Here is a 50,079-nt window from a genome sequence, read left to right on the forward strand (position 1 = left end):
CCAGAACCACATGCCACGCACCGTCCTCGTGGACCACCTCAAGACGCTGTTCGCGTTCCACTTGGCGCTCTACCACTTGCGCATGGTCAACCTGCTGCCGGCTGCCGTCCGGAACGCCACCGCCCCGGCCGCCTGCCGCAAGGGACACACCGGACGGACAGCCGCTGACCGCTGCCCCCATCAGGTGCGGCTCTTCCTCGACGTGGAAGGAAACCCGGGGACCCCGGCCGCCGCCCTGGCCGGACAGAGCGCGAAAATCTGGTACGGACGCATTCCCCGCTTCATCCACGCGACGTACCAGGTCAAAAAGCTCGACGAATTCGCCGGTCACCGGGCGACCAAGACCACCGCAGCTGGCCGGACGGGCTCTACGAAGTACTCCACCATCGAGGACGCGTTGCGATTGCTCGGCAACTCCCACCGCAAGGAACGCGACGCCTTCTTCCTCCAGCGGGCCACCCGGGTCCGGGACGAGGAGGACGAGCTGCCCGCGGAGTTGAAGCAGGTCACCCAGCTCGGGCTCGACCCCTTCGAGGAGTACACCGAGATGCTCATGCACTACCGAGGGCGCTACTACCGCGGCCAGTTCGTGAAATGCCTCGACTCGATGCTACTCAAGCACCGCCCCGGCGCCCTCATCGCCCAGCCCCGTGGGAACAACAGCATGGGCTCCGAGGGATCGTCGCGCCGCTTCGTCCTGGATGCACGGCTCCTCGAAGTTCTCCTCCAGGTGTCGCTGCTCCGTGCGGCGGGGGACGGATCCGGTGATCTCGCGACTTCCCCGATGCGGGTGGACGAGTTCCTCGCCCTCCTTCGGAACCGCTACGGGTTGTACGTAGACCGGCTTCCCGAAGGCGACGGCTTCACCGGTGCCGACCTCGACGACCAGGCCGCGCTGCGCGACAACTCCGCCGCGTTCCTCAACCGGCTCCGGGAGATCGGCTACTACCAGGACATGTCCGACGCCTACCTGACGCAGACCATTACCCCCCGGTACGCCATCGGCACCGCGGCACGGACGGGAGCCCTCGCCTGATGAGTACGACAGGGACGACAGGGATGTCGGAGACGACCCCCAAGGATCTGCGCGAGGCTCTGGAGAGCGTCCTCGTTCCCCGGCTCACGGCACTCGTCGGACAGCGGAGCGCCGGGCACTGCATGCGGGTCACGGAGGCGGACACCGAACTCGCGGCGTCACTGGTGCGCCGTCTGCGCGGGCCCCTCGGCCCCGACGCCACCGTCTGTCTACTCCGGCCCGCCGACGAACTCGGCCCGGACGGGGAGTTCCACGACGTGGGGGTCACCAGCACCAAACTGGTCGAACTCCGCAACCGCAGCGAGGGCGAGGGCGTTCTACCCGGCCCGCTCCTGGTCTTCGTGCCCCCGGGCACGAAGGTGAGCGCCGAGGACTCCTTCGGCACCGCGACCTTCGAGGACGTGTCCCTCTCCGACGCCTACACCCACCTCGCGGACCATCTGCTCGACCAGGTACCACAGCGCCTGCGCCCCGGTGTCGACACCCTGATCGCCGCGCTGAAGAAGCGTCCCGAGGGCCGGGTCGGTGACCGTGCGGTCGCCCAGTACCTCCTCACCCTCCAGGTCAACGACCACCGCGATCAGGTCGCCGGAGCCGCGGTGTACCTCTTCGGGCTCGTCCCCGACTTCGACCTGTTCTCCGACCCGACCCTGGTGCACGAGCGGGTCACGAAGAACCGCACGCTGGTAGAGAAGCTGACCACCTCGCCCCGCTCCGAGCGTCAGCGCGTCCTTGACCTCGGCCTGAGCGACGGAGACTTCGCCGCGCGCCTCGCTAGCTTCGCCACCCGGTGCGGCCTGGAGGATCCCTCCGTCTGGACCCGTCGCATCGTGGTCGAGCGGGAGAACTGGGGGCTGTCTTTCGGGAACTGGCGCATCGACGAGCGACAGCGTGCCACCGTCGCCATCGACGTACGCGAACTCGGACTTCCCCTCGCAGGCGACAACGCCGAGGACGTGAACAACCATCCCGCGCTCGCGGCCATCTCCGGCCAGGCATACCTCCTTGCGGGCGAGAAGGGCGTGCGCGAGATCACCGCACGGTTCGCGGTGGAGCCCGACCCCCGCAAAGTGGAGGGACTCGACCGGTTCCGGGTGGAGATCGTCACCGAGAACGGTGATCCGATCGGCCGCTCCCTGCACAAGGGCAAGGGGACCCGCAGGACGCCCGAGTACCAGGCCACGCTACAACGCCTCAACAAGATCGACTGGGAGGAGGGGTGGCACCACATCCGGGTCGTTCCGCTCGACGAGACCGGTGAGCCGCTCCTCGTCGCACGCGGCGCCCATGACCTTCCCGGCGGCGAGAGCGAACGCTTCTACGTGATCCCCGACGGTGAGAGTGAGGAGCCCCCGGAACGCAGCGCCGGACGCTATGCGGGCGTCGTCCAGGCGCTACGGGCCCTGCAGTTCGACGCACTTGCCGCCGGTGAGGATCCCTCCCGGGTGCTCGCGACCGACATCCGCTGGCGGCCGATCACCACGCGAAGCCCGTACAAGATTCTCAATGTCAAGGTCCGGTCCACAGGAAGTGCCGAAGTCAGACTCTCACCCTTGCTTGTACAGACTCAGCAGGACCTTCTCGCACGCCCCGAGGACGTCACCCTGCGTCGGCTTCTGCTCCGTCCCGACGGGACCGCCACGATGCACCCCGGCGCGGACGAAGACCTGCGACACCAGCTGGCCGGGCGGGCAGCCGAGGCGTACGACACTTTCCTCGGTGCCCGGCACGCCTACTTCACCACCGTCCGCGGCGCACACCGGGATGCGGGCGATCAGGAGACCGATCCGTCCGACCTCCTGACTAGCGAGGCGGTCGACTTCGAGGACGTCCGAAACGAACTGGTCGGCTACGTGGAGGCGTACGCGGAACTCCTCGACGCTCAGTCGCTCCATGTCGAACGGGCCGGTGATACCGGTCGTGGCGGCGCGCTGGCCGCGCTGGCCCGGCTCCAGCAGATCGACTGTGCGGCCGCGACCCTCACCGACGGCCTCGGCCGCAGGGACACCGTCCTGCTCGTCTCTCCCACCCACCCGCTGCGCGCACTCTGGCTGGCCACCTGGTCCGCATTGGGCCTGGACTGGACCAGGCGGCTCGCAGTCGGGGACAAGCGGGCCGTGCTCACCGCCAAGGACTCTCTCCTGGAGTCCCTGGCACCGCTCGGCTTCCCCTTCGCCGTTCCCCGTCAGGACGGCCGGCTGATGGCCGCCGCCGACAACCTCACGCCGTACTGGGGCGCCTACCTGCCCAGCGAGACCGCCGACCCCCGCGGTCTGCTCGGTCGGCTCGCCACTGCACTGCGCCTGCCCACCGCTGCCGCTCGCTCCGGCAACGGCACCGGTGCACTGTCCGGGACCGCCCTGGCCGACCGCATCGAGCGGTACGTCCGGCTGCACCCGTACGTCCGCACCCTCATCCTCAACGTCGTCAACGCGGGCCGCGGAGAGATCGTCGCCGACGCCCTCCTCGAACTGCAGCGCCGCGACCCCACTCGCGACCTCACGTACGACATCCGCCTGTGTGTGGCCGACCCTGAGGCCCCGGAGGCCGGTGCGGCCCTGGCCGAACTGCAGAGCGCGCAGAGCGAGATCTCCTCCGCCGAAGCCGAGGCGTTCCTTCACACGGCAGGCCCAGCACGTACACCCAAGCTCGTCCACTCCGTCCGCTCGGTGGAGGAGTTCACCCGCCGGCCCGCAGAGTTCGACGCCCACCTCACCGTCCTCATCGACGCCTTCGGCGGCGAACAGCACGCCTCCACCGCACGCCAGGGCATTGCCCATGCCCCCGTCCACGGTCTGGTGCAGGCGACCGCTGCCACCTACCGGGACGACGAGCAGCAGATCGTCTGGCGCACCGCACCACGGCACGGGGTCACGCGGACCATAGAGGACTCCGAAGACCTGGCGACACTGATGAGCCGCCTTCCCGGACTCCTCGCCACCGCGTCCGCCAGCGTGGCCACGTCCGGGCAGGCGCCCCGGAACGTCCCCTGCACTGTCCTCTCCCTGGACACCGCGGATCGCGCACTGCTCTACCAGGCACACCAGACCGGGGACTGGGTCGTCACCATCGACCGCACTCTCGGCCTGGAGTACTTCGACCACGCAGGCGAACACGGCAGGCCGGAGTACGTCATCGACTACGCGCCCTCAGTGGCAAGCGGGCTCGGACACCAGATCATGGTGAGCTCGAACTCCGTCGACGAGCTGCGCGGCCTGTTCGGCCCCACTGCCCGGCAGCACGGTCTCGATGTCGCGGAACGCCATCTCAACACCTTCTTCGACCAGCTCCGGCTGCTCTCCGGCAATCTCGCCTTCAAGCTCGCCTCCACCGCCCCCAACCAGCGCACCGAAGTCCTCGGACTGTCCCTGGCCCGCCTGTACCTGGACTACCAAGACGTTCTGCGCGACCAGATCGTGGTTCCACTCGATGCTCACCCCGAGCTGTACGCGGAAGCCCGCTGGCGGGCCCGCGAACTGGGAGACGCGCTCTCCTTCCAGCGCAGCGACCTCGCGCTGTTCCATGTGGACGCACAGCGGCGCACTGTCACCTGCCGTCTCGTCGAAGTGAAGTGCTACACCGCGCTCGACGACGTCAGCGCGTACCGGCGGCTGAAGAGCAAGATTGTCCAACAGCTGGGGCGCAGCCAGACCGTACTTGCCGAATCCTTCGACCCGGCCCTGCACACGACCGACCGCGTCGACCGGCCAGTCAAGAACCTCGCCCTCAGTTCCATGCTCCGCTTCTACTTGGAGCGCGCCACCCGCCACGGCACCATGGATCAGGCCGCCCGCACTGGCGCACATCAGCTGCTCGACAGCCTCGACGGCGGCTACCAGCTTCGCTTCACCCAAAGCGGGCTCATCTTCGACCTCGCCCGGACCGGTACGGACCGGGAGGTCGACGACGGCGTGGAATTCCACCGGATCGGCAGCGATCTGATCGATGAACTGATCCAGGCCATTCCCACCGTGCCCCCCGGCCTGGGTGCCGTTCCAGTGCCTGGCGCCGCCAGCGCCGCCGGGAGCGAGGTCTTCCCGTTGGACGATGTATCCGATGCGGCTGGATCCGCTACCGCACCGACTCTGGCGCTGCTTCAGCTTTCCGTGCCTCACCTCGCCGACGCGAACTTCCGCGCGGAACCGGCGACCACGACGATCGACACGCCGGAGAGCGGCGCTACCAGGGACATCGAGGAGGAGCCGTCCGCAGAAGAATCCGATCAGGCCAAGGCACGAGTTCCCCAGCCTCCGATGTCGGATGGCGAGCGGTCTCCGTCCCAGGAGCATCAGGGGTCGGAACCGCCCGCCCCGTCTACAGGGGTGTCGCCCCCTGAAGGGGAACTGAAGGAGCAGACAGCGCCGCGTACCAGCGCACCGAGTGCTGCCACCTCCCCGATCGCGCCAGCGGATGGCTCGCCGCAGCGGTCGGCCACAGTGCTCGAACCGCAGAGCTTCCACGAGGCACCGACCGTCGACACCGCTGACCCCGCCGTGACTCCGGTGCACCCGTCCTCTGTCGGTACGACAGCACCGGATGTCTTCCTTGGAGTGATACGCCCGTCGCCTCAGCACGGGGTTCTCGGGGAAGCCGTCGGCCGGAAGGTCGCCCTAGATCTCCACGAGACGCACACGATCAGCCTCTTCGGGGTCCAGGGCGGCGGTAAGAGCTACACCCTCGGCAGCGTCATCGAAGCCGCCTCACTGCCCGCACCGCCGGTCAACGCGCTGCCACACCCGCTGGCCACCGTGGTCTTCCACTACAGCCAGACCATGGACTACGCGCCCGAGTTCACCTCCATGGCAGCGGCCAACGACGACGAGGCACAGCTCGCCGTGCTCAAGGAGCGCTACGGAGCAGACCCTCGGGCACTCGAAGATGTCCTGCTTCTGGCACCCGCCGACCAGGTCGTGGAGCGGCGGCGCGAGTTCCCCGACATCGAGGTACAGCCCCTGGCCTTCGCGTCCAGTGAACTCCAGGCAGCCCACTGGCGCTTCCTCATGGGAGCAGTCGGCAACCAGTCCACCTACATCCGGCAGCTGACCCGCATCATGCGCACCCACCGCAACGACCTGAGCATCGACGTGATCCGCCAAGGTGTCGCCGACTCCGGGATGCCCGACCATGTGAAGCAGCTGGCCCACGAACGGCTGAACCTAGCCGACGACTATATTGATGACAGCGTACGGCTTAGCGCGCACATCCGACCCGGACGTCTGATCATCGTCGACCTCAGGGACGAGTTCATCGAGAAGGACGAGGCACTGGGGCTCTTCGTCGTCCTGATGCAGCTCTTCTCCGAGGCTCGTGTCGATGGTGATCACTTCAACAAGCTGGTCGTGTTCGACGAGGCACACAAGTACATCGACAGTCCCGACCTCGTGGCCGGACTCGTCGAATCCGTCCGCGAAATGCGACATAAGGGCATGAGCATCCTGGTCGCCAGCCAGGACCCGCCCTCCGTACCGATCTCCCTGATCGAACTGTCCGACCACGTCATCCTGCACAAGTTCACCTCACCGGCCTGGCTGAAGCACCTACAGAAGGCGAACACCGCCTTCGCGGGCCTCCGCGCGGAGCAACTGGCACAGCTCCAGCCCGGCGAGGCGTACGTGTGGGCGAGCAAGGCCACCGACCCCGCGTTCACCCACGGGGCGGTGCGGGTACGGTGCCGTCCGCGGGTGACAAAACACGGTGGCGGAACAAAAACTGCGAGCGGGAATTGACCGGTTGAACGGGGTTCTACCTGCGGATCGGGCGTCCCGTGGTCGTTGGTGCTGGCCACTTGGGGCTCGACTCTCCGCCCTCGACTCACTGGATCATCCAGTATGTCTGGCTTGCATCACATTGGCAGAGAGGGTTTCGGCTGCGGGCGGTGGCCGCGTTGGTGGCGGGCCGGACCCGCGAGGATGTCGCGGCGGTGTTCCAGGGCTCGCTCAAAGCGGTGGACAACTGGTGGGCGAAGTGGCTGGCAGGCGGGCGCGAGGCGCTGGTGGCCCGGCCGTGCGGGCGCCGAGTCGGCGATCATCAGCTTCTCGATGCGGTCGAGCAGCAGGCGGTCCGTCAGGCCGTGCTGGATCACCGTCCCTGTGATCTGGGGCTGGCCGGACAGCTATGGACGCGCGTCGGAGGGGCGATCTGATCGCGAAGCTTTACCAGGTGCGGCAGGGGGTGGGCAAGTATCTGCGCCGGTGGGGGCTGTCGTTCCAGCGGCCGGACAAGCGGGCCGTGGAGCAGGACGCGGAGTTGGTGCGCGTCTGGCGGGAGGAGACCTGGCCGGCGATCCGGGCCAGGGCGAAGGTTGAGGGCGCCGAGGTGCTGTTCGCCGACCAGGTCAGCATCCGGTCCGACCAGGTCACCGGTCGTACTGGGGTGCACCCCTGTCATACGCCGCACGGGCAACAGGTTCTCGGTGAACGCGATGTCCGCGATCAGCACCAAGGGGCGGATGCACTTTGTGGTGTTCACCGAGACCTGCGACGCCGAGGTCATGCGCCGCATCCTGGACCGGCTCGTCGGCCACTTCGAACGCAAGGTGCACCTCGTCGTGGACGGTCACTCCACGCATCGCTCCCGCAAGATCCGCGCCTGTCTGGCCGATCATGTCCCTGTCGAGAATCTCGTCCGTGCAGGTCGGCCCGCATGCTGGTACTCGTGGAGGGTGCCGCCGAGGCGGTCGCGTCGTCGTATGTCGAGGTGGGTGATGGCGTCGGGTCGGCGATCGGCGGTGGCAGGGGGTGCAGCGGGCGGGCGTCTGCGACGCCTTGGTGGGGCCGGTGGGAGTTGGAGTGCTGTTCGAACCCGCGCAGGGTGTGGAGCAGATGGCGCTGGTTCCAGACCAGGGTGCGGTCCAGCAGTTCGCGTCGGCAGGTTTGCACCCAGCGTTCCATGAGCGCGTTCATCCGCGGCATCCGGATCCCGCTGAGTACGACCTCGATCCCCGCATCCTCAAGGACGGTGTCGCACAAGGCGGGGTACTTCCCGTCGCGGTCGCGGATCATGAACCGGGCCCGGCAGCAGTCGGCATCCTCGAGATCCATGACGAGGTTCCTGGCCGCCTGTGCCACCCAGGAGGCGGTCGGGTGCGCCGTCGCGCCCAGGATGCGGATGCGCCGGCCGGCGTGCCAGTGCAGCACTGTGTCCGGGCGCACCAGCAGCCATGCCCGGCGCAGCACACCGCGCGGGAGTCGGTGCAGTAGCGCGGCCAGGAACACCCGGTCACTCGGGGCGAACCGCACCCGATCCCGGCCGAGCTGGCGTTCCAGCACGGTGATCTGATGACGCAGCGCGAGGATCTCCGTGTCCTTGTCCTGGTTGCTCACCGGCAGCAGCCGCAGCAGGGCGAACACGTTCGCCACACCCAGATAGGCAAGTCGAAGCAGCACGACAGATCATCCTGCCGGGGCACTCACCAGGTGCCCAGAGCACCCGCCCAAGCGCCCGCGCTCGACACCACCCGTACACCAGCCCCCACCAGGACGGGTGAGTTTTTCGGCAGGCGCAAGGTAAGCAGCTCTGTAAGTGCGCGCCCCATCTCGACGATCGACCGGCTGTGAGTTCGGGTCTGACTCAAGCATCAAGGAAGGCTGAGATCTGACATCGGACCGCATCCGGAGGTCGAGTCCGGCGCATGCGCTCCGCAGCCTCCACTGGACTTCCGAATACGTTCCGAATACTATGGATCCATGACCATCGCAGCAGACCTCCCCGTGGCGACTCGGCGCTCCTCGGACCTGAGCAAGCACTCCGCCGAGGTCTTCGCCGAGGCCGAGGACCACCCCGTGACGGTGACCCGGCGCGACGGCGAGGCTCTGGTCCTGATGTCGCAGCGCGAGGCCGAGGGTCGTGCGCGCTTGCTGAAATTTGCCGCGCAGCTCATCACCGTCACCCTCGACGACCGCGGCTCGCTCGCCGAGCGGATGTCCAAGGCCTTCCCTTGGATGCTCGCGCTGTCGCCGGCCGACCGGGAGTCCTGCGCGCAGGACCTCGTCGATGCGGCGCGCGCGTCGTTCTCCACCGACCAGCCGCACCTTGCGATCGCAGAGCTGACCTCCTGGAAGGAGACGGCCACCGCCGTCGCGGCCGGGCTCGGCAGCGCCGGTCTGGAGTGGTTCGACGACGATGAGACCGTGGAGCGTCCGTAGCCGTGGCGGCCACCAGGAAGGGCGAGCTGGTTCCTCGCCCTCCGAAGAAGATCGAGTACGAGATCCGTTTCGCCACAGCCGACGCGCAGAAGGGATGGCGCGACCTCGTCGCGACGATCCGCAATCCCATGACGGAGACCTGGGACTTCCTCACGCGGACGCCACTGTCCACGACGCCGACGAACTATCGGCTCAAGGGTGAGCTCGGCGTCATCGAGCGTGGCGGTGCGACCCATGAGCGGTGGCAGCACAAACCGACTGCGAAGGGCACCGCGCGCATCTGGTTCTACGTCCACGAGCGCACGGTCTTCCTGGAGCAGGTGCACACGAGCCACCCGAACGAGACGAAGTAGGCGGGCTTCGCAGCGTCGCACATCGTCGGTGAGCGCGCATCCGATGGGGATGATCGCTGTGTGGCTGCCGCGACCGGGGACTTTGGCTTCATTCGAGGGCGGCGCGGCCTTGGGAAAGGGCGACTCGATCTCCCCGATCACTCTGTGGAGGGGAAGTCTCTGCCCGAAGCCGAGGGCGATCACCAGCATCGCCGGTGCCATCCCGGTCCAGTGGTCCGTCTCGGTCGCGATCAGGGAGGACCAGACCAGCGGGCTCGCGCTGCGGCACTGGGTGAGCGCGAACGCGAGAAGAGCGTGACCGCACCCCGTGCCGCCGGCGCCGAGTACCGCTCCCACGGCCCCCAGGTCCGGTGGGGCGCTCCGCGTCCACGACGTGCACTGGCCTGAGAGCCTGCCTGGCGCAGGATGGCGACGATCCGGTCGACTTGCGCCTGTGACAGAGGAGGCGCACCCTCGGCCTTGGCGGCTCCCGCCTTCCGGAGGTTCTCGAGTACGACCGGAGAGGCCGGGTGGCGCGGCCATCGTGTTCGCGAGGCGCTCTGATTGTCGGCGTGCTCTACGCTCACGGTCGTACGTGCCGAGCGTCGAACTGGCCGTGGTATATCGCTGCTGTTCTCGGCTGTGTCGCCTGCTGCAGCTGATGAACCCAACAGTTGCCTCCTTTTGGCCAGGTCCATCTGCCACAGGTGCATCGGCGCCTCACGCTGCCACGGGCGGTACTTGCGCGGATGCTGCTGTTCCTGGGCGCGGACCAGGCCATTGCGGGACAGCACCCGGTGGACCGTGGCCCGCGACGGCGCCGACTCTAGCCCGCGGCCGGACAGCTTGTGGGAGATCCGGCGGGCACCCCACCGGGGATGCCGGCGGCGCAGCTCGCAGATCTCGGCCTCAACCTCGGCGGACAGGCGCGTGGGACTGTTCCGCGGCCGGCGGGAGCGATCCAGCAGACCGGGCATGCCCTCCTGCTCGAACCGCCGCCGCCAGCTGTGCAGGGTCTGGCGCGAGGTGCCGTACCGGGCCGCGACCTCACCGATCGGAGACCCGCCAAGCACTTCGCGGACAGCCCGGTAGCGGTACTCGGCCAACTGCTGTACATCCACGACTCCGACGGAAGCACCCCTGCCGCACCGGCAGTTGGGGGATAGCGGACGTTCAGCCGAACGTGTCAACCATGTCCAGAGCGCAAAAAACGGTTAAGCATCTCCTGAGACCTCACACCGACAGCCTCCTTCCTCACGTACGAGCCGCTCTCGACTCGTCAGCCGAACGCGTCGGTTTCGCTCAGGACGACTGGTCTTCGCCTGCTCGCAGCAGCGCTGCCATGCCCACCCATGACCGACGAAGCCGGTGCCAAGCGCGGAAGCTCGGCTCGGATCGCGGGTCGATCGCAACGTCGGATTTCAGGGGAGGTGGCGATCTCAAGCACCGCAACCGAAGCATGTGAACTGAGGTGCTTCACCAACTGCGAGTTAGTGCCTATTTGTATCCCTCGGCACGCCTCTGACCAGGCGTTTTGTGCGGTTGGTCGAGAGTTAGGCCGAACGGCGGCGGTGAATAGGGTTAAGAACGGCAATCGAAGCATGCCTCAGTACGTGCTGCGCTCGCTGATCCGGAAGTAGGCCTCAGCAGCCAGCAGTTGAGGGCCGCACTCCCCGTCTTGCGGGGGGTGCGGCCCTCGGTGCGTCTAGCCGCCGTACGGCACGGTGATGATCTCCATCGCGTGGCCCGACGGATCCAGGAAGTAGACGCCCCGGCCGCCGTCGTTCGTGTTGAACTCGCCCGGCAGCTTCTGCTGCGGATCGGCCCAGTGCTCGATGCCCCGTGCCTTGATCTTCTCGTACGCCGCCTCGAACTCCTCCTCGGAGACGAGGAAGGCGTAGTGCTGCGGGGTGATCTTGTCCGCGGGGATGGTGGCGAAGTCCAGGGTGATGGAGTTGCTCAGTTGCACCGCGATGAACGGGCCCCATTCCGAGGTGATTTCGAGGCCCAGCAGGTCCGTGAAGAATTCAGCGGACTCCCGGTTGTCCCGGGCGTGGATGATCGTGTGGTTCAGCTCGACTGACAAGGAATGCCTCCAGAAGGCATCTCCCGACACCTCCATGCCTCACCCAGCCGGTGACCGGCACGCGATGTCGCCGTGGATCTTAGGCACGGCGACATCACGCTGTCGAGCCATTACCGCCCTTACCCTTCTTCCCAGCCCACACTGCCGACACCCGTGCCGCCGAAGCAGCGGGCGCTCGACACGTCGGAGGCGCCCGGCTTCAGGGTCTTCCACTCTCCGGTGGTGTCCGGCCACTCCCCGCAGACCACCGTGACACGGAAGGCCGTCACGACCCCGGTGTTGTTGGTGCAGTGCGCGTGACCCCAGTAACCGTCCGTGTCCGTCGTGCAGTTGAGTACGACGGCGGCGCCGGCCGGTGCCTGTTCCGCCGCCGTCGCGCCCGTCGTGACGGCGAGCACCGGCAGGGTGGCGACCGCCAGTCCCGCGAGCTTGAGGGTGAGGCCGGAAAAACCGCGAGGTTTGTTCATGCGTCGGTCTCCTTTGGATCTCTGGTGGATCTCTGTCGCGGTGCACCGGATGTGCACCGCCGTCCCACTGCTCTGATGTTTCCGAGCGGCCCTCTCACGCCGGTCACTCGATAGTCACTCGACACTCACCCCGCGTGCTGGAAAGATGACGCTAGGTAACGGGGGTGAGGATCACGGAGTTCGAGTACAGGCTTCTGGGGCCGCTTGAAGTGCTGTTCGACGGCAGGCCCGTGGCGATGCGGGCAGCCAAACAGCGAGCCCTTCTGGCATCGCTCCTGGTGGACGCGAACAAGGTCGTCCCCACCGACACGCTGATCGACAGACTGTGGGACGAACCCCCGGACGGCGCCCGCAACGCCCTCCAGAACTACGTCCTGCGCCTACGCCGCACCCTGAGCGGCCCGTCCGGCGGACCGATCCGCACCTGCCCGGACGGCTATCTCATCGCCGTGCCCGAAGACGCCCTGGACCTGCACCGGTTCGACGCCCTGGTCGCCCGGGCCCGGACCGCGGGTGCGGCGCGGTCGACGGAGCGGGCCTCGGCCCTGCTGGGGGAGGCGCTCGCCCTGTGGCGAGGGGAGCCGTTCTCGGACGTGCCGTCGGAGCGGCTGCGCCTTGAGATCGCCCCCGCCCTGAACGAACGCCGCCTCGGCGCCCTGGAGTTGCGTACCGACGCGGACTTCCAGCTGGGACGGCACACGGACGTACTGCCGCGCCTGCGCGAACTCACCGCCGCTCACCCTCTGCAGGAGCGCTTCTGGGCACAGCGCATGCTGGCCCTCTACCGCTCGGGCCGCCAGGGCGAGGCCCTGGACTGCTACCGCACCATCAGCGCGCTGCTGCTCGACGAGTTGGGCGTCGACCCCGGAGCGGAGCTGTGGCAACTCCATCAGCGGGTGCTCACCGCCGACCCCTCCCTGACCGCACCGGTGTCACCGGACGGCCCACGGGCCGCGGGAAACCTGCCCGCCGAGACGACGACCTTCGTCGGCCGGGAGAGCATGCTCCGCAAGACGCGGAAGCTCCTGGAGAGCGCCCGGCTCGTCACGCTCACCGGGCCCGGCGGAGTCGGCAAGACGCGCCTCGGGCTGCGCGCCGCCGCCGAGGCCTCCTGGGCGTTCCCGCACGGGGCATGGCTCGCCGACCTCGCGCCGCTGACCGAGCCGCGGCTCCTGGACCGTGCGGTCGCCGAGGCACTCGGCATCCCCGACCAGTCCCTGCGCCCCGGTACGCAGGTGCTCGTCGAGCACCTGCGGGATCGGCAGTTGCTGCTGGTGCTCGACAACTGCGAGCACGTCGCCGAGGAAGCAGGCCACCTCCTCAGTACGCTGCTCGCCGCGGCCCCCGGCCTGCGTGTCCTCGCCACGAGCCGCCAGGGACTGCGCGTCCCGGGGGAGTACCTGCTGCCCGTACCGCCGCTGGCCGTCCCCCAGGACCGGGGCGCGCCATCGACACTGACGCGGTGTGAAGCCGTGCGGCTCCTTGCCGACCGCGCCGAGGCCTGCGCCCCGCACTTCCGGATCACCGCACACAACGAAGAAGCCGTGGGCCGCCTGTGCCGTCGCCTGGACGGCATCCCCCTGGCGATCGAACTGGCCGCGGTGCGACTCGGCACGCTCTCGGCCGAGGAGATCCTGGAGCGCCTCGACGACCGGTTCCGGCTCCTCTCCGACACCGGGGCGCGCATCGGCCCCCGGCACCAGCGCACCCTGCGCGGCGTCGTCGACTGGAGCCACGACCTGTGCGACGAGCGCGAGAAGAGGCTGTGGGCAGGGGTGTCGGTGTTCGCGGGCGGCTTCGACCTCGCGGCGGCAGAGGCGGTGTGCCCGGGCGAGGACACCACCCGCGATGACATCGTGGACGTCCTCGCCGCCCTGGCCCACAAGTCGGTGCTCACCGTCGACACGACCGGCCCCCGGGCCCGGTACAGAATGCTGGAGACCCTGCGCCAGTACGGGCAGTGCAGACTCCGGGAACTCGGCCAGGACACCTCGACGCGGCGGCGCCACTGCGTTCACTACACGGACATGACCGCGCGGGCGGCGGAGCGGTGGTTCGGGCCGGACGAGGTCGCGTGGCTCTCCCGGCTGCGCCTGGAGTCACCGAACCTGCGGGCGGCCCTGGACTTCTGCGTCACCGGAGAGGGCGACGCCACGGCCGGCCTCGCGATCGCCGCCAGCCTCACCCGTACCCGGTACTGGTTCTTCAGCAGCTCGCTCGGGGAGGGCAGGCACTGGCTGACCCGCGCGCTCGACCTCGCCCCGCACGCGCCCGCACCGCTGCGCGCCGGCTGTCTGGCGCTCGCCGCCTGGATCGCGCTGTGCCAGGGGGACCAGTCGGCAGGCGAGCGGTTCCTGGCCCAGGCCGTGCGGCTCGGTGACGCCACCACGGACGGTGAACCGCTGTGCGTGCTCTCGTACATGGAGGCAGCCTTCGCCTTCCTCGTCGACGCCGACGCACGGTCCATCGAGCTCCTGGCGCGGGCCAGGGAACGCTTCCGGGCCGACGGCCAGGTGGGCGACGCCCATATGGCCACCATGCTCTGGGCCATGGCGATCGCCTTCTTCGGTGAGCGGGAACCCGCCCTGGCGGCCGGGCGCGAGTACGTGACCGAGGCCGACACCCACGGCGCGGGCTGGGCCCACTCCTGGGGCCTCTGGGGCATGGCACTCGCGGAACTCCGGCACGGCGACCCGCACCGGGCGGTGGATCTGTTCCGCGACTCCCTGCGCAGACAGCGGGCCATCGGTGACCGCTGGGGGATCGTGTGGGGAGTGGAAGCCCTGGCCTGGGCGGTCGCCGCCACAGGCGATCACGGCCGAGCCGCCCGGCTGATAGGGGCGGCGGCCCGACTCCTACGGACGACGGGCGTCGCGCTGACGGGCCTGCGCCCGCTCCACGAAGCCCACATCGAGACCGAACGCGCGGTACGCCACATCCTTGGCGAGCGGGCCTATGCGGCGGCGTTCGCGGAAGGAGCGGGGACCCGGGACCCTTTGAGGCTGGCACTGGGTGGGCCCACCCAGGCCCCGCCCGCCCGGTGAGCTTCCGTGCCTTAGGCCTGGGGGAGGGCCAGGAAGGCGCTCCAGGCGTCCGGCGCCACGGTGAGTTGCGGGCCGCCGTCCGAGTTCTTGGAGTCGCGGATGTGTACGGCGGTGGGGTGGGCGGCGATTTCGAGGCAGTTGCCGCCGTCGCTGCCGCTGTAGCTGGACTTGCGCCAGGCGTAGGCGACTTCGAGGCATTGGCCGCCTTCATCGCCGCTGTAGCTGGACTTGAACCACTCAAGCGCGGTGCTGCCGCTCATTGCTCTCCTAGCAGTTGGTCCAACAAGCCCATGGTGTCCTCCGAGTTGAGGGCCTGTGTCCGCAGCATCGCATATTTCTGGGTAAGGATCGCCACCTCGTGAGGGTCAGAGATCAGTTGGCTTCCGCGCTGGGTCTCCGTGTAGGCGAGCCTCTGGTGGTCAGGTGTTTCCAGCAGGACGAAGGGCCCGTTGAGGCCAGCGTGTGCGGTGCGTCCGAGTGGCAGAACCTGCAAGGCGAGACCTGGGAGTTCAGCGTACTCACGCAGATGACGGAGTTGCTTGGAATACACGTCTTGGCCGCCGAGCCGATCTCGCAGCGCTGCTTCCCAGATCACGAAGCTGGTCGTCGGCGGGACCTTGCGATGCAACAGTGTCTGTCGCTCGATACGAGTGGCGACGAGTTGCTCGATCTCGTCCTCGTCGTACACCGGAACGCGACTCCGAAATACTGCCCGCGCATAACACTCGGTCTGTAGTTGACCGGGGACGAGCAGGCTCTCGTACACGGAGATGGCAATAGCCTCCCGCTCACAGTCCAAATACTCCTCCGCCCACCGAGGAACCAGATCCACCTCCGGCATGTTGTCGACGGCCGTCTCCAACGTCCGGTTAGTACCCAGGAGTTCGTCCAGTTGGATCGCCAGGTCCATCTTGAGAGGCCGCCGCCCCTGCTCAATAGAAGCGATGGCCTCCTCGCCGACGACGAACCGCTCGGCCAGCGACCTCTGCGTGTAGCCCGCCGCCTCGCGGTGGACGGCGAGCAACGCCCCCACCATCCGCATGGCTGAGGCGTTCCTTCGTGACCGTCGCTTGGGACTGCTCATGCCGTCCAACTCCCCATCAGAAGCCCCGCATTCACGCAGCGAACCCGTACAGCCCAGCCGTACGGGTTCACGTACTGCTTCATGATGACCACGGAGCGTGACTCTCGTCACGTGAACGACGAAACTCCACGCGAACGCTTCTACCGGCGTGAACGCCAGTCCGTCCCCGCCGCCCGCGCCTTCGTGAGCGCCGCGCTTGCCGACTGGGGAGTCGGTGAACGTGCGTACGACATCGCCCTCTGTGTCAGCGAGTTGACGACAAACGCCCTGCTGTACGGGGTCCCGCCCGGCCGAGGGTTCCGGCTCCACCTCCGTTACGCGGGCGACGTACTGCGCGTGGAAGTGCACGACAGTGGCGGCGGGTGGCCCCGGCTGGGCGACGGCGGCGACGCCGACGAGTCGGGGCGGGGCCTGCTGCTCGTGGCGGCTCTGTCCGACAAGTGGGGTGTCGCGGAACGCGACCCCGGCAAGATCGTCTGGTGCGAGTTCGTTCAGGCCGCCGTCGGTGCCCCGCTCACAGCTTCCTCTCGGCGTGGCTGCCCTGGTCCTTGCTGATGTGCGGGACGTTCGATCTATGCGTAACGTACCTTCTCGATTGATCTGTACCAATCGGGCCCCGGATGACCGGGGTCCGTCTTTTTGTGGGGGAACACCACCGTGAGTGACGCTCTACCCGTCGGTCGACGAGAACGGCTTCCACGGCGAGCACCAGCTCGCCGCCCCGCCGCGCTCCTGTCCGCGGCAGCCCTCTGCCTCGCCCTGACGGCGTGCGACACGAAGACCGCGGGCCACCCCGACGACGCCCCCGTACGCGAGTCCCACCACCGCCTCCTGGAGCAGTTCCGCTCCTGGGCCCGTGACACCGGAGAGTCCCGCACCGCACGCCACGCGCAGGCCCTGCACACGGTCGAACTCACCGATTCCGATTCCGATTCCGATTCAGATTCCTACGACGTCGAGGTGCAGACTGACCTCTCCGCGAAGTCGGCCGAGGCCAAGCAGTTCGCCGAACTCTTCCGCACCTGGTGGGACGGCGACGACGGCGACGGCACCGTGCGGGACTTCGTCGTGCTCGACGCACGCGGGAATCGCGTCGACGACCACCTGTTCCCGACGCTCGGCAACGGCGGCTACGACGTCACGCACTACGCCCTGACCCTCGACTACACCCCGGACAGCAACCACCTGACCGGCACCGCGGTGATCACCGCGCGGGCGACCCGGGACCTCTCCCGCTTCAGCCTCGACCTCGCGGGCCTGCGCGTGCGCCATGCCGAGACCGACGGCTCCGAGGCACGCGTCAGCAGGGAGCGGAAGAACAAGCTGACGCTCACCCCCGCCCGTCCCATCAGCAAGGGGAAAACCTTCAAGACCACGGTCCGGTACGCCGGTACGCCCCGGATGCTCACGGCGAGCGACGGCGGCGACGAGGGCTGGATCGAGACGGACGACGGCGTGGCGGCGCTCGGCCAGCCCACCGGCTCCATGACCTGGTTCCCCGGCAACCACCACCCGTCCGACAAGGCGACGTACGACATCGACGTCACCGTGCCGTCCGACTACACCGCGGTCAGCAACGGAACCCTGCGCGAGACGCGGCAGCGCGGCAAGCGCACCACCTTCCGCTGGCACAACCCCGAGCCCATGGCGAGCTACGCCGCGTCCGTCGTCACCGGCGTCTTCGACGTCTCCACAAGCACGACGGACGACGGCCTGCCCGTCTACACGGCCGTCGACCCGGACGAGGCGGACGGCCCCGTCGACGTCCCCGAGCTCGTGCCCGAGGTCGTCGACTGGGCCAGTGACCGCTTCGGCCCCTACCCCTTCTCCTCGACCGGCGCCGTCGTCGACCACCTCCCCGACCTCGGCTACGCCCTGGAGACGCAGACCAAGCCCTACTTCGAGGAAGCGCCGGACGCACGCCTGGTCGTCCACGAACTGGCCCACCAGTGGTTCGGCAACTCCGTCACGCCCCGAGCCTGGCAGGACATGTGGCTGAACGAGGGCTTCGCCACCTACGCCGAGTGGCTGTGGGACGAGGAGCACGGACACCGCAGCGCCCAGGAAACCTTCGACTCCTTCTACGACGGCACGCACCCGGAGAGCGAGGGCATCTGGGACTTCCCGGCCGCCGACCCGCCGAACGCGACGAGGGTCTCCGACTCACCGGTGTACGGCAGGGGCGCCATGACGCTGCATCAGCTCCGCAAGGCCGTGGGCGACGACACCTTCTTCGCCGTCCTGCGCACCTGGACGCGCGAGCACCGGCACGGGAACGCCGACACCGAGCAGTTCATCGCGCTGTGCGAGAAGAAGTCGGGGAAGGATCTGTCGGGCCTGTTCGATACGTGGCTCTTCTCGGCGGACAAGCCCTAGGGGCGGCGGACAAGCCCTAGGGGCGGTCGAGGTCCCGGCACGTGTGCTCGTCCGGAAGCAGGGGCCTGAACGCGACCGCATAGAGCGTTCCTCCGCTGCGCCAGCGGGTGTTCTGCCTTGACTCCAGGGCGAGTTGACGGGCGCGTACGAGATCCTCGCCCGTCACCACCTCGCACCGGCCGGCAATCGGCCGCAGTGGCCACGGTCGCGCCGTGGCGTCGTCGGCGCCGACCCCGCCGGTGGCGAGAATCGCAAGGGCGGCCGGGCGGTAGGCGGCGGCCCCCGGCGGGGGAGTGTCCGAAGGCGCGGGCGGGACCCGGGTGCGTACGAAGTCCAGGACGCGGCCCCGGTCGCCTTCGCCCCCTGCTTCGGGCGCGGTGACGCGCGTGCTGCGAAGGCCGTCCGGGGTGCGGTGGGTGACCGTCAGGAGGGAGGCGTCCGTGGACGTGGTGTCCTCGTGGCGCCGGGCGTGAGCGAGGCCCGCCGCGTGGGCCGCGTCGGTGAGATCGCGGTAACGGGCGGGCGTCAGGCGGTACTTGACGGCCGTGCGCAGCGCGCCCTGGGTCCGGGCGGGGGCGATCACGTGGCCGCCTCCGTAGAGCGAGAAGCGGGGCAGGTCGCCGCGGTCCCAGGGGCGTGGCGAGCTGTGGAGCTCCTGGACGCGCAGGACGAGCGTCCTGGGGTCCGAGGGCGGGGCGGGCGCCGGCGTGTCCCCGGCCTCCGTGCCGCAGGCGGTCACGGCCACGAGCAGGAGCGGGAGGAGGGGGAGCAGGGAGCCGCGCACGCGGGTGGGACAAGGGGGTGCCCCCGCCGGTTCCACTCGCATACACGGCTCCCTGCCGACCACGAGGCTAGGACTCGGTCACGGTGTACGTGCCGGACCCTGCCTTGTTGACGAGGACGACTCCGTAACAGCCGCCCTGCGAGGTGAACTTGAACGACTCGGCCTGGCCGGGACCGTTCGCGGTTCCCGACGCGGTCGCCGCGTAGCGCCCGCGGACCGCCGTGCTGGGGTTTGCCGGGTCGGAGTCCATCAGGAACAGCTCCGCGTCCTGGCTCGCGTCGGACGGTGTCGCCGTGATGGTGACCTCGGTGCCTGCGGCCGGGCACGTGTCCCAGACGGCCGTCACGTCGTCGGCGCCGTTCATCACCTTGGTGTCGGACCCGATGAGCAGCTTGCCGCTGTCGGCGACCTCGATCCGGTAGTCACCTGTACCCGTGCCGCCGAGCGGACGCTTGACGACCGGGTAATAGTCGCCGGGCCCCCGCGCGTTGGAGTCCACGGCGATGAAGTCGACGGTGTCCCCGGTGGCCAGGCTGACGTCGAGCCGCTGCTGGAGCGCCTGGTCGTCGTACAGGTCGAGGTCGTAGTCGACGCCCGCCGGGGGCCGCAGGGCCACGACCGACCAGAAGCGGAAGGTGGTGTCGTAGCGGTAGTTGTGCTGCGGGTCCGGTGTGGGCAGCGTCTTGGACTGTCCGTCGGTGAGCTGGTTGCGGAAGCCGTAGTCGATGCCGTTCTGGTAGAGCGCGCCGCCGGGGCCCGAGCCCACGTCGTGGCCCTCCTGGCCGCGGTGGGTCCAGAAGTCCTGGAAGGTGTTCGACCGGCGGTCGAGCAGGGTGTCCCAGATGGCGTTCTTCGCGGACTCCTGGTGGTAGTCCCAGTAGCGCTCGCCGGACGGGTCCATGAGGTCCCACAGGGATCCGGTGACCCGGCCCTCGGTGTCGTCACCGCTGTCGTACGACGTGGTGTCCTCGACGTGCCAGCCCCGGTACTCGTCGTTGTTGAAGATCGCCATCGGATAGAAGTTGGCGAAGCCCTCGACCCAGGCGCACCCCTTCGAGCTGCGGGTGTCCATCGCGTGCGGACTGCAGTTGTCGATGGCGGGGGGCCTGTTGTCCTCGTACACGTCGGCCATCACCGCGTGGCCGTACTCGTGCACGGTGTCGGTACGGTCGTCCGGCGCCGCGGCCTCAAGCCAGACGCTCTTGTCGCCCCACTGGTAGCGGCTTCCGTCGCCGTCGTCGTCGTCGGGATAGACGATCTCCATGCGGCGGCAGTCACCGGTGTCGCGGGCGTCCCAGCACTCGCCCGGTGTCCAGTTCTTGGCCTGGTTCGCCAGGTCGTACGCGTGGAAGACCCGGTTCATCGTCTGGTCGCCGGGGGCGATGCGGCCGAAGTCCACCGTGCGGCCGTCGCCGATGTCGTCGCGCTGGCCGGAGCGGAACTCATAGACGTCACGGCCGAAGAAGTTGTCCTCGACGATCCGCCACAGACCGCTCTCGGTGCGGACCTTGACGTACACGTCCTGGCCGCCGGAGGTGTCGTTGTTGTCGAAGCACATCCGGAAGCCGCCGCTGCCGTCGGTCAGCGCGGAGTCCAGGAGGTCGTCGGCGCCGAAGGAGTCGTCGTCCCAGGCCTCGACCTGGATGTTCGGCGAGGGGTGCGCTCCGCCCGGCTCGGTGTAGCCGACCGTGCCGGTGACGCAGGAGAGCGCCTTCACGGACGGGTCGGTGGAGGGGGCGTCGTCGCTGTGCGGCTTCGGGAGCTTCGTCCGGCCTGCCACCGGCTCGAACGGCCGGTCCGGCTTGGCGGGGGTGAGCGCGACGTCGTCCGGGAGCTGCCGCAGCGCGGTGGAGTTGCGGCGCTGGTCGAAGCCCAGGTGCGAGGCGGCGGGCGTGGCGCCGACCGTGAGGAGCTGGAGGTGCTCGTCGCGGTCGGCGGGCTTGGCGGCCGGGCCGTCGACGCGGGCGCGCACGGAGGTGGCGGCGGCCTTGACGCCCTTGACCGGGAGCGAGAAGCGCAGGGTCTTCCCGGCCGCCAGGTCGATGGTGCGCTGGGCGCGGTGCACCGCGCCGCCGTCCTCGGGAAGGAGCTGGCCGAGGTCCTTGAACTGCCAGCCGGCGGGCGCGGACGCCCAGTCGACGGCGGCGGGGAGGTCGGCCTGGACGCGGGCTCCGGAGAGGTCGACCCGGGTTTCGACGGTGATGTCGAGGCGGGCCTGCTGTCCCACGGAGGGGGCCCGGTCGAGACGCGTGGTCACGCGCACGCAGCTCGACCAGTCCTTGGGCACCGCGCAGTTGCTTTTCGGTGCCTTCTCAGGCGCGGCCGAGGCCGGACCGAGGACGGTGAGCGGTGCGCCGATGGCGAGGGCGCCGATGAGGGCGACGGCCTTCGAGCGGGGTCTTCGTAACACGGATGATCTCCCCTCAACAATGCGATCAATGGCGTGATCATGACAAAAGCTGCGTTACGAGGTGAGTCTGTATCCGTGGGGAGAGTGAGACCAGGGTTGTTCCGGCCAACGGCCCCAGCGGCGCACGCAAGCGGGGGCGGGAGTGAACTCGCCACTCCCGCCCCCGTGTTACCCGGTCCGCCCGCCGGGACGGCTCAGCTCAGGAGCTCGACCTCCGCGAGCGTCGCCGACCCGTCCGGCACGAGCCGGTAGTGGCGGTACGTCCCCGGATCGTCGACCGTGAACACCCGGGTCTGCTGGTCCCAGGCGAAGGACTCGCCGGACCGCTTGTCCAGCTCCTTCCACTTCTCGCCGTCGGCGGAGCCCTGGAGCACCCAGCCGCGCGGCGCCTTCGCCTTGTCGGAGGACGACGTCAGCGTGTACTGCACGGCCTTCGTCTCCTTGGCGACCGGAAGGTCGACAGCGGCGTCCGAAGTGGCGTCCGTGGCCGAGGTGTTGTCGAAGAGCGCGCCGTCACCCTTGATGGCGTCACCGCGCGGCGACGGCACCTCGTCGTCCTGCGTCACCGACGTGGGCTGGGCGTTCTTGCCCGTGCCCCACGCCGAGGGCTTCGGTCCCATGTCGAACTCCAGGACGCCTCCGCGAGCGATCTCCTTGTGGGGAAGGGCAGTTGAGGTCCACTTCTTGCCGTTGACCTTCAGGCCCTGCACGTACACGTTCTTCGCGCTGTTCTTCGGCGCCTTGACGACCAGGTCGCGCCCGCCGTCCAGGTGCACGGTCATCTTGGTGAACTGCGGGGAGCCGATGGCGTATTCGCCGCTTCCCATGACCAGCGGGTAGAAGCCGAGCGAGGAGAAGAGGTACCAGGCCGACTGCTCGCCGTTGTCCTCGTCGCCGTGGTAGCCCTGCCCGATCTCGCTGCCGGTGTAGAGACGGGAGAGGACCTCGCGGACCTTCTCCTGCGTCCTGGACGGCTCACCGGCCGCGTCGTACATGTAGGCGGCGTGGTGGGCGACCTGGTTGGAGTGCCCGTACATGCCCATGCGTACGTCGCGTGCCTCGGTCATCTCGTGGATGACGCCTCCGTAGGAGCCCGCGAACTCCGCCGAGCCGGTCTCCGGAGTGGCGAAGTACGTGTCCAGCTTGTCGCCGAGGCCCTTGCGGCCGCCGTACAGGTTCGCCAGACCGCGCGAGTCCTGCGGGGCGGTGAAGGCGTAACCCCAGGCGTTCGTCTCCGTGTAGTCGTAACCCCACACGCGCGGGTCGAACTTGTCGGACGGGACCCGCCACTGGCCCTTCGTGTCCTTGCCCTGGAAGAACCCGGCCTTGTCGTCGAAGAGCTTCACGTAGTCACGGGCGCGGTTGAGGAAGTACTCCGACTCCTCCTTGTAGCGCTTCTCGCCCGTCTTCTTGTAGAGGGCCTCGCCCATGCGCGAGATGCCGTAGTCGTTGAGGTAGCCCTCCAGTGCCCAGGACAGGCCCTCGTGGGTCTCGCTCGGGGTGTAACCGAGGAAGGGGGAGGTCTTCATGCCCTTGCGGCCGACGCCCGAACTCGGCGGCACCACGGTCGCGTTCTTCAGCGCCGCGTCGTACGCGTCCTTGGCGTCGAAGTCCACGCCCTTGACGTACGCGTCGGCGAACGCCACGTCCGACGAGGTGCCCGTCATCAGGTCCGCGTAGCCGGGCGACGACCAACGGGACGTCCAGCCACCGTCCTTGTACTGCTGTACGAAGCCGTCGACCAGCTCACCCGCCTTCTTCGGCGTGAGGAGTGAATAGGCGGGCCAGGTCGTGCGATAGGTGTCCCAGAAGCCGTTGTTGACGTACGGCTTGCCGTCGACGATCTTCGCGCCGGTGTGCGTCGGGGTGTCCGGTCCGGTCTGCGGCGAGAAGGGCGACGCGTACTGGTACTTCGACTTGCCGCCCGCCGAAGTGACCTTCTCGAAGCCCGAGTTGGGGTAGAGGTACAGGCGGTACAGGCTGGAGTAGAGCGAGGTCCGCTGACCCTCGCTCGCGCCCTCGACCTCCACCTTGCCGAGGATGTCGTCCCAGCTCTTCTGGGCGCGGTTCTTCACGCGGTCGAAGGAGGTGCCGGACGGGATCTCGCTGTTCAGGTTGGCCTTGGCCTGGTCGAGGCTGATGAGCGAGGTCGCGAGGCGCAGGTTGACCGTGCGGTCCTTGCCCGGCTTGAAGCGCAGATAGCCGGTGACGTCACCGCCGCCCCCGCCGTCGAGCTTGCCGCCCGCGGTGACGGGCGCGTCGAAGGTCCCGTACACGAACAGGCGCGTGGCTCCGGTGGAGAGCCCGGACTTGACGTCCGAGAAGCCGCTCACGACGCCGTTCTCCTCGTCGAGGGTGAGGCCGCCCTTCTCGGAGACGTTGTCGAAGATGACGCTCGCGTCGTCACCGGGATAGGTGAACTTCATCATCGCCGCGTGATCGGTCGGCGCCATCTCGGCCTTCAGGCCGTTCTCGAACGTCACGCCGTAGTAGTGCGGGCGTGCCGTCTCCTTCTCGTGCTTGAAGGGCAGCGCGCGCTTGGTGCGGGACGCGGAGGGGGTGTCCTTGTCGACCGAGGGCATCATCTGGAACGTCTGCCGGTCACCCATCCAGGGGCTCGGCTCGTGGCTCGCGCTGAACGCCTGGATCGTCGGCAGGTTGTCCGCGTTGTTGCCGCGCGCGTAGTCGTAGAGCCAGCTCAGGGAGCCCGCGTTGGTCACGGGCGTCCAGAAGTTGAAGCCGTGCGGGACGGCCGTCGCGGGGAAGGTGTTGCCGCGCGAGAAGGCGCCGCTGGAGTTGGTGCCGCGCGTGGTGTCCGCGTAGTCCGAAGGGTGGGCCTTCGGCTTCGCCGGAGCCTTCTCCTTCAGGGAGACGTCGTCCACCCAGCCGCGGAACTTCGCCGGGCCCTTGGGGGAGTCGTACGCGACGAGCACCCGGTCGACGGTCTTGCCGCGCGCGACCTGCCCGATCCGCGCCGCCACGTTGTTCCACTGGTTGACGTAGAGACCCTTCGCGGCGCCCTGACCTTGCGGGTTCAGCGGGAAGCCGTGCTGGTCCATGGCCTTGAGGTCACTCAGATAGGTGCCATCGGTGAAGGCCAGGTCCACGGACACGTTCGTGGCGTCGTAGTCGAGATCGCCCTCAGCCATGGAGGGGAAGATCCGGTACGAAAGCTCCGTGTCACGCCGCACCGAGACGTTCACGTCGAAGACCTTGTTGTACGAGTAGCCGCGCCCGTCCACCTTGTGGGTGCCCGCGTAGCGCAGCGCGCGCTTGCCGGTGAACCCGGCGCCCGACTTCGCGGTCGGGGAGCCGCTGGGCCCGCGGTCCACGAGGGAGAGCATGTCCTCGGGGACGGGCGTCTCGCTGCCGCCCACGGAGAGCTGGACGTCGGAGAGCTGGAGGGCGTCGGACGCGCCGTTGTTGGCGGTGACCTCCAGGCGGTAGTGGGCGTACGCGGTGCCGTTCTCGAATTCGTACTTCTTCGTCAAATGGCGCTTGTCGAACGCCTCACCCTTGCGGGTGTCGAGGACCTTCCAGTCCTTGCCGTCCGTGGAGCCCTGAAGGGTCCAGTCCTTGGGGTCGCGCTCGGCGTGGTCGTTCGCCGACGTCAGCGCGTACGTGACGGCCTTGGCGGGCTCGTCGAGGTCGAACTCGACCCATCCGGTGGGCGCGAAGGTGAGCCACTTGCTGGTGGGCTCCCCGTCGATCAGGTTCTCCTTGACCTCGCCGCTCCCGGAGTTCTCGCCGCTGGCGCGGACCTCCGTGACGTGGTCGTTCACACTGCCGGGGATCCCCGAACTGAACGCGCCGTTGACACCGGCGGTCCGCTTCTTGCCGTCCGGGCCGGTCTCCACGGTGTTCAGCCAGTCGGGCTGGGCCTCGCCCTCCTCGAACGAGGAGACGAACTCCTTGGCCGCCCTGGGCGGTTCCTCCGGTTTGGCGACGGCGGCGCCCTGCGCTGTCGCGACGAGCGTGAACGCGGCCGCTCCCAGGACCGCGGCCGAACGATGGTGTCTGAAGCGAGGTCTGCGTGATCTGTGCGGCATCCCCGAGCCCCTCCCTGCGAGTTGGACAACGTTGTCACATCGCTGCGCAGGGTCCAGTAGGGCGGCAAGTGGTGGGTGGTGTCAAGGCTGTTGGAAGCGTCGGCGGAGACGAGAGGGGCGACGGCGGCCGGGGGAAAGTCCAAGGGGATCGGGGAGAAAGTCCAATGAGGTGCGAGTGAGCGCCAGGGAAGATCAATGGAGGGGAGTGAAGGCGGGTCCACGTTGCGGTCGATTCGTTCGGCTGAATTTGCTCACGCCGTGAACGAACCAGGCCGTATCTCCGCGAGGTCTCAACTCGGGAAAGACTGCTGGCCCAAGCTGCGTTCGATCTTGCTCTGCTGCCGAGAAGTGGACTATACCTATCGGCACCCTGAGTGGCGGGTGCGAGCCCTTGCCATGTAGTTGTCGCACGTAAGGCACCACCAAAGCTTCAACTGACCCGCGGTGTCGGGCCCTTCGCCACTGGCGAGCTGTCGGGAGCCCCGTACGCCGCCTGAGTCCTGGAAGGCGAGGACTTGAGCATGGGATCCACCAGCATCAACCGTCGTGACGTGATGAAGAGGGCGGCGGCCACCAGCCTTCTCGCAGTGCCGGCCGTGGGCGCCCTGAGCTCCTGCGCGAGCGGCGGCGGGGACGAGAACAAGGCGGAGAAGGGCGAGAAGTCCAAGAAGAACCCGCTGGGAGTGAAGACGGACGCCGCCCTCGGGGTCTACATCTTCAACGGTGGATACGGCGACAAGTACGCCCAGTTCGTCACCGACATGTACAAGAAGAAGTACCCCAAGGCCGACGCCGACCAGAAGGCCACGGCGAAGATCGCCACCCAGCTTCAGCCGAAGATCGTGCGCGGCAAGCCGACGGCGGACGTGGTCAACAACTCCGGCGCCGACCAGATGAACCCCGGCAAGCTCGTGGACAACAAGCAGGTCGCCGACCTCTCGGAGCTGCTCGACGCCCCCTCGTGGGACGACCCGGGCGTCACGGTGCGCGAGACCCTCGTGCCGGTGGTCGAGCAGCAGGGCACCTTCGGCGGCAAGGAGGTCTACCAGCTCAACATCGCGCTGACGGTGTACGGCAACTGGTACTCCAAGAAGCTGCTCGAAGAGGGCCTCGACTCCGAGTACCCGAAGACCTGGGACGAGATGCTCGCGGTCTGCAAGAAGGCCAAGGACAAGGGCATCCACGGCTGGAGCTACCCGGGCGGCCACCCCCGCTACATGTTCTTCAGCATGTACGCGATGTTCGCCCAGCGCGGCGGGCGCGACGTCATCACCGCCATGGACTACCTGGAGCCGGACGCCTGGAAGCACGAGGCGGTCAAGGACGTCTTCGAGGCTTGGGAAGAGCTCGTCGCCAAGAAGTACGTGCTCACCGGCTTCGACGGCACCGAGGCGCACACGGAGATGCAGACCGCCTGGACCAAGGGCGGCAAGTGTCTCTTCGTGCCCAACGGCTCCTGGGTGGAGAACGAGGCCAAGGACACCACGCCCAAGGACTTCCAGATGACGGTCGGCGCGACCCCGTCCCTGGACTCCGGCGACAAGATGCCGTTCGGCACGCTCTTCGCCCCGGCGGGGGAGCCCTTCATCGTCCCCGCCAAGGCCCAGAACGTGCAGGGCGGCATGGAGTGGCTGCGGATGATGTACAGCAAGGAGGCCGCCCTGAACTTGTTCAAGGAGGTCGGCTCGATGCCCGCGGTCAAGGGCGCCATCGACGGCCAGAAGCTGCCGTCCGGTACGGCGAGCGCGAAGGCGGCCATCGAGGCGGCGGGCGAGAACGTCGTCATCCCCAAGTTCTACGACTGGTACAACGAGCTGTTCCGCGAGGACTTCAACAACATGATCGCCAAGTTCATGCTGGGCCAGATCGGCACCAAGCAGGCGATGGACACGATGCAGAAGGCGTCCGACCGGATCCTGAAGGACCCCGACATCAGCAAGATCAAGAAGGCCTGAGCACCACCGGAATCAGCACCGGAACCGAGAACGCGGGCACGTGAGCGAGGCGGGGCGGAGTGGCGTGAAGAGTGACACCCGGGTGGACGATTCCCCACCTTCGAAGAAGGCACCGGACCGGCCAGGACCACGCAAGGCGCCGAACCGGCTGTTGTTCCTCCTGGCGGTGCTGCTGCCGCCCCGCTTCACCCCGCAGAGCGTGCGCTACGACCGGCGCTACCGGACGCTCGACAAGTACCGCTTCATCGCGGGGTTCCTCGCGCTGCCGCTCGCGTTCTACACCCTGTTCGTCATCTCACCCTTCGTCCAGGCGATCTACTACTCGTTCACCGACTGGTCCGGCGGGCCGGTGGCGAACTTCATCGGCTTCGACAACTTCACGAAGATGTGGAACGACGAGCGCTTCTGGGAGTCCCTGGAAGTGAGCGTCGTCCTCGCGGTCGTCGCCCCGCTGATCACGCTCGTGCTCGGCATGTTCTTCGCGTACATGATCACCTCGGGCGGCAGGCACCGTAAGGGCCAGGCCATCGCCGGAGTCGCGGGCTCGTCCTTCTACAAGGTCGTCTACTTCTTCCCCCAGGTCCTGTCCGTGGCGATCATCGCCGTCGTCTGGGGCCGCGTCTTCAACACCAACAGCGGCCTGATCAACGGCGGCCTCGACAAGGTGGGCATCGACGGCCCCGCCTGGCTGGGCGGCGACCGCTCGCTGGCCCTCATCGCGGTGATGGCCGTGCTCTCCTGGAGCTTCGTCGGCTTCTACGTGGTGCTGTTCTCCGCCGCGATGGGCGCGATCCCCAGGGACATCTACGAGGCCGCGCTGCTCGACGGCGCGGGCCGGGGGCGGACCTTCTTCAGCGTGACGCTCCCGCTGATCTGGGACACCGTACGGACCGGCTGGATCTACATGGGCATCCAGGCGCTCGACTCGTTCGCGATCGTGCTCGTCATGGTGCCCGAGCACGTCCTGAAGGTCACTCCGGTCTTCCTCTACGAACGATTCCGTGACGGTCAATACGGCTATGCCACCTCCATCGGCGTCGTCCTCCTCGTCCTCAGCATGGCGTTCTCGCTGATCGTCATGAGGATCGGGAATCGCGACCGGATCGAATACTGAGACCGCGGGAGCCACTGCATCATGACCACGACCACAGCGCCCCGCACCGATGCCGCCGACGCACCCCGCCGTGAGTCCGAATCGGTGGGCGGAGCGACCCTGAACGTCTTCTCGCACGCCTTCCTCGTCCTGTGGGTGGTCCTCGCGGCGGGCCCCCTCGTCTGGGTCGCCCTCACCGCGTTCCGTCCCTCGACCGAGATCCTCAGCGATCCGATGGGCTGGCCGGCCTCCTTCCACTGGGAGAACTTCACCAACGCGTGGACGACGGCCAACATCGGGCAGTACGCCCTCAACTCGCTGATCATCCTGGCGGGTTCACTGACCGGCACGATGCTGCTCGGCTCGATGGCGGCGTACGTGATCGCCCGCTTCACCTTCCCGGGCAACCGGCTGATCTTCATGCTCTTCGCGGGCGGAATGATGTTCCCGGTCATCCTCGCCCTCGTCCCGCTCTTCGCGGTCATGGAGAACTTCGGTCTCCTGGACACCCGTCCAGGACTGATGATCGCGTACATCGCGTACTCGCTGCCCTTCACCGTCTTCTTCCTGACCTCCTTCTTCCGTACGCTGCCGACCGGCGTCCAGGAGGCGGCGATGGTCGACGGGGCCTCGCACACGCGCACGTTCTTCCAGATCATGCTGCCGATGGCCAAGCCGGGCCTGGTCAGCATCGGCATCTTCAACTTCCTCGGCCAGTGGAACCAGTACCTGCTTCCGCTGCTGCTCAACAACGAGGAGGAGAGCCGGTACGTGCTGCCGCAGGGACTCGCGTCGCTCGCGGTCTCGCAGGGCTACCGGGGTGACTGGGGGGCGCTCTTCGCGGGCCTGACGATCGCGATGCTTCCGGTGCTCGTCGTGTACGCGGTCTTCCAGCGTCAGGTGCAGGCCGGCCTCACCGCGGGAGCTCTCAAGTGACCCTGTCCGCCGGTGATTTCAGCTTGGCCACGAAAGTGGTCTAGGCCTGTTGTGCCAATTCCGGCCGTGAGTAATGTCGGCCCCACGGCGCCGCGGGGGGAACCTTTGCCCGCGTTCAAGTCGACACCGATGTCGAAGGGTTGAACAGCATGAGGAACCGAGTAATCGCCACCGGTGCGGCAACGCTCGCGATGGCCATGGGACTTACCGCGTGCGGCGGTGACAGCGACAGCGGCGACGGCAAAACCATCAAGCTCGTCGCCGCCGACTACGGCGACAAGGCCTCCAACGCGTCCAAGAAGTACTGGGACGGCGTGAAGAAGGAGTTCGAGAAGGAGAACAAGGGCTACACGGTCAAGGTCCAGGTCATCAACTGGAACGAGATCGACAAGTCCGTCAAGAACATGATCCAGGCGGGCAACCAGCCCGACCTCCTCCAGACCGGCGGCTACGCCGACAAGGTCGCCGACGACCTGCTCTACAAGGCCGACGAGGTCCTCTCGCCCAAGACGCGGGAAAACCTCATCCCCACCTTCGCCAAGGCCGGCGAGGTCAAGGGCACCCAGTACGGCATCCCGTGGGTCTCCTCCAGCCGCGTCATGTTCTACAACAAGGACGTCCTGAAGAAGGCGGGCGTGAAGACGCCGCCCAAGACCTGGGACGAGATCGCCGCGGCCGCAAAGAAGATCAAGTCCTCCAAGGCCGCCGAGACGCCGTACGCCCTGCCGCTCGGCCCCGAGGAGACCCAGGGCGAGACGATGATGTGGGAGCTCGGCAACGGCGGTGGCTACACCGACGCGAGCGGCAAGTACACGCTGGACAGCGCGCAGAACGTCGAGACGTTCGACTGGCTGCAGAAGAACCTCGTCAAGCCCGGCCTCACGTACTCCAACCCGGCCTCCACCGACCGCAAGACGGCCTTCGCGGACTTCGCGGCCGGCAAGGTCGGCATGCTCAACGGCCACCCGAGCCTGATCCAGATGGCCAAGGACGGCAAGGTCGACTACGGCGTCGCGCCGATCCCCGGCAAGGACGCACCGCTGGAGTCCACCCTCGGCGTGGCCGACTGGATGATGGCGTTCAAGGACGGCGGCGCCGAGAAGGAAGGCGTCAAGAAGTTCCTGGACTTCACGTACTCCAAGAAGATGCTGGAGTTCGACGAGATGTACAACCTGATGCCCGTCACCCAGGACGCGCTCAAGGAGATGCAGACCAACGGCAAGCACAAGGACCTGGAGCCGTTCTTCGAGGTCCTGCCGAACGCCAAGTTCTACCCCCTCGGCGACACCGCCTGGGACGTCATCTCCGCCGAGATGAAGAAGACCGGCGGCAAGGCCGTGAGCGACGACCCGAAGACGGTCCTCGGTGACCTCCAGAAGAAGGCGGAAGCGGCCGCTGCCGAGGCCAAGTAGCAGCCAGCCAGCTCCCGTTCGCTCCGTACGCAAGGAGTCCTTGTGTCACTGAAGGCCCCTCCGCCCCCGGCCGACACCGGCCGGGGACGGAGCGGGCGCGCACCCAGGCCGGTGAGCCGTCGCAGCGGCATCGCCCGGCTCGGCCCGCTGCCCTGGATAGCGCCCGTCATCCTGCTGATCCTCGCCGTGGTCATCTGGCCGGTCGTCGAGCTGATCCGCACCTCGTTCCTCAACATCTCCATCGCCGGCATCGTGCGCGGCAGCGCGGGGACCGACAAGTACAAGAAGCTCTTCGAGGAGACCGACTTCGGGGCGGTCCTGCTCTGGACGGTCGTGTGGACCGTCGTCGTCGTGTCCGTGACGATGCTGCTCTCACTGGCCCTCGCCCAGCTGTTCAACCAGAAGTTCCCCGGCCGCACCGTCACCCGCTGGGCGCTCATCGCGCCCTGGGCGGCATCCGTCCTGATGACCGCCATCGGCTTCAAGTGGATGCTCAACCAGACCGCGGGCGTGCTCAACACGCTGATGCTGGACCTCGGCCTCATCGACAACTCCAAGGACTGGCTGGGCAAACCGGAGACTGCCTGGCCCTGGATGATGGCCGTCGCGATTTTCGTGTCGCTGCCCTTCACCACGTACACCCTGCTCGCCGGTCTCCAGACCATCCCGGGCGAGGTCTACGAGGCGTCGCGCATCGACGGGGCGAGCCCCTGGCAGACGTACCGGCACATCACGCTGCCGATGCTGCGGCCCGCGTTCCTCGTCGGCGTCGTCATCAACCTCATCAACGTCTTCAACTCCTTCCCGATCATCTGGGCCATGACGCAGGGCGGTCCCGGCTATGACACCTCCACGACCATGGTGTTCATGTACAAGCTGAAGGAGACCGACATCGGCGAATCCGCCGCCATGTCCGTGGTCAACTTCGCGATGGTCGTCGTGCTCGTGCTGATCTTCCTGAAGGTCAGCCGGTGGAACGAGGAGGACTGATGGCCACCGCGACGGCGACCCGTACGGGGTCCCCGAAGGGGCCCACGCCCCAGCGCAAGCCCAAGCGCACGTTCCGGCCGCGCACGCTGGTCATCACCGTGGTCGCCTGGGCCCTCGCGGCGATCTTCCTGGCTCCGTACCTGGAGATGGTGATCACCGCGCTGCGTCCCAAGGACGAGCTGCGGGACCGGACGTATCTGCCGCAGAACCTGGAGTGGTCGAACTTCATCGAGGTGTGGAGGGAGTCTGAGCTCGGCCAGAACTTGCAGGTGACCCTCCTCGTCGCGGGCGGTGCGACGCTCCTCGTGCTCCTGGTCTCACTGCCCGCCGCGTACTACACGGCGCGCATGCGCTACCGGGGACGCAAGATCTTCCTGCTCCTCGTCCTGGTCACCCAGATGTTCCAGCCGACAGCTCTCCTGGTCGGCCTCTACCGCGAGTTCCACCAGCTGGACATGCTCAACTCGGTCTGGACGCTGATCATCACGAACGCGGCGTTCAACCTCGCGTTCGCCGTGTGGATCCTGACGGCCTACATCAGCTCCATCCCGCCGGAGCTGGAGGAGGCGGCCATGGTGGACGGCACCAGCCGCTTCGGCGCCATGGTGAAGGTGACCTTGCCACTCGCGCTGCCGGGCGTGGTCACCGCGGTGATCTTCACCTTCATCACCTCGTGGAACGAGTTCGTGATGGGCCTCACGCTCACCACCGAGCCCGACAAGCAGCCGCTGACCGTCGGCATCAACAACTTCATCGGCGCCTACACCGTGGAGTGGAACTACCTCTTCGCGGCGTCCGTGGTGGCGATCGTGCCGGTCATCGTGCTCTTCGCCTTCATCGAGCGGCACGTGGTGTCGGGTCTCACCGCGGGATCGGTCAAGTAACGGATCGGCTCTCACAGGCCGGGTCTGGGTGGTTTGGGGTGCATCCTCGCCGCTTGGACCCGGCCTGTCCGCTGTTCAGGAGCGCTGATTTCCGTCAAGGACTTGACTGCGCCAACCCGTTCAGCAGAGCTTGGAGTTCACAACTTGTACGGGCGGCGAAGTCGCTGCTTGTTCATTTACGTCATACGAAAAAAGGGTGGCTGAGTCAATGGAGACTCCGGGGTCGCAGTCGTCGCTGCACCGGGCCAATCTCGAGCGGGTCGTACGTGCCGTACGGCTCGCCGGATCGCTCACTCAGGCGGAGATCGCCAGGACGACGGGTCTGTCCGCGGCCACGGTCTCCAACATCGTCCGGGAGCTCAAGGACGGCGGAACGGTCGAGGTCACGCCCACCTCGGCAGGCGGCCGCAGGGCCCGCAGCGTCTCGCTCAGCGGCGACGCGGGCATCGTCATCGGCGTGGACTTCGGCCATACGCACCTGCGCGTGGCCGTGGGCAACCTCGCCCACCAGGTGCTCGCCGAGGAGTCCGAGCCGCTGGACGTGGACGCGTCGGCCGCGCAGGGCTTCGACCGGGCCGAGCAGCTGGTCAACAGGCTGCTCGCGGCGACCGGCGTGGACCGCGCGAAGATCGCGGGCGTCGGCCTCGGCGTGCCGGGGCCCATCGACGTGGAGTCCGGGACGCTCGGCTCGACCTCGATCCTGCCGGGCTGGACCGGCACCAAGCCCGCCGAGGAGCTGGGGGGCCGCCTCGGAGTCCCCGTGCACGTCGACAACGACGCCAACCTCGGCGCGCTCGGCGAGCTGGTCTGGGGGAGCGGCCGCGGGGTCAAGGACCTCGCGTACATCAAGGTCGCGAGCGGTGTCGGCGCCGGGCTCGTGATCGACGGGCGGATCTACCGCGGGCCCGGCGGCACCGCGGGCGAGATCGGGCACATCACCCTGGACGAGTCGGGCCCGGTCTGCCGCTGCGGCAACCGCGGCTGCCTGGAGACCTTCACGGCGGCCCGCTATGTGCTGCCCCTGCTCCAGTCCAGCCACGGCACCGAGCTGACCATGGAGCGCGTGGTCGCCCTCGCGCGTGAGGGGGACCCCGGCTGCCGCCGCGTGATCGCCGACGTCGGCCGGCACATCGGCAGCGGTGTGGCCAACCTCTGCAACCTCCTGAACCCCAGCCGGGTCGTCCTCGGCGGTGACCTCGCGGAGGCCGGTGAGCTGGTCCTCGGGCCCATCAGGGAGTCCGTGGGGCGCTATGCGATCCCCAGCGCGGCGCGTCAGCTGTCGGTCCTTCCCGGGGCGCTGGGCGGCCGTGCCGAGGTCCTCGGAGCGCTGGCTCTCGCACTCAGCGAAATGGGCGATTCGACCCTTTTGGACGGTTCTCTCCCCGCGACCGCACCTGCCTTCACTTAGATAACGCATGGCACCGTTGTCATCTCGTTAAGGATTTACTCCTTGACGCTGGTGTGGCGGCCGAGTTGACTTCGAGCCACCTCGGCCGCAACGACGCGGCCACGTCAGGGAGGTTCCCAAATGAACACGCGTATGCGTCGTGCCGCCGTTGCCGTTGCCGCCACCACCATGGCCGTCACCCTTGCCGCCTGTGGCAGTGCCAAGGAGTCCGGCGGTGACAAGGATGAAGCGGGCTCGGGCTCGAAGAAGGGCAACGCGCTGAACATAGGTCTGCTCCTGCCGGAGAACCAGACCGCGCGTTACGAGAAGTTCGACAAGCCGCTGATCGAGAAGCACATCAAGGAGCTGACCGACGGCAAGGCCAAGGTCACCTACGCGAACGCCAAGCAGGACGCGACCGTACAGAACCAGCAGGCCGACACCATGATCACCAACAAGGTGGACGTGCTGATCGTGGACGCGGTGGACTCCAAGGCCATCGCCGGTTCGGTCAAGAAGGCCAAGGACGCGGGCATCCCTGTCGTGGCGTACGACCGCCTCGCCGAGGGCCCCATCGACGCGTACACCTCGTTCGACAACGAAGAGGTCGGCCGCGTGCAGGGCAAGGCCCTCCTCGAAGCCCTCGGCGACAAGGCCAAGGGCGGCCAGATCGTGATGATGAACGGCGCGATCACCGACCCGAACGCCAAGCTCTTCAAGAAGGGCGCCGAGTCGGTGCTCAAGGGCAAGGTCAAGGTCGGCAAGTCGTACGACACCAAGGAGTGGAAGCCGGAGAACGCCAACGCCAACATGGAGGCCGCGCTCTCGTCCCTCGGCAAGGGCAAGATCGACGGCGTCTACTCCGCGAACGACGGCATGGCGGGCGGCATCATCACCGCCCTCAAGGCCGCGGGCCTCTCCAAGCTCCCGCCGGTCACCGGCCAGGACGCCGAACTCGCCGGTGTGCAGCGCATCGTCGCGGGCGAGCAGTTCATGAGCGTCTACAAGTCCTACCCGGCGGAGGCCAAGGTCGCCGCGGAGATGGCCGTCGCGCTCGGCAAGGGCGAGAAGCTCGACTCGATCGCCAAGACGACCGTCGACAGCCCCACCGCCAAGGACGTCCCCACCGTGCTCGTGCCGGTCGTCTCGCTGACCGACAAGAACATCAAGGAGACCGTCATCAAGGACGGCATCTACACGGTCGACGAGATCTGCACGGCCAAGTACAAGGCCGACTGCGGCAAGGTCGGCCTGAAGTAAGTCCCCCTTTTTTCCCGGGACTTCACCACCATTGAGCCCTGTCCGGCGTTCCGTTCCAACAGCCCCGCAGCTCTAGGCGGGGCGCCGGACAGAAACGCGCTCCGGTCTTCGCGTTCTTCGCGTTCTTCGCTCTGCTCGTACTTCTCGTACTTCTCGTTCTCTTCTGTTCAACCTCCCGCCGGTCAGGCGGCGAAGGAGATGGTTCACGTGTCCGCTACGCCCGTGTTGGCGTTGCGCGGGGTCTCCAAGCGATTCGGTGCCGTCCAGGCGCTCACCGACGTCGAGCTTGAGGTCCACGCCGGTGAGGTGGTCGCCCTGGTCGGCGACAACGGCGCAGGAAAGTCCACGCTGGTCAAAACGATCGCCGGCGTGCATCCCATCGATGACGGCGTCATCGAGTGGGAAAGCAAGGCCGTATCGATCAACAAACCGCACGACGCCCAGAACCTGGGCATCGCGACCGTCTACCAGGACCTCGCGCTGTGCGACAACATCGACGTCGTAGGCAATCTCTACCTCGGTCGTGAGCTGCGCAGGCGCGGCGTGCTCAACGAGGTCGAGATGGAGCGCCGCGCCCGCGAGCTCCTCACCACGCTGTCGATCCGCATACCCAGCGTCCGCATCCCGATCGCCTCGCTCTCCGGCGGTCAGCGCCAGACCGTGGCGATCGCCCGCTCGATGCTCGGCGAGCCCAAGCTCGTCATCCTCGACGAGCCCACCGCCGCTCTCGGCGTCGAGCAGACCGCCCAGGTTCTCGACCTGGTGGAGCGGCTGCGCGAGCGTGGCCACGCGGTCATTCTCATCAGCCACAACATGGCGGACGTCAAGGCCGTCGCGGACAAGGTGGCGGTGCTCCGGCTCGGCCGGAACAACGGCGTCTTCGACGTGAAGACCACCTCGCAGGAAGAGATCATCTCCGCCATCACGGGCGCCACGGACAATGCCGTGACCCGTCGCGCGGCGCGCAACGTGGAGGCCCAGAAGTGAGCAGCATCGACAAGACCTCCACGCCCGGCGACGCACCCGTCGACGCCCCGGCGGCCGCCGCCGACGCCGTCACCGCGGTGGACCCCCGCCTCCTCGTGCGCGAGCAGGGCTTCGCGGGCTACATCACCGAGTTCAAGCGGAAGATGCGCGCCGGTGACCTGGGCTCCATACCGGTCGTCGCGGGCCTCATCATCATCTGGGCGATCTTCGCCTCGATGAACTCGCGCTTCATGACCGCGGAGAACCTCAGCAACATCTCCGTCGCCATGGTCGGCACCGGCATGATCGCCGTCGGCATCGTCTTCGTGCTGCTGCTCGGCGAGATCGACCTGTCGGTCGGCTCGGTCAGCGGTGTCGCGGGCGCGGTCGCCGCCGTGCTCGCCGTCACGCACGGCGCGCCCGAGTGGATCGCACTGATCGTCGCCGTCCTCTCCGGCACGGTGATCGGCACCATCCACGGCTTCTTCTTCGCGCGCATCGGCGCCCCGGCGTTCGCCGTCACCCTGGCAGGCCTGCTGTTCTGGCAGGGCTTCATGCTCCAGATCCTGGGCGACAACGGCACCATCAACCTCGACTCCGAGGGCCTGATCGCCAAGCTGACCTCGTACTACTTCACGGACGTCGCCGCGGCCTACGGCCTGGCGGTCGTGGCGGTCGCGGCCTTCTTCCTCGCCTCCTTCCTGGACAGCCGCCGCCGCGAGGCCGCCGGTGTCCCGTCAAGGCCGCTGAGCGAGATCATCGTCCGTACCGCGGTCCTGGCCGTGGTGGCCTTCGCCGCCGCGATCATGTTCAACCAGTACAAGGGCCTGCCCCTCGCCCTGGTGATCTTCCTGGTGGTCCTGGTCGGCACCGACTTCGTGCTGCGCCGCACCGGCTACGGCCGCAAGGTCTTCGCCCTCGGCGGCAGCGTCGAGGCGTCCCGCCGCGCGGGCATCAACGTCACCCTGATCCGTACGTCGGTCTACGCGATCGCCGGTACGTTCGCGGCGGCGGGCGGCCTCTTCATGGCCTCCAAGATCGCCGCCGCCAACCAGGGCGCCGGCACCGGTGACCTCCTGATGAACGCCATCGCGGCGGCCGTCATCGGCGGCACCAGCCTCTTCGGCGGCCGGGGCCGCACCTGGAACGCCCTCCTGGGTGTCATGGTCATCACCTCGATCCAGTACGGCCTCGCGCTCGAAGGCATCGCTACGCCGGTCCAGTACATGATCACCGGTGGCGTACTGCTTGCGACGGTCGTGATCGACTCCGTGACCCGCAAGACCCAGAAGACGGCAGGACGCGCCTGACCTGCCAGAACCCCGAGCAGGGCTGCCCGGCACCGCAATGGCGCGGTGCCGGGCAGCTCTCTGTCCGCAGCCTGTCCACGGCCTGTCTACCGCCGATCGCGTGACGTGGAACTCCCGGCCCGGACGCCGTCGTCAACGGCGGAACATTAGACTCAACAGGCCCGGCAACATTCCGGTCAACGCTCGAACAGCTCTACTGCAAGGAGGCACGGGTGCCGCTGCTGACCCGCATCAGGGGACCGCGCGATCTGGACCGGCTCAGCCTGGAGGAGCTGAACCAGCTGGCCGGCGAGATCCGCGCCTTCCTCGTCGACGCAGTGTCCAAGACAGGCGGCCACCTCGGCCCCAACCTCGGCGTGGTCGAGCTCACCATCGCCATGCACCGCGTCTTCGACTCGCCGCAGGACAAGGTGCTCTTCGACACCGGCCACCAGAGCTACGTGCACAAGCTGCTCACCGGCCGCCAGGACTTCGCCAAGCTGCGCACCAAGGGCGGCATCTCCGGCTACCCCTCGCGCGCCGAGTCCGACCACGACGTGATCGAGAACTCGCACGCCTCCACGGTCCTCGGCTGGGCCGACGGCCTCGCCAAGGCCAACGAGGTGCGGGGCAAGGACGACCACGTCGTCGCCGTCATCGGTGACGGCGCCCTCACCGGCGGCATGGCCTGGGAGGCGCTGAACAACATCGCCGCCGCCAAGGACCGCCCCCTGGTGATCGTCGTCAACGACAACGAGCGTTCGTACGCCCCCACCATCGGCGGCCTCGCGAACCACCTGGCGACCCTGCGCACCACGGACGGCTACGAGCGCTTCCTGGCCCGCGGCAAGGACCTCCTGGAGCGCACCCCGGTCGTCGGCAGGCCCCTCTACGAGACGCTGCACGGCGCGAAGAAGGGCCTCAAGGACTTCATCGCCCCGCAGGGCATGTTCGAGGACCTCGGCCTGAAGTACGTCGGCCCCATCGACGGCCACGACATCGAGGCCCTGGAGTCCGCCCTGGTGCGCGCCAAGCGCTTCGGCGGCCCGGTCATCGTGCACTGCATCACCGAGAAGGGCCGCGGCTACAAGCCCGCGGAGGAGGACGAGGCCGACCACTTCCACGGCATCGGCCCGATCCACCCCGACACGGGCCTGCCGATCGCCGCGGGCGGCATGGACTGGACGTCCGTCTTCGGCGAGGAGATGGTCAAGCTCGGCCACGAGCGCGAGGACGTCGTCGCGATCACCGCCGCCATGCTCCAGCCGGTCGGCCTGCAGAAGTTCGCCAAGGCCTTCCCCGACCGGGTCTACGACGTGGGCATCGCCGAGCAGCACGCGGCCGTCTCGGCGGCGGGCCTGGCCACCGGCGGCCTGCACCCCGTCTTCGCCGTGTACGCGACGTTCCTCAACCGCGCCTTCGACCAGCTCCTGATGGACGTGGCCCTGCACAAGTGCGGCGTCACCTTCGTCCTGGACCGGGCGGGCGTCACCGGCACGGACGGCGCCTCGCACAACGGCATGTGGGACATGTCGATCCTGCAGTGCGTGCCGACGCTGCGGATCGCCGCCCCGCGCGACGCCGACCAGGTCCGCCTCCAGCTGCGCGAGGCCGTCGAGGTGGACGACGCCCCGACCGTCGTGCGCTACTCGAAGGGCGCGGTCGGTCCCGCGGTCAAGGCCGTCGGCAAGGTCGGCGGCATGGACGTCCTGCGCAAGGCGGGCACCAGCCACCCCGACGTCCTCCTGGTCTCCGTGGGCGCGCTCGCCCCCATGTGCCTGGAGATCGCGGACCTCCTGAACAAGCAGGGCATCACCACGACGGTCGTCGACCCCCGCTGGGTCAAGCCCGTCGACGAGGCGCTGGCCCCGCTCGCCGAGAAGCACCGCGTCGTCGTCACCGTCGAGGACAACTCCCGCGCGGGCGGCGTCGGTTCGGCCATCTCCCAGGCCCTGCGCGACGCGGGCGTCGACGTACCGCTGCGCGACTTCGGCATCCCGCCGCGCTTCCTGGACCACGCGTCGCGCAAGGAGATCATGGCCGAGATCGGCCTGACCGCCCCGGACATCGCACGCCAGGTGACCGGCCTGGTCGCCAAGCTGGACGGCCGGTTCGAGCGCACGGCGGCCGTGGACTCGGTGGAGGCGGGGGAGCCCGCGCGCGACTGATACACCACCGGCGTCAACCACGCGGTCTTGTGGGCCGGTCCCAGCACCCTGTACGGGTGGTGGGACCGGCCCATTCGCGTGAATCCTCCCGTGCCTGGGCTTGCGAAGTACCGCCTGTCTCGATCATGTCCAGGATGACAAGCGTGGAGGTACGCCCGTGAAAAGCACCCTGTTCAGAACGAAGACTGTCGAGCAGTCCATCCAGGACACCGAAGAGCCCGAGCATGCGCTCAAGAAGTCGCTCTCCGCCCTCGACCTCACGGTCTTCGGCGTCGGCGTCATCATCGGCACCGGCATCTTCGTCCTGACCGGCAAGGTGGCCAAGGAGAACGCGGGACCTTCGACCGCGCTGGCGTTCGTCGCCGCCGGCATCGTCTGCGCCCTTGCGGCCCTGTGCTACGCCGAATTCGCCTCGACCGTCCCGGTGGCCGGGTCGGCGTACACCTTCGCCTACGCCTCCATCGGTGAGCTGCCCGCCTGGATCATCGGCTGGGACCTCGTCCTCGAATTCGCCCTGGGTACGGCCGTCGTCGCGGTCGGCTGGTCCGGATACGTGCGCTCCCTGATGGACAACGCGAACTGGCATCTCCCGAGTGCGCTTGAAGGCCCCGACGTGCCGGGCGGCACCTTCGACATCCTGGCCTTCGTGCTGGTCCTGGTGCTGACCGCGATCCTGGTGGTCGGCATGAAGCTGTCCGCCAACATCACCGCGGTCGTCGTGGCCATCAAGGTGACGGTGGTCATGATCGTGATCGTCGCGGGTCTGTTCTTCATCGTGGGTGACAACTACTCGCCGTTCATCCCCGACGCGGTGACCCCTGAGGTCGGGGTGGGCTGGGAAGACGCCCCCATGGCTCAGCTGCTCTTCGGCTACGAACCCACCAACTTCGGCGTCATGGGCATCTTCACCGCGGCCTCCGTCGTCTTCTTCGCCTTCATCGGCTTCGACGTGGTGGCCACCGCCGCCGAGGAGACCAAGAACCCGCAGCGCGACATGCCGCGCGGCATCCTCGGCTCGCTCCTCATCTGCACGGTCCTGTACGTGGCCGTCTCGCTCGTGGTCACCGGCATGCAGCACTACACCAAACTGTCCGTGAGCGCGCCCCTCGCCGACGCCTTCAAGTCCACCGGTCACCCCTGGTACGCCGGCGCCATCAGCTTCGGTGCCGCCGTCGGCCTGACCACCGTGTGTCTGATCCTGCTGCTCGGGCAGACGCGTGTGTTCTTCGCGATGAGCCGCGACGGGCTGCTGCCGCGCTTCTTCTCCATCACGCACCCGCGCTTCAAGACGCCTTATCGGCCGACCATCCTCCTCGGCGTCCTCATCGCCGTCATCGCGGGCTTCACCAGCATCAACGAGCTCGCGACCCTGGTGAACATCGGCACCCTCTTCGCATTCGTCGTCGTGGCCATCGGCGTGATCGTCATGCGCCGGACCCGCCCCGAACTGCACCGCGCCTTCCGCACCCCGCTGGTGCCGCTCCTGCCCATCCTCTCGGTGGCCGCCTCGGTGTGGCTGATGCTGAACCTGCCGGGCGAGACGTGGCTGCGGTTCGGCATCTGGATGGTGCTCGGCTTCATCGTCTACTTCGTGTACGGGCGCTCGCACAGCCGGTTGGGCAAGCGCGGGGGTGAACTCCAGGCCGACGGCAGTCTGTAGCCGCCGCGGTCTCCTGCCGCCAATCGACCGGCCCCGTATGTCCCGCTCTGATGGGGACTGCGGGGCCGGATAGCGTGCTCACCATGCTCGCCGAGCCCCCCGCCTCACTACGCTCCGTACGCGGGTCGCGGCTGTCGCGCCCGCGTACGGAGCGAACGTCCGCGCCGTACTGGCCGCGCCTGCTCCCCCTGCTCGCCGCCCTGGCCTGCGTCACCCGGATCCCCTCCTTCCGGTGGCCGCTCTGGAGCCCGGACGAGGGCTATCTCGCCGTCCAGGCAAGGATGCTGGCCGACGGGGGAGAGCTCTACGAAACCGTCGTCGACCGCAAGCCGCCGCTCGTCCCCTGGCTGTACGAGGGGGCGTTCGCGCTCTTCGGCGACGGGACGCTGCTGCCGCTGAAGGTGCTCGCGGTGGCGGCCCAGCTCCTGACCGCCGTCCTCCTCGTCTGCATCGCCAGGCGCCGCTGGGGCGACGGTGCGGGGCGTACGGCGGGCGTGCTCTACCTCTTCATCTCCGTGGGCCTGAACCCCGAGGACGCCCAGGCGGCCACCTTCGAGGTCTTCATGCTGCCGTGCACGGCGGCCGCCCTCTGGTGCGCCGACCGGCGCCGCTGGGGGGCGGCAGGCGTGGCGGTCGCCTGCGCGTTCCTCGCCAAGCAGACCGGGGGAGCGGTTCTGGTGCCGGTGGCGTGGCTGCTGTGGCAGGCGGGCGGCGCCCGAAGGGACGTACTGCGCCTGGGAGTTGGCCTGTCCGCCCCGGTCCTCGCTGCGGCGGCGGTCACGCATCCCGCGGGGTTCCTGTTCTGGACGGTGACGGGCTCGGGGGCGTACGCCTCCTTCACCGGTTCCGAACTCCACGTGCTCTTCCGGGGCCTGACGAACACGGCCGTCCTCGCGGCGGCCTGCGCGGGGATCATCCCGCCGGTCGTACGGGTCCTGCGCATCGCCCGCACCGGCTCGACGGAGCTGTGGCTCTGGCTCGCCTCATCGGCGGGCGCGGTCCTCGTGGGCTTCCACTTCTTCGGCCACTACTACCTCCAACTGACCCCACCCCTGGCCCTGTTGGGCACAGCGGCACTCCAGATCCTGCCCAGGGAGCGCACGCTGGCGGCGGTGTCGGTCTCGGCCGGTGCCTGCGCGCTGTTCCTGACCTGGGGAATGCTGGCACCGCGCCCCGAACTGACGCACGCCACGCGCCTCGCGGACACCGTCCGCGCGCTGACGGCACCCGAGGACAAGGTGCTGCTCTGGGGGATACACCCGGAGACGTACTGGCTGTCGAACCGCTCCCCCACAAGCCGCTACCTGACGGCAGGCCTGCTCACCAACTACAGCGGGGGCAGGAACGGCCCGCAGGTGGGCGAGAGATACGCGGTCGAGGGCTCCTGGAGGGTCTTCCGCCAAGAACTGAGGGAACACCCGCCGAAGATCGTCGTGGACGACTCCCGAGGCAAACCATTCACCCCGGACCGCCTGCCGACCCTGCGACGACTCCTCACGATCGGGTACGAGCCGGTGGCACGGGTGGGGGGAGCGGTGGTGTACGCACGAGCCCATAGATGACCCGAACGCGGTGGCCTCCCGGCCAGGGAAGCCGCGACACCCGCCTCGCGCACGACGCTGGCCTTGTGCCGCGCGCGACGGCCGCCGTCGGCGCCGCTGCCACGTGCGCGACACGCGCAGAGCGTTTCGTGCCACGCGCGGGTGCCAACCTTGCGTTGGGCGCCACGGTGGGCCGTGCCTTGCCGCGGAGTGTGCGTGCCATGCGCGCGATGCTGGCCTTCGCCACGCGCGCGACGGCCGCCTCGAACTGCGCGTCGGTGGGTGATGCCCTGCCTCGAACTGCGTGCCACGCGCCCTCGCCGCGCCTCTGGCACGTGCGCGATGCCCGTCTCGCGTTTTGGCGCCCGCCGTGGCGCCGCTGTCACGTGCGCGATGCCCGCCTCGAACTGCGCGCCACGCGCCCTCGCCGCGCCGCTGGCACGTGCGTGGCGCCCGTCTCGCGTTTCGCGCCACGGCGGGCGATGCCCTGCCGCGGACTGCGCGCCGCGCGAACGATGCCTGCCGCGCGTCACGCGCGCGATGCCCGCCGTTACGTGTGCGACGCCCGGACCGGGTTTCGTGCCGCGCGCGACGTTCGTCGCCGCGTCGAGCGGCTTCCTGTGAGCAGGCGGGGCCTGGCACCGGGGCGTGGCAGGCGTTCTGGCCCGCTCTTGCCGCGCGTCCGCGAGGTCGCGCCCGACGGGACGGCCGTACGAGAATCGCTTGGGGTCAGGCGTCGTTTCGTACCGTTCGGGGGCCCACCGACTGTGCTCCCCATTCGCCGACCCTGCGGCGCAGTTCTCGGTCGGCTGTTACGACGATGCATGGGCGGTCCGTGGACTCGGCGGTCAGTTCCACGATGGTGTCGTCGCCGCTGCCGGGGGCGGAGACGACCCGTACGCCCTCGATGGATTCGACGGACCGGGCCGCGCCCTCGACGACCAGTACGACCTCCAGCGGCCCTGGGTGCCCGGCGATGCCCTCGGCGGCGTACGCGACGAGCCTGTCCCGCAGGCGCTCGGCGGCCCCGTGCCGGTCGCGCCACCAGCCGTCGGGCACCGAGCCGACGACGTTGGCGGCGTCCACGACAAGGAGAGTTCTCATGGCGTCACCCTGGCACACCGGCGGCCGGGCCCCGGCCGGAAGTCGCGTGCGTCAAACGTAGACTTATGCCCCAGTAGGCGAGCAGAAGAGCAGACGACCACTTGCAGAAGGGCGGCGCCGACTCATGCCGCAGACGTCCGCCCCCAGGCCCGAGGGCCACGCCGCGACAGGCACCCTCGCGACAGCGCGCTGGCTGCTGCGGGGCAGGGACGGCAGGCTCACCGCGTACGCCCGCGCGGGCGAGGGACTGCTGCGCTGGACGGAGACCCGTCCCGGCGGCCCGGAGTGGACAGACCAGGAGTTCTTCGAGGCGCCGGACCTGACGCACCTCACCCTGGCCCAGGGCGTCGACGGATACGTCCACTTCATCGGCCTGCGCACGCGCGGCTCGGAGGTCGACGTGGTGCACAGCATCCAGTACCAGTCGGGCCGCCCGCTCATGGACTGGCGCTCACTCGGCAACCCGCACACCAAGATGGTCGAGCGCGCCCCGCACCTCGGCGCCCCGACCGCCGCAGTGGACGCCGTCGGCACGGTCCACGTCTTCGTGCGCGACGCGGTGAACAGCGTCCGGCTGCGGCGCGAAGGCAAGGGCGGCAAGTGGGAGGGCTGGAAGGACTTCAAGGTCCGCGAGGTCCTCGACGGCATCACGGCGATCGCCACCTCCACCGGCCGCGTGGAGGTCTTCGGCCCGGCGGAGAACAAGACGCTGCACTGGACCCAGGAGAAGCAGGGCGCCGAGTTCCAGCGCACGGGCGACATCCCGCTGCCCCCGTCCTCCGGCTCGGGCACGGCCCTGGAGACCGCCCCGGACCGCCTCACGTACTACGCCACCGACGCCCGCGGCAGAGGCGTCCTCGCCCACCGCTCCGGTGACGACGGCGACGACGGCGACGAGGACACCCGGCCCCTGGGCGGAGCCCCGGACACCGGCCATACGGCAGCCATCCGCGCGACGATCGAGGGCCACGACTGCACGGTCCTCGCCCACCGGGGCCAGGACGGCCGCCCCGTCATAGCGGCCTACCCGACGGAGGACGAGAAGGCGGGAGTCTGGTGGGCCGCCACCGGCGAACCCAGCCTGGGATCCCCCGCGTTGGCGTTGGACGCGCAAGGCCGCGTGGTCATGGCGGCCATCGGCCTCGACGGCACACTGCGGCTCGCGCGCCAGAAGGCGGAGTCGGGCCTCGCGCTGGAGGCGTGGGCGAAGGTCTGAGAACGGCCGATGCCCGGCCGGCCTCTCGGCCGGCCGGGCATCACCCGTATGCGGAGGTGCTACGCGGGAACGCTGGCCACGCCCGGCGCCAGGAACCGCTTGCCGTTGACCCGCTCGCTGACACCGGCCCGGTCCAGGTACGGCGTGACGCCGCCCAGGTGGAAGGGCCAGCCCGCGCCGGTGATCAGGCACAGGTCGATGTCCTGCGCCTCGGCGACGACACCCTCGTCGAGCATCAGACCGATCTCCTGCGCCACGGCGTCCAGCACGCGGTCGCGGGTCTGCTCCTCGGTCAGGACGGTGTCGCCCTGCTTGAGGAGAGCGGCGACCTCGGGGTCAAGCTCCGGCTTGCCGGAGTCGTAGACGTAGAAGCCGCGCTTGCCCGCCTTGACGACGGCGGCGAGGTTCGGCGACACCGTGAAGCGCTCCGGGAAGGCGCGGTTCAGGGTCTCCGACACGTGCAGACCGATGGCGGGACCGACCAGCTCAAGGAGCACCAGCGGCGACATCGGAAGCCCCAGCGGCTCGACGGCCTTCTCGGCCACCTCGACCGGGGTGCCCTCGTCGATGACGTTCTGGATCTCGCCCATGAAGCGGGTGAGGATGCGGTTCACGACGAACGCCGGGGCGTCCTTCACCAGAACCGCGGTCTTCTTCAGCTTCTTGGCGACACCGAAGGCCGTGGCCAGCGACGCGTCGTCCGTCTGCTCGCCGCGCACGATCTCCAGGAGCGGCAGGATCGCGACGGGGTTGAAGAAGTGGAAGCCGACGACCCGCTCGGGGTGCTTCAGCTTCGACGCCATCTCGGAGACCGAGAGCGAGGAGGTGTTGGTGGCGAGGATGGCATGCGCCGGAGCGACGGCCTCCACCTCCGCGAACACCTGCTGCTTGACGCCGATCTCCTCGAAGACGGCCTCGATGATGAAGTCGGCGTCGGAGAAGCCCTCGGCCTTGTCGAGCACGCCGGAGACGAGCCCCTTCAGACGGTTCGCCTTGTCCTGGTTGACGCGGCCCTTGAGGAGCAGCTTGTCGATCTCCTCGTGGACGTAACCGACACCCTTGTCCACGCGCGCCTGGTCGATGTCGGTCAGGACGACCGGCACCTCAAGACGGCGCAGGAAGAGCAGCGCCAGCTGCGAAGCCATCAGACCGGCACCGACGACGCCGACCTTCGTGACCGGGCGCGCCAGGTTCTTGTCCGGGGCACCCGCCGGGCGCTTGGCGCGCTTCTGGACGAGGTTGAACGCGTAGATGCCGCTGCGCAGTTCGCCACCCATGATGAGGTCGGCGAGCGCGACATCCTCCGCGTCGAAGCCCTTCTGCAGGTCGCCGTCCTTGGCGGCCGCGATGATCTCCAGGGCGCGGTAGGCGGCCGGGGCGGCGCCGTGCACCTTGGAGTCCGCGATGCCACGGCCACGCGCGACGGCGGCGTCCCAGGCCTCGCCACGGTCGATCTCGGGGCGCTCCACGGTGAGCGAGCCGTTGAGGACGGAGGCGGTCCAGATCAGCGACTGCTCAAGGAAGTCGGCACCCTCGAAGAGCGCGTCGGCGATGCCGAGCTCGAAGACCTGCTTGCCCTTGAGCTGGCGGTTCTGGTTCAGCGAGTTCTCGATGATGACCGAGACCGCGCGGTCCGCGCCGATCAGGTTCGGAAGCAGCGCGCAGCCGCCCCAGCCCGGTACGAGACCGAGGAAGACCTCGGGCAGCGAGAAGGCCGGAAGGGCCTTGGAGACAGTGCGGTACGAGCAGTGCAGACCGACCTCGACACCGCCGCCCATCGCGGCACCGTTGTAGTACGCGAAGGAGGGAACGGCGAGGGTGGAGAGCCGCTTGAAGACCTCGTGCCCGCCCTTGCCGATGGCGAGGGCGTCCTCGTGGCGCTTCAGGATCTCGACGCCCTTGAGGTCGGCGCCGACGGCGAAGATGAACGGCTTGCCGGTGACACCGACACCGACGATCGTGCCCTCGGCCGCCTCCTTCTCGACCTGGTCGATCGCGGCGTTCAGGTTCGCGAGCGAGCCCGGGCCGAAGGTGGTCGGCTTGGTGTGGTCGAAGCCGTTGTCGAGCGTGATGAGCGCGAAGCGCCCGGCGCCCGCGGGCAGGTCGAGGTGGCGTACGTGCGCCTGCGTGACGACCTCGTCCGGGAACAGCTCGGCCGCGCCCTTCAGAAGCTCCGTGGTGGAGCTGGTGGAGCTGCTCACTTGTCGCCTCCGGCGTCCTTGTGGTTCGGGTTCTCCCAGATGACGGTGGCGCCCATGCCGAAGCCGACGCACATCGTCGTCAGGCCGTAGCGGACGTCCGGCTGCTCCTCGAACTGCCGCGCCAGCTGCGTCATCAGACGCACGCCGGAGGAGGCGAGGGGGTGGCCGTACGCGATGGCGCCGCCGTACTGGTTCACGCGCGCGTCGTCGTCAGCGATGCCGTAGTGCTCGAGGAAGGCGAGCACCTGCACGGCGAAGGCTTCATTGATCTCGAAGAGACCGATGTCGGAGATGGAGAGCCCCGCCTGAGCGAGGGCCTTCTCCGTGGCGGGGATCGGCCCGTAGCCCATGACCTCAGGCTCAACACCCGCGAACGAGTACGAGACAAGCCGCATCTTCACCGGGAGGTTGTTCTCCCGGGCGAAGTCCTCGGAGGCGATGATCGACGCCGTGGCGCCGTCGTTGAGGCCCGCGGCGTTACCGGCGGTGACGCGGCCGTGCGTACGGAACGGGGTCTTCAGGCCGGAGAGGTTCTCCAGCGTCGTCCCCGGCCGCATCGGCTCATCGGCGGTGGCGAGGCCCCAACCGGTCTCACCGGCTTCCTCGTTGGTCCGCCGTACGGAGACGGGCACGAGGTCCTGCTGGATCTTGCCGTTGGCGTACGCCTTGGCGGCCTTCTCCTGCGAGCGCACGGCGTACTCGTCGGTGCGCTGCTTGGTGATGCTCGGGTAGCGGTCGTGCAGGTTCTCGGCGGTCATGCCCATGAAGAGGGCGGACTCGTCGACGAGCTTCTCGCTCACGAACCGCGGGTTCGGGTCGACGCCCTCGCCCATGGGGTGGCGGCCCATGTGCTCGACGCCACCGGCGATGACGGCGTCGTACGCGCCGAACGCGATGGAGCCGGCGGTGGCGGTGACGGCGGTCAGCGCGCCCGCACACATGCGGTCGATGGAGTATCCGGGCACGGACTGCGGAAGCCCCGCCAGGATGCCGGCGGTGCGGCCCAGCGTCAGACCCTGGTCGCCGATCTGCGTGGTCGCGGCGATGGCGACCTCGTCGATCTTGGCGGGGTCGAGGGCCGGGTTGCGGCGAAGGAGCTCCCGGATGGCCTTCACGATGAGGTCATCGGCACGGGTCTCGTGGTAGATGCCCTTCGGGCCCGCCTTGCCGAACGGGGTGCGGACGCCATCAACGAAGACGACGTCCCTGACGGTACGAGGCACGATGGCTCTCCTCCAGGGTGCGGGTGCGCCTGCCGGCGCGCTTCCGTACCCCATGCTACTTGCCGGTAACTATGCGGCCAAGGGCTGCCTGGTCCCGGCTCGGGGAGGCGAAGGTCACACTGGGGCGCGGGGGCGGGGCGGGGCTTTGCTGGGCCGGGGGCGTTGATGGTTACCGGGGCCGCCCGGTTGTCCTGAGGTTGGCGGTTCCGGGCCGGGAGTAAAGGGCGCTCCTACGTCGCGTCGGCTACGCCGATTCCGCTCCGCTCCACCCTTGACACCCGCCCCTCCACCGCGCGAGGGAAGACGACCGGACGGCCAGGGGGCGGGACTCTCGACCACTGCCGTGGGGCCGTCAGGCTTTCCTGCCGAGTGCGGACTGGTTCTTCGGGCGTGACCGTCACGGGGAGAAGGGCGGACGCCCGGTCCCCAGCCGGTCCGGGAATGGGCCCGGTCTCGTCAAGCGTCTGCCGACCGGATCGTCGGGGTGACCGTCACGAGGGGTAGGGCGGGCGCCCGGTCCGCAGCCGCTCGGGGATGGGGTGCGGTCTCGTCAAGCGTCTGGCGACCGGATGGGCGGGGTTGGGAAGGGGTGGTTGCAGGAAAGTCCCACTCCTTCCCGTGTGGGGGGTGAGTTGGTGGGACTTTTCTGCAATCCGCGTGCCGAGCTGCCTCGGCGCACCTACTTGGCAAAGTTGTGTTCTGGCAGGCAGGGGGCGCGCGCGTTGCCCGATGCGCCTTCTTGGAATTAGGTGCCGGACCCCCCAGCCGGCGCGCACCGGTGAGCGATCAGGCTCGTCATCGGCCGCGAGCCCGTGGGCTGGGACGGTGAGAAACCCGACGAGACCGGCACCCCTTCGGGACCGGCCGCACACCTCGTCCGTCCCCTGACGATCGCCCCGAGAAGATCGGGTCGGCAGTCGCTTGACGAGACCGGGGCCTGTCCCCGGAGCGGCTGCGGACCGGGCGCCCACCCTTCTCCCCA

At 68.5% G+C, this 50,079-nt stretch carries 32 protein-coding genes and 4 pseudogenes (1 of these 36 running past the window's edge); 24 read left to right on the top strand and 12 right to left on the bottom strand.

All coding sequences use genetic code 11. The features are described from left to right. The 5 genes and pseudogenes from mads7 to ACWGI2_RS00935 all read left to right on the top strand — a co-directional run. Positions 1 to 1,036 carry the 3' portion of a methylation-associated defense system protein MAD7 gene (mads7, locus tag ACWGI2_RS00915; protein ID WP_453692853.1) on the top strand. Its footprint begins 632 nt before the window's first position, so the window shows 1,036 of its 1,668 coding nt (coding positions 633-1,668); its start codon lies off the left edge, out of view; the stop codon is at positions 1,034 to 1,036. Further along, the gene (gene mads8, locus ACWGI2_RS00920) at positions 1,036 to 6,762 is read left to right on the top strand and encodes a methylation-associated defense system ATP-binding protein MAD8 (RefSeq protein WP_453692855.1); all 5,727 of its coding nucleotides are present in this window, start codon (positions 1,036 to 1,038) and stop codon (positions 6,760 to 6,762) included. Before mads7 ends, mads8 begins: the two co-directional genes overlap by 1 nt. Positions 6,763 to 6,800: 38 nt before the next feature. Further along, a complete protein-coding gene (locus tag ACWGI2_RS00925) occupies positions 6,801 to 7,178 on the top strand; it encodes a helix-turn-helix domain-containing protein (protein WP_453692857.1) in 378 nt (125 codons plus the stop codon). Beyond that, positions 7,151 to 7,258, top strand: a pseudogene (locus ACWGI2_RS00930) (hypothetical protein); the annotation flags it as partial. The gene ACWGI2_RS00925 and the pseudogene ACWGI2_RS00930, both read left to right, overlap by 28 nt. 199 nt (positions 7,259 to 7,457) lie before the next feature. After that, positions 7,458 to 7,580: pseudogene (locus ACWGI2_RS00935) on the top strand (IS630 family transposase); the annotation flags it as partial. A gap of 56 nt (positions 7,581 to 7,636) precedes the next feature. On the opposite strand, the pseudogene ACWGI2_RS00940 reads toward ACWGI2_RS00935, so the two are convergent. Beyond that, positions 7,637 to 8,421 (bottom strand): annotated as a pseudogene (locus ACWGI2_RS00940) (integrase core domain-containing protein). A gap of 300 nt (positions 8,422 to 8,721) precedes the next feature. Between ACWGI2_RS00940 and ACWGI2_RS00945 the strand changes: the two are divergent. Then, complete coding sequence (locus ACWGI2_RS00945; protein ID WP_453692859.1) at positions 8,722 to 9,180, top strand: prevent-host-death protein; 459 nt, start codon at positions 8,722 to 8,724, stop codon at positions 9,178 to 9,180. Positions 9,181 to 9,182: 2 nt separating this feature from the next. Further along, positions 9,183 to 9,533, top strand: a complete 351-nt coding sequence (locus ACWGI2_RS00950) for a hypothetical protein (protein WP_453692861.1) — start codon at positions 9,183 to 9,185, stop codon at positions 9,531 to 9,533. Between the two features lie 668 nt (positions 9,534 to 10,201). Here ACWGI2_RS00950 and ACWGI2_RS00955 read toward each other — a convergent pair. From ACWGI2_RS00955 to ACWGI2_RS00965, 3 genes and pseudogenes are all read right to left on the bottom strand, one after another. Further along, positions 10,202 to 10,633 (bottom strand): annotated as a pseudogene (locus ACWGI2_RS00955) (helix-turn-helix domain-containing protein); the annotation flags it as partial. A gap of 584 nt (positions 10,634 to 11,217) precedes the next feature. Then, positions 11,218 to 11,598, bottom strand: a complete 381-nt coding sequence (locus tag ACWGI2_RS00960; protein WP_453692863.1) for a VOC family protein — start codon at positions 11,596 to 11,598, stop codon at positions 11,218 to 11,220. Positions 11,599 to 11,717: 119 nt separating this feature from the next. Then, entirely contained in the window at positions 11,718 to 12,065 is a 348-nt protein-coding gene (locus ACWGI2_RS00965; protein ID WP_453692864.1) for a hypothetical protein, read from the bottom strand. Between the two features lie 164 nt (positions 12,066 to 12,229). Between ACWGI2_RS00965 and ACWGI2_RS00970 the strand changes: the two genes are divergently transcribed. Further along, positions 12,230 to 15,109, top strand: coding sequence for a BTAD domain-containing putative transcriptional regulator (locus tag ACWGI2_RS00970; RefSeq protein WP_453692866.1), 2,880 nt, complete (start codon positions 12,230 to 12,232; stop codon positions 15,107 to 15,109). Positions 15,110 to 15,120: 11 nt separating this feature from the next. On the opposite strand, the gene ACWGI2_RS00975 is transcribed toward ACWGI2_RS00970, so the two are convergent. Both ACWGI2_RS00975 and ACWGI2_RS00980 read right to left on the bottom strand, forming a co-directional pair. Further along, a complete protein-coding gene (locus tag ACWGI2_RS00975; RefSeq protein WP_453692868.1) occupies positions 15,121 to 15,369 on the bottom strand; it encodes a DUF397 domain-containing protein in 249 nt (82 codons plus the stop codon). After that, positions 15,366 to 16,193 (bottom strand): helix-turn-helix domain-containing protein, encoded by an 828-nt coding sequence (locus tag ACWGI2_RS00980; protein ID WP_453393957.1) that lies wholly within the window; start codon positions 16,191 to 16,193, stop codon positions 15,366 to 15,368. Before ACWGI2_RS00980 ends, ACWGI2_RS00975 begins: the two co-directional genes overlap by 4 nt. A gap of 84 nt (positions 16,194 to 16,277) precedes the next feature. Here ACWGI2_RS00980 and ACWGI2_RS00985 point away from each other — a divergent pair, with 84 nt between their 5' ends. Further along, positions 16,278 to 16,748, top strand: coding sequence for an ATP-binding protein (locus ACWGI2_RS00985; RefSeq protein ID WP_453694615.1), 471 nt, complete (start codon positions 16,278 to 16,280; stop codon positions 16,746 to 16,748). 102 nt (positions 16,749 to 16,850) lie between these two features. Continuing rightward, positions 16,851 to 18,569, top strand: a complete 1,719-nt coding sequence (locus tag ACWGI2_RS00990) for a M1 family metallopeptidase (RefSeq protein WP_453692870.1) — start codon at positions 16,851 to 16,853, stop codon at positions 18,567 to 18,569. Between the two features lie 16 nt (positions 18,570 to 18,585). Here ACWGI2_RS00990 and ACWGI2_RS00995 read toward each other — a convergent pair whose 3' ends face one another. From ACWGI2_RS00995 to ACWGI2_RS01005, 3 genes are all read right to left on the bottom strand, one after another. Beyond that, on the bottom strand, positions 18,586 to 19,395 hold the full coding sequence (locus ACWGI2_RS00995; RefSeq protein ID WP_453692872.1) for a hypothetical protein: 810 nt from the start codon (positions 19,393 to 19,395) through the stop codon (positions 18,586 to 18,588). 25 nt (positions 19,396 to 19,420) lie between these two features. Continuing rightward, on the bottom strand, positions 19,421 to 21,763 hold the full coding sequence (locus ACWGI2_RS01000; RefSeq protein WP_453692874.1) for a hypothetical protein: 2,343 nt from the start codon (positions 21,761 to 21,763) through the stop codon (positions 19,421 to 19,423). A 194-nt stretch (positions 21,764 to 21,957) separates the two neighbouring features. Further along, positions 21,958 to 25,812, bottom strand: coding sequence for a GH92 family glycosyl hydrolase (locus ACWGI2_RS01005; RefSeq protein ID WP_453692876.1), 3,855 nt, complete (start codon positions 25,810 to 25,812; stop codon positions 21,958 to 21,960). 521 nt (positions 25,813 to 26,333) lie between these two features. Here ACWGI2_RS01005 and ngcE point away from each other — a divergent pair. The 13 genes from ngcE (at position 26,334) to ACWGI2_RS01070 (ending at position 43,374) form a co-directional block, all read left to right on the top strand. Beyond that, positions 26,334 to 27,767 (top strand): N-acetylglucosamine/diacetylchitobiose ABC transporter substrate-binding protein, encoded by a 1,434-nt coding sequence (gene ngcE / locus ACWGI2_RS01010; protein WP_453393963.1) that lies wholly within the window; start codon positions 26,334 to 26,336, stop codon positions 27,765 to 27,767. Between the two features lie 199 nt (positions 27,768 to 27,966). After that, entirely contained in the window at positions 27,967 to 28,881 is a 915-nt protein-coding gene (locus ACWGI2_RS01015; RefSeq protein ID WP_453694616.1) for a carbohydrate ABC transporter permease, read from the top strand. A gap of 21 nt (positions 28,882 to 28,902) precedes the next feature. Beyond that, on the top strand, positions 28,903 to 29,796 hold the full coding sequence (locus ACWGI2_RS01020; RefSeq protein ID WP_453393964.1) for a carbohydrate ABC transporter permease: 894 nt from the start codon (positions 28,903 to 28,905) through the stop codon (positions 29,794 to 29,796). Between the two features lie 149 nt (positions 29,797 to 29,945). After that, positions 29,946 to 31,208: an ABC transporter substrate-binding protein gene (locus tag ACWGI2_RS01025; RefSeq protein WP_453393965.1), complete on the top strand. Its 1,263-nt coding sequence runs from the start codon at positions 29,946 to 29,948 to the stop codon at positions 31,206 to 31,208. A gap of 111 nt (positions 31,209 to 31,319) precedes the next feature. Continuing rightward, positions 31,320 to 32,198, top strand: coding sequence for a carbohydrate ABC transporter permease (locus ACWGI2_RS01030; protein ID WP_453393966.1), 879 nt, complete (start codon positions 31,320 to 31,322; stop codon positions 32,196 to 32,198). Next, entirely contained in the window at positions 32,198 to 33,082 is an 885-nt protein-coding gene (locus ACWGI2_RS01035; protein ID WP_453393967.1) for a carbohydrate ABC transporter permease, read from the top strand. Before ACWGI2_RS01030 ends, ACWGI2_RS01035 begins: the two co-directional genes overlap by 1 nt. Before the next feature lie 208 nt (positions 33,083 to 33,290). Beyond that, positions 33,291 to 34,490: an ROK family transcriptional regulator gene (locus ACWGI2_RS01040; RefSeq protein ID WP_453393968.1), complete on the top strand. Its 1,200-nt coding sequence runs from the start codon at positions 33,291 to 33,293 to the stop codon at positions 34,488 to 34,490. Between the two features lie 120 nt (positions 34,491 to 34,610). Beyond that, positions 34,611 to 35,729 (top strand): sugar ABC transporter substrate-binding protein, encoded by a 1,119-nt coding sequence (locus tag ACWGI2_RS01045; RefSeq protein WP_453393969.1) that lies wholly within the window; start codon positions 34,611 to 34,613, stop codon positions 35,727 to 35,729. A 198-nt stretch (positions 35,730 to 35,927) separates the two neighbouring features. Then, positions 35,928 to 36,716, top strand: coding sequence for an ATP-binding cassette domain-containing protein (locus ACWGI2_RS01050; RefSeq protein ID WP_453443233.1), 789 nt, complete (start codon positions 35,928 to 35,930; stop codon positions 36,714 to 36,716). After that, positions 36,713 to 38,005, top strand: a complete 1,293-nt coding sequence (locus tag ACWGI2_RS01055; RefSeq protein WP_453393971.1) for a sugar ABC transporter permease — start codon at positions 36,713 to 36,715, stop codon at positions 38,003 to 38,005. Before ACWGI2_RS01050 ends, ACWGI2_RS01055 begins: the two co-directional genes overlap by 4 nt. A 212-nt stretch (positions 38,006 to 38,217) precedes the next feature. Beyond that, positions 38,218 to 40,152 carry a 1-deoxy-D-xylulose-5-phosphate synthase gene (gene dxs, locus ACWGI2_RS01060; RefSeq protein ID WP_453692878.1) on the top strand — a complete coding sequence of 645 codons (1,935 nt, stop codon included), beginning with the start codon at positions 38,218 to 38,220 and terminating at the stop codon, positions 40,150 to 40,152. Between the two features lie 169 nt (positions 40,153 to 40,321). Further along, entirely contained in the window at positions 40,322 to 41,812 is a 1,491-nt protein-coding gene (locus ACWGI2_RS01065) for an amino acid permease (protein WP_453394882.1), read from the top strand. An 83-nt stretch (positions 41,813 to 41,895) separates the two neighbouring features. Continuing rightward, a complete protein-coding gene (locus ACWGI2_RS01070; RefSeq protein ID WP_453692880.1) occupies positions 41,896 to 43,374 on the top strand; it encodes an ArnT family glycosyltransferase in 1,479 nt (492 codons plus the stop codon). 708 nt (positions 43,375 to 44,082) lie between these two features. Here ACWGI2_RS01070 and ACWGI2_RS01075 read toward each other — a convergent pair. Beyond that, positions 44,083 to 44,457 carry an NTP pyrophosphohydrolase gene (locus ACWGI2_RS01075; protein WP_453692882.1) on the bottom strand — a complete coding sequence of 125 codons (375 nt, stop codon included), beginning with the start codon at positions 44,455 to 44,457 and terminating at the stop codon, positions 44,083 to 44,085. A 124-nt stretch (positions 44,458 to 44,581) separates the two neighbouring features. Here ACWGI2_RS01075 and ACWGI2_RS01080 point away from each other — a divergent pair, with 124 nt between their 5' ends. Continuing rightward, the gene (locus ACWGI2_RS01080) at positions 44,582 to 45,673 is read left to right on the top strand and encodes a hypothetical protein (RefSeq protein ID WP_453692884.1); all 1,092 of its coding nucleotides are present in this window, start codon (positions 44,582 to 44,584) and stop codon (positions 45,671 to 45,673) included. 59 nt (positions 45,674 to 45,732) lie between these two features. Here the strand turns inward: ACWGI2_RS01080 and ACWGI2_RS01085 are convergent, their stop codons facing one another. Next, positions 45,733 to 47,874, bottom strand: coding sequence for a 3-hydroxyacyl-CoA dehydrogenase NAD-binding domain-containing protein (locus ACWGI2_RS01085; RefSeq protein WP_453393976.1), 2,142 nt, complete (start codon positions 47,872 to 47,874; stop codon positions 45,733 to 45,735). Next, complete coding sequence (locus ACWGI2_RS01090; protein ID WP_453393977.1) at positions 47,871 to 49,097, bottom strand: thiolase family protein; 1,227 nt, start codon at positions 49,095 to 49,097, stop codon at positions 47,871 to 47,873. Before ACWGI2_RS01090 ends, ACWGI2_RS01085 begins: the two co-directional genes overlap by 4 nt. Positions 49,098 to 50,079 lie beyond the last annotated feature (982 nt).

This window comes from Streptomyces sp. NPDC054866, assembly GCF_053610745.1.

What these genes read in the sequence shown, in the direction of transcription:
- ACWGI2_RS01020 (WP_453393964.1), top strand. Translation starts at nt 28,903, where the DNA reads ATGACCACGACCACAGCGCCCCGCACCGATGCCGCCGACGCACCCCGC.
- ACWGI2_RS01005 (WP_453692876.1), bottom strand. Translation starts at nt 25,812, where the DNA reads ATGCCGCACAGATCACGCAGACCTCGCTTCAGACACCATCGTTCGGCC.
- ACWGI2_RS00995 (WP_453692872.1), bottom strand. Translation starts at nt 19,395, where the DNA reads ATGCGAGTGGAACCGGCGGGGGCACCCCCTTGTCCCACCCGCGTGCGC.
- ACWGI2_RS01080 (WP_453692884.1), top strand. Translation starts at nt 44,582, where the DNA reads ATGCCGCAGACGTCCGCCCCCAGGCCCGAGGGCCACGCCGCGACAGGC.
- ACWGI2_RS01045 (WP_453393969.1), top strand. Translation starts at nt 34,611, where the DNA reads ATGAACACGCGTATGCGTCGTGCCGCCGTTGCCGTTGCCGCCACCACC.
- ACWGI2_RS00975 (WP_453692868.1), bottom strand. Translation starts at nt 15,369, where the DNA reads ATGAGCGGCAGCACCGCGCTTGAGTGGTTCAAGTCCAGCTACAGCGGC.
- ACWGI2_RS00945 (WP_453692859.1), top strand. Translation starts at nt 8,722, where the DNA reads ATGACCATCGCAGCAGACCTCCCCGTGGCGACTCGGCGCTCCTCGGAC.
- ACWGI2_RS01075 (WP_453692882.1), bottom strand. Translation starts at nt 44,457, where the DNA reads ATGAGAACTCTCCTTGTCGTGGACGCCGCCAACGTCGTCGGCTCGGTG.
- ACWGI2_RS00965 (WP_453692864.1), bottom strand. Translation starts at nt 12,065, where the DNA reads ATGAACAAACCTCGCGGTTTTTCCGGCCTCACCCTCAAGCTCGCGGGA.
- ACWGI2_RS01070 (WP_453692880.1), top strand. Translation starts at nt 41,896, where the DNA reads ATGCTCGCCGAGCCCCCCGCCTCACTACGCTCCGTACGCGGGTCGCGG.
- ACWGI2_RS00980 (WP_453393957.1), bottom strand. Translation starts at nt 16,193, where the DNA reads ATGAGCAGTCCCAAGCGACGGTCACGAAGGAACGCCTCAGCCATGCGG.
- ACWGI2_RS01025 (WP_453393965.1), top strand. Translation starts at nt 29,946, where the DNA reads ATGAGGAACCGAGTAATCGCCACCGGTGCGGCAACGCTCGCGATGGCC.
- ACWGI2_RS01050 (WP_453443233.1), top strand. Translation starts at nt 35,928, where the DNA reads ATGGTTCACGTGTCCGCTACGCCCGTGTTGGCGTTGCGCGGGGTCTCC.
- ngcE (WP_453393963.1), top strand. Translation starts at nt 26,334, where the DNA reads ATGGGATCCACCAGCATCAACCGTCGTGACGTGATGAAGAGGGCGGCG.
- ACWGI2_RS01035 (WP_453393967.1), top strand. Translation starts at nt 32,198, where the DNA reads ATGGCCACCGCGACGGCGACCCGTACGGGGTCCCCGAAGGGGCCCACG.
- mads8 (WP_453692855.1), top strand. Translation starts at nt 1,036, where the DNA reads ATGAGTACGACAGGGACGACAGGGATGTCGGAGACGACCCCCAAGGAT.
- ACWGI2_RS00985 (WP_453694615.1), top strand. Translation starts at nt 16,278, where the DNA reads ATGACCACGGAGCGTGACTCTCGTCACGTGAACGACGAAACTCCACGC.
- ACWGI2_RS01040 (WP_453393968.1), top strand. Translation starts at nt 33,291, where the DNA reads ATGGAGACTCCGGGGTCGCAGTCGTCGCTGCACCGGGCCAATCTCGAG.